We start from the raw sequence: 42,952 nt of genomic DNA, 5'->3' as shown, positions 1-42,952 counted from the left end.
GCACCAGTTTCGCGTCGCGCCAGTCGGTGATGTAGACGTCGTGGCGCGGAAGCATCCGCTCGACCGTGCCCCTCAGCAAGGTGGCATAATGGCCCGACATCGGCGCGACGATCAGCAGCTTCGGCCCGCCCTTCACGCCTTCGCGGCGGAAATGCTTGAGCTGGCCGAACGGCTTCCTCAGCACGATCTCCTCGGTGACGCGCACCTCGCGGCCCTCGACGAGGGTCGTATCGAACCCGAAGTCCGGCTTGCCGCGCGGCGCCGAGGCGTGGGCGAAGACGTCCAGCGCCGAGGCGACGATCGGCCCCATCGAGCTGTAGGCGAACGGATTGGCGGGGTTCTGCATCCAGCCGGCGCCCATGTTGGCGAGGGTGCTGGCACCGGCGAGCAGCGAGCGCTGCATTTCGTAAGCGTCGTAGAGCATCGGCTCTCCAGATGGTGCGCGCGAGAAAAAGGATCAACCGGCGCAAGGGCTTGGGAACTTAACGGGCAGCGGGTGCGAAGGCTCCCCGGGCGCCGGCATTGAGCGTCAGTGCATGCGCTGCTAGGCCCCTCTTCATGGCTCGAACCGGCGACGACACTCCGCCCCCCGGCAGGATCGCGAACCTCGTCATCATCTGGCGTTTCGTGGCGCGATACAAGGGCCATGTGGCCGGCGCCCTGCTCGCTCTGCTCGTCGCCGCGAGCGCGACCCTCGCCATTCCCAACGCCTTTCGCCTGATCATCGACAAGGGGTTCATGGCGTCCGGGGGGAATATTGACCGCTGGTTCCAGTATCTGCTGATCGTGGTGGTGGTCCTCGCCATCGCAACGGCGCTGCGCTTCTATTTCGTGTCCTGGCTCGGCGAGAGGGTCGTCGCCGACGTGCGCGAAGCGGTGCAATCCAACCTGCTGCGCCTCGCGCCGAGCTTCTTCGAGGAAAACAGGCCCTCGGAGATCGCCTCGCGCCTCACGGCGGACACGACCATCATCGAGCAGGTCGTGGGAACCACCATATCGGTTGCCTTGCGCAATGCGGTGATGGGTGTGGGGGGCGTGATCTACCTGGTCGCGCTGGCGCCGAAGCTGGCGGCAATGCTGCTGCTCGGCATCCCGCTGATCATCCTTCCCATCACGATCCTCAGCCGACGGGTGCGAACCGTCTCGCGCCAGAGCCAGGACCGCATCGCCGACGTGGGTGCCATGGTCGACGAGGTGCTCGGCGCCATGAAGATCGTCCAGGCTTTCGGCCAGCAGGCGCGTGAAGCGACCCGCTTCGCCGATGCGGTGGAGCGGGTCTTCCAGACGGCCCGTCGCCGCATCACCCTGCGCGCGGCGATGACGGCGATCGTCATCGGGCTGCTTTTCGGCGCGATCACCCTGGTCATGTGGCAGGGCGCGGTCGACGTTCAGAAAGGCCTCCTCAGCGGCGGAACGATCTTCGCATTCGTGGTGACCGGCGGCCTCGTCGCCGGCGCGTTCGGGGCGCTTACCGAAGTCTATGGGGAGCTCCTCCGCGGGTCGGGCGCCGCCGGACGCCTCGCGGAGCTGCTGGCCGAGCAGCCGGAAATCCGCGCCCCTGCGCGGGTCACGCCGCTGCCTCAGCCCGCAAGCGGCGCGCTCGAGTTCCAGGATGTGACCTTCCGCTATCCGACCCGGCGCGAGGTTTCGGCGCTTTCCAATTTCTCGCTCGCCGTGAAGCCGGGCGAGACGCTGGCGGTGGTCGGGCCGTCGGGCGCGGGCAAGTCGACGCTCTTTCAGCTCGCCTTGCGCTTCTACGACCCGGAGGCGGGGCAGGTGCTGCTCGACGGCGTGCCGCTGCCGGAGGCGGACCCCGCCGATGTCCGCGCCCGCATGTCCGTGGTGCCGCAGGAGACGGTGATCTTCGCCTCCTCCGCCCGCGACAACCTCCGCTACGGCCGCTGGGACGCGTCGGACGCGGAGCTGTGGGGGGCCGCGGAGGCCGCAAACGCCGCCGAATTCCTCCGCAAGCTCCCCGAAGGCCTCGACACCTATATGGGCGAGGGCGGCGCCAGGCTTTCCGGCGGGCAGCGCCAGCGCATGGCGATCGCCCGGGCCATCCTGCGCGACGCCCCGCTCCTCCTCCTCGACGAGGCGACCTCCGCGCTAGATGCGGAGAGCGAGCGGCTGGTCCAGGCATCCCTGGAGCGGCTGATGGCGAACCGCACCACCATCGTCATCGCTCACCGGCTCGCCACCGTCCGCGCCGCCGACCGGATCATCGTCCTCGACGACGGCCGCATCGCCGAGGAAGGCACGCACGACAGCCTGAACGCCCGCGGCGGCCTCTACGCCCGCCTCGCGCGGCTCCAGTTCGAAGGGCTCGCCGCCTGAGCCCGGGCCGGATCACGCCGGTCATCCTTTCCGGCGGCGCCGGCACGCGGCTGTGGCCGCTGTCGCGCCTGGACCGGGTCAAGCCGCATGTTGCGCTGACGGGGGAGCGCACCATGCTCCAGGAGACGGCGCTGCGGGCGGCGGATCCGACCTTGTTCGACCCGCCGATGCTGGTGCTGGGCGAGGAGCATGCGGCGACTTCGCTCGCGCAGCTGGCCGAAGTCGGCGTGACCCCGCGCCTGACCGTGCTCGAGCCTTGCCCGCGGGGAACGGCCGGCGCGATTGCGCTCGCCGCCCTGAATGCCGCGCCGGACCAGCTCCTGCTGGTCATGCCGAGCGACCATGTCGTCGGCGACCCTGGCGCGTTTCGCGCGGCGATAGAGGCGGGCCGGCCGCTGGCGGAAGACGGCTGGCTCGTCACGTTCGGCGTGACGCCCGACCGGCCGGAAACCGGCTACGGCTATATCCGGCAAGGCACGCCGCTGGAGGGCGGCGCCTTTCGCGCCGCCGCGTTCGTCGAGAAGCCGCCGAGGGAACTGGCTGAGCGTTATGTGGAGGCCGGCGACTGTCTCTGGAATGCGGGCATCTTCCTGTTCCGGGCCGATGCCATGCTCACCGCCTTGGAGGCGCAGGCTCCCGAGGTGTTCACGGCGGCGCGGGCCGCGGTCGAGCGGCAAACGGTGGAGGCACAGTCGGCGAGGCCCGACGGCGAAGCCTTCGCCGCCGCGCCGTCCGCGGCGATCGACCGGGCGGTGATGGAGAAGAGCGACCGTGTCGCGGTCGTGCCGGCGAACATGGCCTGGTCCGACATCGGCAGCTGGGAGGCTTTGTGGGCGCTCGGGCCGCGCGACGAAGCCGGGAACGTGCTCTCCGGCGACGTCGTGGCGCCGTCGAGCACCGGCTGCCTGATCCGCTCCGACGGGCCGACCCTAGTCGCGCTCGACGTCCATGACCTCGTCGTGGTCGCGACCGAGCGGGCGGTGCTGGTGGTGCCGCGTGGCGAGAGCCAGCGCGTGAAGGAAGCTATCGACGCGCTGCAGGCACGGGAGCAGAAGCCGCCCCGACCTTAATCTCCGAGGAGCGAGTCGTGCCCCATCTCCGTCCGCTTGGCCGCAGCGGCCTTGAAACCCCTCCCCTCGTCCTCGGCGGCAACGTCTTCGGCTGGACCGCCAGCGGTGAGGACGCCTTCACAATCCTCGACCGCTTCGTCGGCGCTGGCGGCCGGATGATCGACACGGCGGATGTGTATTCCGCCTGGGTGCCGGGCCACACAGGCGGCGAATCGGAGAGCCTGATCGGCGAATGGCTCCGCCGCCGCGGCTCGAAGGGCGAGGTGCTGATCGCCACCAAGGTCGGCATGCTGCCCGGCGAAGGCGGCGAGAAGCTGGAGCCGGCGCGGATCGTCGCGGCGGCCGAAGCTTCGCTCCGGCGTCTCGGGGTCGACGCCATCGACCTTTATTACGCCCATCAGGAGGACCCGAAGACGCCGGTTGCAGAGAGCCTGCGCGCGTTCGACCGGCTGGTGCGGGACGGCAAGGTGCGGGCGCTCGGCGCGTCCAATTATGCGCCGGAGAGCCTCGCCGCCGCGCTCGACGTTTCGGAGCAGGAGGGGCTCGCCCGCTACGAGGTGCTGCAGCCCGAATATCACCTGATGAACCGCGGCGGCTTCGAGGGCGGGCTTCAGACGCTGTGCGTCGAGCGGAATGTGGGAGTGCTGCCTTATTACGGCCTCGCCTCCGGCTTCCTCACCGGCAAATACCGTTCGGCCGCCGACCAGGGGCAAAGCGTGCGCGGCGACCGGATGGGGAAATATCTGAACGCGCGCGGCTATGCGGTGCTGGCGGCGCTCGATGCGGTGGCGGCGGAGACCGGGACCAACCCGTCGACTGTCGCGCTTGCATGGCTGGCGGCGCAACCCGGAATTACGGCGCCGATCGCCAGCGCCCGCACACCCGAGCAGCTCGAGGATTTCATCGGCGCGATGGAGCTGGAGTTGAGCCGCGAGCAGGTCGAGCGGCTGGACGCCGCGTCGCGAACGGAAATCTAGCGGCCGACGATCTCCTCGCCCGCATGGAGCGCGATGTCGCGCAGCGTAGCGCCGGCTTTGGCGATCGCGGCGGCGATCGTCCACAGGACCAGCACTGCGGTCCATGGCAGCATCACCGCGCTTGCGCAGACGATGAAGACGAGGCCGACGGCGAGCTTCAGCGCCGCGGGCTTGCGCGGCTGTGCGATGACGACGGCTTCGGCCTCGATGCGCTGCATGAACATGGGTTTCTCCTCCTGTCGTGCGAGCATCGGCCCGGCATGGTTAAGGACTTCCTAACGCCCGCCCCTCAGGCGGCGCGGAACACCCAATAGCGGTTGACGAGGAAGCTCAGCAGCGGCGTCACCCCGACCATCGCCGGCACCGGCGCCAGCGGCGGCAGGTGCATCGGCCCGGTCAGCAGCCACACCCAGAAGCTGTTCAGCGCGAAGCCGCACAGGGTCGCGCCGACGAAGCGGGCGACCGTCGCCGCCTCCGCCTCCCGGCTGCCCGCGAAGGACCAGCGGCTGTGCACGAAATAGCCGGCGATCAGCCCCACCGCATAGCCGCACACGTTCGCGCGCATCGGCGACATGCCCATCCCCACCGCCGCGCCTGAGTAGACGAGGGTGGAGAGCGCCGTGACCCCGAGCCCGGCGACGCCGTAGCGGACCAGCTGGGCGAAGGCTTCGCTTCGGACGAACGGAGCGATCGCTCCGGCGAGCGCGCGCATCAGGCGGCGGCGCCCATCCGGGCGGCGATAGTGGCGCCCATTTCATGGACGGGCACGGCGGGCGCCAGGCGCGCATCCTCAGCGGGCTCGAACAGCGCCGGGCGCTTGAGGCCGAGCTTGCAGAGCCGATACTCGACCGACGTCTTGAGCACGCCGAGCCCGTAGATGCACGAGCGGCGGAAGTTGATGCTGGAGGCCTCGGCGAAATATTTGGTCGGGCAGGAGATCTCGCCCATGTGGAAGCCATGCCAGGCCGCCTGGGCGATCATCTGGTTGTCGAACACGAAATCGTCCGAGCAGGCGAGCAGCGGCAGGGTCTCGAGCACCTTGCGGCTCCAGGCGCGGTAGCCGGTATGATATTCGCTGAGCTTCTGGCCCATGACGATGTTCTGGAAGAGGGTGAGCAGCCGGTTCGCCACATATTTGTAGCGCGGCATGCCCCCGTCCAATGCGCCCTTGCCGAGGATGCGCGAGGCGAAGACGGCGTCGTAATGGCCGGACGCGATCATCCCTGCCATCGCCGCCACCAGCCGTGGCGAATATTGGTAATCCGGGTGGAGCATGATGACGATATCGGCGCCGCGGGCGAGTGCGGCGGCGTAGCAGCTCTTCTGGTTGCCGCCATAGCCGCGGTTGCGGTCGTGCAGGATGGTGTGGAGGCCGAGCGACTTCGCCACGCCGATCGTGTCGTCGGTCGATGCGTCGTCAGTGAGGATGATGTCGTCGACGATGTCGGCGGGGATTTCCATCACCGTCTGCCGCAGCGTCTTCGCCGCATTATAGGCCGGCAGGACCACCGCCACCTTCTGACCACCGATCATCGCGCTTTCCCCTCACTGTGACGGGCACACGCTATGGGTCGATGGTTAATCAATGGCTAAAGCCGCGCCTTCGAACGTAAAATTTCTCGACAGAGACCCCTTTCCTGCGCAGAATCCGGCTCTGAGAGGGGCTTCTTCGGGGGAATTCACGATTTCGACCATCGGCCGCGGCGACACGCCCGCCGCTCGCGACCGCCTGGTGCGGCTCGTCCTGCTTGCGCTGTGGGTGGCGCTCTCCGGCTTCTTCACGCTCCGCCACGTCGTCTGGCGCGACGAGATGCGGGCCCTCAGCCTCGCCCTCACCGGCGACAGCGTGGTCGGCATGATCCGCGCCATCCACGGCGAGGGACATCCCGCCCTCTGGTACCTGCTGCTCCGGGGCGCCCACACGCTGGCCCCCGTGCGCGAAGTGCTGCCGGCGATCGGCTGGGCGCTGACCGCGGCCGGAGCCGCGCTGTTCGCATTGCGTGCGCCGTTCCGTCCGGTGACGCTGGCCCTCGTCCTGTTCGGCGCCTTCTTCGTGTTCGAATATGCCGCGATCGCCCGCAATTACGGCATCGGCATGCTGGTCCTCTTCGCCGTCGCCGCGCTCTATCCGACGCGGCGGGACCGCGGCGTCACCATCGGCCTGCTCCTCGCCTTGCTGTGCAACACCAACGTCCCCTGCTGCGTGCTGGCGGCGATGATCCTCGGCTTCTGGCTGGTCGAACTGCTTGGCGAGGAGGGGCTGCGCTGGGGGCCCAAATACCGGCTGTTCCTCGTGAACGCGGCCGTCGCGGCCGCCGGGGCGGCGCTGTGCTTCGCGACGGTGTTCCCGACGGTCCACGACGCCGCCGTCATCGTCCACCCCCACGGCATCGGCCCCGGCCTCGTGCTGAGCGCCCTCTTCACGCCCGCCCTCTCCTTCTGGGACTTCGTGCCACCCTTCCTCCCCAACAGTTCGGCGGGCGCCGCGCTGTTCGGCATCCTCATGTTCGGCAGCCTGCTCGGGCTGCTCCGCGCCCCGGCCGCCTTTCTCTCGGCGCTCGCCGCGATGCTGACCTTCGAGCTCTTCTTCCAGATCGTCTATCCCGGCTATTACCGCCACCAGTCGCTCTACCTTTGCTATCTCGTCGCCATGTACTGGCTCGCGGCGGCCGGGCGGGGCGGGCGCTGGCCCCCGCGCTGGCGGGTGGCCGAGCGGTTCGGGCGCGCCACCGGCGTCGGCGAGACGTTGTTCATGCTGCTGCTCGGCCTGCAGGTGCTGACCACGCTGAGCATGCTGTCCACCGATCTCGGCGGCTATCCCTACAGCCGCGCCCGCGACCTCGCCGAGCTACTGCGCGGCGAAAAGCTCGACCGCGCCATCGTGCTGACGGACCCGGACATGTTCGCCGAAGCCTTCCCCTATTACATGCCCCAGGCGCCGCTCTACCTGATGCGGCCGCAGCGCTTCGGCACCGTCGTCCAGTTCACCCGCCGGGGGGTGCGGCTCGAGCTCAGCCCCGACGACTATCTCGCCGACGCCCAGCGGCTGCGCGCCCAAGCCGGGCGGCCGGTGGTGCTGGTGATCCAGCATCGCCTGCGCACCGACAAGCCGACGCGGACGAAGGAGGTGAACTTCTGGTACTTCTCGACGACGCCTGACCAGGTGCGGCGATTCCAGGCGGCCACGCGCAAGATCGCCGATTTCGCTCCGGTGGTCAGCGACGAAACCTACGAGGTCTACGTCCTGCGCTGACCTTTCCGGCGCCGGCCGGGGCGGCTATGCGTGCGGCGACAGGACAAAGGACGAGGCGCGTGAAGAAGATCGAGGCGATCATCAAGCCGTTCAAGCTCGACGAGGTGAAGGAGGCGCTGCACGATGTCGGCGTCTCCGGCATCACGGTCACCGAGGCCAAGGGCTTCGGCCGCCAGAAGGGCCATACCGAGCTCTATCGCGGCGCCGAATATGTCGTCGATTTCCTCCCCAAGGTGAAGCTCGAGGTGGTGGTCGAGGATGGGCTGGCCGAGCGGGTGGTGGAAGCGATCGCCGCCGCCGCGCGCACCGGCCGCATCGGCGACGGCAAGATCTTCGTCTCGACCGTGGAGGAGGCCCTCCGCATCCGCACGGGAGAACGCGGCTCCGATGCGATCTGAGCAGACGCGGGCGTGAACGATCCCCTGCTCGCCTCGATGTCGCCGGAAGAGCTGCGCAGCGCCATGCACGCGCTCGGCTATCGGACGCAGGCGGACCTCGCCAACGCCATCGGCGTCAGCCGCTCCGCCGTCTCGCTGTGGCTGGAAGGCAAGGTCGGCGTGCCGCGCCCGGTGGCGATGCTGCTGCGCATGCTGATCCGCGCGCGCCGCCGCGACTTCTGAGCCGCAACTCCTCCACGTGAAATCTTCACCGCCCGGCGCGCCGGGGTGGACGCGGCCCGCCGCGGCGGAGAAGGCTCGGACCGCACAGCAGCCGGATTCGCCAGCCTCATTCGCCCCTCCCTTGAGGGGCGGCGGCGGGCGTTCAGGCGCAACTTCCGAACGAGGGACATCAGATGAGCGAAGCGGGCAAAATCCTGAAGCGGATCAAGGAGGAGGAGATCGAGTGGGTCGACCTTCGATTTACCGACCCGCGCGGCAAGTGGCAGCACCTCTCGATGGTCTCGGGCCTCGTCGACGAGGACCAGCTGACCGACGGCTTCATGTTCGACGGCTCGTCCATCGCCGGCTGGAAGGCGATCAATGAGAGCGACATGATCCTGCGGCCGGACCTCGACGCCGCCTATGTCGACCCCTTCTCAGCGACGCCGATGCTGGTCCTGTTCTGCGACATCGTCGATCCGGGCTCGGGGGAGCTCTACGCCCGCGACCCGCGTTCCACCGCCCGCCGCGCCGAAGCCTACCTCAAGGGCACCGGCATCGGCGACACCGTCTATGTCGGTCCCGAAGCCGAATTCTTCATGTTCGACGACGTCCGGTTCGAGGACGGCTACAATGCCTCCTACTTCCGCATCGACGATATCGAGCTGCCGACCAACACCGGCCGAGAATATGAGAACGGCAACCTCGCCCACCGGCCGCGCGCCAAGGGCGGCTACTTCCCGGTGGCCCCGGTCGACAGCGCGATGGACATCCGCGCCGAGATGGTCTCGACGATGATCGAGATGGGTCTCCCCATGGACAAGCACCATCACGAGGTCGCCCCCGCCCAGCACGAGCTCGGCCTCACCTACGGCACCCTCGTCCAGACCGCCGACCGCATGCAGATCTACAAGTATGTCGTGCACATGGTCGCCCATGCCTACGGCAAGACGGCGACCTTCATGCCCAAGCCGATCGCCAAGGATAACGGCTCGGGAATGCACACCCACATCTCGATCTGGAACGGCGGCAAGCCGCTCTTCGCCGGCAACGGCTATGCCGGCCTGAGCGAGACGGCCTTGTTCTTCATCGGCGGCGTCATCAAGCATGCGCGGGCGCTGAACGCCTTCACCAACCCGACGACGAACAGCTACAAGCGCCTCGTGCCGGGCTTTGAGGCGCCGGTGCTGCTCGCTTATTCGAGCCGCAACCGATCCGCCTCCTGCCGCATCCCCTACGGCACCGGCGAAAAGGCGAAGCGGGTCGAGTTCCGCTTCCCCGACGCGCTCGCCAATCCATATCTCGCTTACTCGGCGATCCTGATGGCGGGCCTCGACGGCATCCAGAACCGCATCCATCCCGGCGAGCCGATGGACAAGAACCTCTACGACCTGCCGCCGCAGGAGCTGGTCAACGTTCCCACCGTCTGCGGGTCGCTTCGCGAGGCGCTGAACGCGCTCGACGCCGACCGCGGCTTCCTCACCAAGGGCGACGTGTTCACCGACGACCAGATCGACGCCTATGTCGAGCTGAAGTGGGAAGAGCAGATGCGCTGGGAGACGACGCCGAGCCCGGTCGAATACGACATGTATTATTCGAACTGAGGCTTCAGCCTTTGCCAATCGGGAAGGCCTGCCGGGAGACCGGCAGGCCTTTTCCTTATCTCAAGCCGCGCGCGAGGCCGGGGCTTCGCTGAGCGCCACCGGCGCCGGCCGCGCCACCGACCAGACGAGCCGCGGCCCCCGCGCCGCCCGCGCCCGCAGAGCCTCGGCCCGCGCCGCCAGCGGCAAGTAGGCCCGCTCGGCGAGCAGGATGGCGCAGAGGGCGACGGCGGCGCCGCCGATAAGGTCCGCGACATAATGGCCGCCGACGATCGGGGTCGCCGCGAGCATCATGGCGTTCAAGACGAGCAGGATCGGCCGCAGCCAGCGCACCCGCCATCCGGCCCAGAGATAGACGAGGCCGCTCGCGCAATGCAGGCTCGGGAAAGCGATGATGGGCGAGCCGAAGCCGCTCGGCAGGCTGCGATGGCCGGCGCGGATCAGGTGCAGGTCCTGCACCCAGCTTTCGCCGGTGACCGGGAGGTAGCGATAGGCCGCCACCTCCAGGTCCGAAATCCCGAGATGGGCCCAGGCCGTGGTCGCCGGAAAACATGCGAAGAGGCCGATCGTGAGGAGCAGGGAGGCGAAGCTGGCCAGGATGAACTTCTCGAGTTCGGCAACGCGGTCCGTCGCGCTGAGCACGAGGATCAGCAGGAGCGGCTGTGCTATCATCGTGAAATAAGCGGAGAGGACGATCCGCGCGATGCCGCGATGCTCTGCGAAGAAGCGGGCGTAGGCCGTCCATTCGTAGTGGAGCGTGCGGTCGAAGGCGAGGAAGGCTTCGTCGTAGAGGGGACGCCCCGTGGTTGCGGCGGCGTAGGCGAGCATCATGCCGACCCCGCCCGCGACGCTGAGCTGGTAGAAGGCATTGATCGCAGCGCCCACGCGGCGGCCGCGGCCGCTGAGCCGGCCCGCAAGCAGCATCCCGCCTGCGCCGAGGCCCATCGACAGGCCGAGGCCGAACACCATCGGCGGCGTGAGCTGGTAGCCCGCGGCCCAGAAGAGGACGTAGGCGATCGCCGCGACGCAGACGATCGGCAGCCACAGGAAAATGCCCATGCACGGTCCCCACCCTATGCAGGCGCGCGTTCGTTCGAGCGCCCATTGCATGCGAGGCTATGGGGCGTTGGTTAACCAGGCGTTGAACAGCCAAATTGGTGATAATAAAGGACTTGTCGGCGAGGCAGGGGCTCCCGAATTAACGCTTCATCCGTGCCGCATTCCGGGGCATGAGGCAGCCGCCGCCGCTCATTCGGCCGAGGCCCCCTTGTCGCATCGACCTCAATAATCGAGTTGCTGATCCATGGCCGCCCCCGTCCTCGCTTATGAAAATCTCGGGCTCGTGCAGGGCGCCGGCTGGCTATTCCGCGGCATCGACCTGTTCGTCGGCGCGCGCGACCGGCTGGCGCTGATCGGCCGTAACGGCGCGGGCAAGACGACGCTGCTCAAATGCCTGGCCGGGACGATCGATACCGACGAGGGCCGGCGGACGATGCAGCCGGGGACGAAGGTGGTGCTGCTGGAGCAGGACCCGAACGTCGAGCGGTTCGCCACCCTGCGCGACTTCGCCCTCGCCGCCCCGAACGCCCCGGCCGCGCACGAGGTGGATGCCATCGCCGACCAGCTCGGCATCGACCTCGACCGCCCCGCCGCCACCGCGTCGGGCGGCGAGCGGCGGCGCGCGGCGATCGCTCGGGCACTGGCGCAGGACCCCGACGTCCTCCTCCTTGATGAGCCCACCAACCATCTCGACCTCGCCGCCATCGAATGGCTGGAGGATTGGCTCTCGCGCTACACCGGCGCCTTCATCGCCATCAGCCACGACCGCACCTTCCTGAAGCGCCTCACCCGCTCCTCGCTGTGGCTGGAACGCGGCAGCCTGCGCCGCGCCGAGATCGGCTTCGGCGGCTTCGACGCCTGGACCGAAGCCGTCTACGCCGAGGAAGCGCGCGCCGCGGACAAGCTCGACGCCAAGCTCAAGATCGAGCTCCACTGGCTGGAGCGCGGCGTCACCGCACGGCGCAAGCGCAACCAGGGGCGCCTCGCCAAGCTCCACGAGTTGCGCGCCACCCGCGCCGCCATGCTCGGTCCGGCGGGCACCGCGAAGCTGGGGCTCGCCAACGACGACGTGAAGACGAAGATGGTGATCGATGCCGAGAAGGTGACGAAGCGCTTCGGTGATCGGACCATCATCCGCGACTTCAGCCTCCGCATCACCCGCGGCGACCGGATCGGCGTGGTGGGTGCGAACGGCACCGGCAAGACCACCTTGCTCAAGCTCCTCACCGGCGAGATCGAGCCGGACGAAGGCAGGATTCGGCGCGCGAAGACTCTCGACGGCGTGATCATCGACCAGCAGCGCAAGCTGCTCGATCCGGCAAAGAGCGTGCGGGACATCCTCGCCGACGGCGGCGACTGGATCGACGTGCGCGGCACCCGCAAGCACGTCCAGGGCTATCTCAAGGAATTCCTCTTCGCGCCGGAACTCGTCGACGCGAAGATCGGGACGCTCTCGGGCGGTGAGCGCTCGCGGCTCTTGCTCGCCCGCGAATTCGCCCGCCGCTCGAACCTGCTCGTCCTCGATGAGCCGACCAACGACCTCGACCTCGAAACCCTGGACCTCCTCCAGGAGGTCATCGCCGATTATGACGGCACCGTCCTCATCGTCAGCCACGACCGCGACTTCCTCGACCGGACCGTCACGATCACGCTGGGCCTCGACGGCTCCGGCAAGGTCGACGTCGTCGCCGGCGGCTATGAGGATTGGCAGAAGAAGCGGACGCAAGCCGCAGAGGCCAGGTCGCCGCGCCCGCAGCCCAAGTCCGCATCGTCAGAGGCCGCCCCAGCCGCCAAGGCCATACGGACCAAGCTCACCTACAAGGACCAGCGCGACTACGACCTCCTGCCGCGGCGCATCGAGGAACTGGAGGCCCAGATCGCGCGGGACGAAGAGGCGCTTCACGATCCCGATCTCTATGCGCGGGACCCGAAGCGCTTCGCCGCCCTCACCGCAGGAGTCGAAAAGGCGCGGGCCGAGCGCGATGCCGCCGAGGAGCGCTGGCTGGAACTCGCGGAGCAGGTGGAGACGCTCGGCTAGCGGCAGGTGCTCCCCGGCCCCGCATCGAGATCGAGGCAGTGGCCGTCGATCTCGCCCGCCGGAACCTTGAGGCCGATCAGCGCCGCCAGCGTCGGCATGATGTCGACCGTCTCGACCGACAGAGGCTGCTCGAACGGCGTCATGCCCTTGCGCCAGAACAGGATCGGCACCCGCCGGTCATAATCCCACGGGCTGCCGTGGGTGGCGACGGAGCCGCGGCTGGTGTCGAACAGCGACGTCACGCGCGGCTTCAGCTGCACGACGAAATCGCCGGAGCGCTGGGGATCGAAGCTCGCCCTGGCGCGCTGGAGGAGGCTCCACGTCTCGGGCGGCCCTGAAGGCTGCGGCGCGCCGGCGAGCTCGGCATGGGTGTAGACCGCGGCCACCTGCGGGTGGGCGCGATAGGCGGCGACGGCCTCGCGCAGCACGCGCTGGCGCACCGGCCCGGCAATCGCCTTGTCGATGTAGAAATCGCCGATCGCGCCGGTGCCGAGCAGCACCGGGCCCTGGAGATGGAGCCGGGCTGCGAGCGCCCTCCCCATCGCCCCGGGGCTGAGCGCCGGGTCGGCGCGTGCCGCGCCGGGGATGCCATGCTCGGCCGCGCGCTCGGGGATGTCGTTGCCGCCATGGTCCGCGGTCAGCATCACGACATAATCCACCCCGGTGGCATCGAGGTCGCGGAAGAAGTCGCCGAGCAGACGGTCGAGCGCGAGCACCTGCAGGCACATCTCCGCGCCTTCGGTGCCGTAGGTGTGGCCGACATAGTCGGTGGCGGACAGCCCCACGGCCAGGATGTCCGTCGCCGGTCCCTCGCCGAGGTGCATCTCGCCGCGCACCGCGGTCGCAAGCGCAACGGTCGCGGCGTCGAATTCGGGCGAGATGCGAAAGCCGCGCGCGTCTCCGCCGGCGCGGGCGAAGCGGCCGGCGCCGACCGGCTTGCCGCCGCCGCCCACCGCCACCGGGCGGCTCCGGGCCTCGCAGACGGCGGGGAGCGGCATCGCCGGCATGGGCCGGGCAAGCGCGGCCGCCACCTCGGCATTGACCGCCGCGCCGGCCGCGGCGGGGGCTACCTTGCCCCCGAACGTGTAGCTCTTCCCAGTCCAATACCAGCGCTGGTCGGGCCCGTAGCCGCCCATCATGATCGCCGCGCGGTCCTTGCCGGCGACCGCGACCGAGCGCGACCGGGGGTCCGCCACCTTCATCCGGTCGCCGAGCGTCGGGACCTTCAGGAACTGGGTCGAGACGGTGTAATGGTCTGAGCTGCTGCCGGGGACGCTCGGGTCCTCCGAGCAATAGACCTGCTTGTCGGGCCGGGCGAGGCTCTGGTCGAACCATTCGTTGGCGATGATCCCCGTCCGTGCCGGCCGCGCACCGGTGAGGATGGTCGAATGGCCGGGGCAGGTCTCGGTCACGTTGTGGCTCTGGTAGCCGGACGGGAACACCACGCCGTCCTCCAACCGCCTCAGCCCCCCGGTGAAATGCTGTCGGTACTGCGCGAAGAGGTCGGCGGAGAATTGGTCGACCGAGATTGCGACGATCAGCTTCGGCGGCGGTCGGTCCGCGGCGGTCGCGGGGGCAAAGGCGGCGGGGGCGAGCGCGAGCGCGGCGGCGACGAGTCTAAGCTTCATGCCGCCGTGTGTAGCCGACCCCCAAAGGCGGGCAAGGCCTCCATTTCCCTCCCCATCGTTAGATGGGGAGGGGGACCAGCGAAGCTGGTGGAGGGGTAGGGTAGCGCAAGGCTTGATCGGAATTGGGCGCGCAATCAGACGCCTCGAATACCCCACCACCACCCTGCGGGTGGTCCCCCTCCCCCCGAGCTGTCGCTCGCGGGGGAGGCACGGTCGCGCTAATGCTGCAGCTCGTACTGCTTGAGGAGGTCGTAGAGGGTCGGCCGGCTGATGCCGAGCAGCTTGGCAGTGCCGGAGATGTTGTTGTCGCTGCGGGCGAGCGCCTGGCGGATGGCGCGGCGGTCGGCCTGCTCGCGCGCCGCCTTGAGGTTCACCGGCAGCGCATCGGCGTCCACGGGCGCGAGGTCGAGATCCTCGGCGGTGATGAGCTTGCCGTCGGCCATGATCACCGCCCGCTTCATGCGGTTTTCGAGCTCGCGCACGTTGCCAGGCCAGGCCCAGGAGGCGATGGCCGCCAGGGCACCGGGGGCGAGACCCTTGACCTGCGGGTTCATCTCCCGCGCGAAGATGTGGAGAAAGTGCTTGGCGAGCAAAGTGGCGTCGCCGTGACGCTCGGCGAGGCTCGGGATGCGCACCACCACTTCGGCGAGACGGTAAAAAAGGTCCTCGCGGAAGCTCCCCGCCTTAATCATCTCGGGCAGGTCCTGGTGGGTCGCGCAGACGATGCGGGTGTCGACGGCGATCGCCTTGCGGCTGCCGATCCGCTCGATCACCCGCTCCTGCAGGAAGCGGAGCAGCTTCACCTGGAGGGGGAGCGGAATGTCGCCGACCTCGTCCAGAAAGAGCGTGCCGCCATGGGCGAGCTCGATTTTCCCTTCCGTGGTCTTGATTGCGCCGGTGAAGGCGCCCTTCTCGTAGCCGAACAGCTCGGCCTCGAGCAGGTTCTCGGGGATCGCCGCGCAGTTGATCGCGACGAAGCCGCCCTTGGCGCGGCGGCTGGCGGCATGGACGCCGCGGGCGAGCAGCTCCTTGCCGGTGCCGCTCGCGCCGAGCAGCATCACCGAGACGTTGGTGTTGGCGACCCGCTCGATCGTCCGCGCGACCTTCAGCATCTCGGGCGCGGCGGTGATCATCGTGCCGAGGACGAGCCGGTCGTCGCCCGCTTTCTCCTCGAGGCGGCGGTTCTCTGTCTCGATGCCGTGGAGCTGAAAGGCGCGGCGGACGATCATGCCCAATTGGTCGATGTCGACCGGCTTCTGGTAGAAATCGTAGGCGCCCGACGCGATCGCCTGCAACGCGCTCTCGCGGGCGCCGTGGCCCGAGGCGACGATCACCTTCGTGTCCGGCTTCAGCGATAGGATGGTCTCCAGCACCGCGAACCCTTCGGTGGTGCCGTCCGGATCCGGCGGCAGCCCCAAATCGAGGGTTACGACCTGCGGCTCCTCCGCGCGCAGGATGTTGATCGCGGCATTGCGGTCGGAAGCGACCAGCACCTCATAATCCTCATACGCCCAGCGCAGCTGGCGCTGCAGGCCCTCGTCGTCCTCGACGATCAGCAGGCGCGGCTTGAAGGGAGCGTTCATGCATATTTCCGTTCAGGAACAGCGCCAGCACTCTCGGCCAGCGGAAGGAAGATGGTGAAACGGGTGCCCGCACCTTCGCGGCTCTCGACGTCGAGCCGGCCGCCGATCGCCGCGACGAGCCCCTTCGCCTCATAGGCGCCGACGCCGAAGCCGCTCTCCTTGGTCGAGGCGAAGGGCTGGAACAGCCGGGTGCGGATGAATTCGGCGGACATGCCGCGGCCCGTGTCGGCAATCTCGATCGCCGCCTCCCGCCCGCGGGCGGCGTAGCGGATGGTAACCGGAGCCTGGGGAGGACTGGCGTCGATGGCGTTCTGAAGGAGGTGCATCAACGCCTGGGCAAGACGGCCGGGATCGGCGAGCGCTGCAAGCGCCCTGTCCCCTTGCACCTCGACCGGGTGCACCCGCCGCTTCACTTCGGCGACCGAGGCGATTGTGGACGCCACCGACACGGCCCGGACCGGCTCCGGCTCCACATTGCTGCCGCCGCGGCTGAGGCGGGCGAGAAGGTCGTTCATCTTCTTCACCGAGCTTTCCAGCGTGGCGATCATGTCCTGGCGGAATTCGGGCTTGTCGGCGTGGCGCTCGGCGTTGCGGATGACGAGGCTGAGTTGGCTGACCAGGTTCTTCACGTCGTGCATGATGAAGGCGAAGCGGCGGTTGAATTCGTCGAAGCGCTGGGCGTCGGCGAGCGCCTCCTGCCCGCGGGCCTCGGCGAGGTAGCTTGCCGCCTGCATGCCGACCGTGCGGAACAGGTCGAAATCCTCCCAGTCGAGCGGCCGCCGCACCAGCGGGTGTTCGAGGATGACGAGGCCGACGAGGCGGTCGTTATGGAGGAGCGGGATACCGGCCCAGCCGTCCTCGATCGAGGCCAGCCAGTCCGGCGCCGCAATCTCCGCGTCGCCGACGCGGATGCGGCCGCCGCGGGCGCTCTCCAGGTCGATGACGAAGGCGTGGCTTTCCAGCGCGCGGATGAGGTCAGCGCTGCCGTTGCAGCGCGGCACCGCGTGCCGCCAGCGCCACTCCGCGCCGACGCTGAATCGCCCGTCCGCTTCGGCGGCGAGCAGCAGGCCGCCTGGGGCCTCGGCGATGTCCGCCAGCGCTTTGACGATGCGCTGGGCGAGCGGCGCCTGGTCCTCGCCGGCGATGCCGATGGTGCGGGTGAAGCGCAGCCACTCATCGCGATAATCGTAGCGATGCTCGAACAGATGCTTAGCGAGCATCACCCGCGTCCAGGCGCGCATGCGGCCGGAAGGGACGAGCAGTGTCGCGATGACCGTCATCGCGAAAATCACCGCGACCTGGCCGATCCGCACCCAGTGGCCGCCGACCACTTCGAGGATGCGGGTCGCGGACATCATCAGCAGGAGGTAGGCGAAGATGCCGATCACCGAGAGCGACTGGAAGGTCGCCGCGCGCGAGATCTGGACGCGCCACTCCGTGTTGCGCCGGGTCGAGAGGGCGAAGAGCGGTACCAGCATCGCCAGCATTGCGCCGCGCATCGCAACCAGATCGGTGACGGGGCTGCGGCTCAGATAGGCGACGGTGTAGAGGTGGAGATCGTAGGCCCACATCGCGGCGAGCGCGATCATCGGCAGGCGGATTCCCCAGCGGCTGTCGGGCGCGGCCTGGCCGTAGAGGTTGTGGACGAGGACGAGGGAGCCCGCGGCCACCGTGAGGCCGATGATCTGCGCGGCGGCCGCGAGCGCGTCGTGGACCAGCGGGTTCTTCTCGAACCCGGGGATGACGCCGGCCAGGGTCAGCTGGAGCCCAATGACCGCGGCGAGGACCGTGTAGACGAGCTTCACCGCCGGCTGCCGGTCTCCGTCGGCTTCGTCGAAGATCGCGAACATGAAGGCGAGGAAGGCGAAATTGCGCCCCGTCTCCGCGACGCCGGCGGCGACCGAGGTGGGGCCGAGCAGCGCTACGAAGATCGCCCACACCGACGTCGCCGCGAAGGCGCCGAGCAGGCGGTGGCTTCGCGGCCCCGCCCCCCAGTAGCGCAGCTGCCACAAAGCCAGCGCGCCGTAGAGAACGGCTGCCAGGGCGTGGGACCAGAGGCCGATGAGGGCGATCACCGTGCGCCCTCCGGCCACAGCACCACCCGCACCGTCTGGAGCAGGATCAATATGTCCAGGAAGGGCGTATAGTTCTTCGCGTAATAGAGGTCGTATTCCAGCTTCTGGCGGGCGTCCTCGACGCTGGCGCCGTAGGGGAAGTTGATCTGCGCCCAGCCGGTGATGCCCGGCTTCACCACGTGGCGCTCGGCGTAGAAGGGGAGCCGCGCCTCGAGATCGTCGACGAATTGCGGCCGCTCGGGACGGGGGCCGACGAAGCTCATCCGCCCGGTCAGCACCGTCCAGGCCTGCGGCAGCTCGTCGATGCGGAGCTTGCGGATGATCGCGCCGACGCGGGTCACGCGCGGATCGTCCTTCTGCGCCCAGACGGCCTTGCCGCCGACCTCGGCGTCCTCGCGCATGGAGCGCAGCTTGATGAGCTCGAACCCTTCTCCGTAGAGCCCGACTCGGCGCTGGCGGAAGAAAGCGGGGCCGCGGCTCTCCATCTTCACGATGAGGGCGGTGAGCAGGATGAGGGGCCCGAACAGGATCAGGATCGCCGCCGCGACGAGGATGTCGAACAGCCTCTTGCCAGCCGCGGAGATGCGGCGCCCGGCGGAGAAGCCGTCCGAGAAGATCAGCCAGGACGGGTTCAAACTGTCGAGGTCGACCCTCCCCGTCTCCCGCTCGAGGAAGGAGGAGATGTCGTTGACGTGGACGCCGGTCGTCTTGACCCGGAGGAGGTCGGCGAGCGGCAGGGCGTTGCGGCGCTCTTCCAGCGCCAGGACGACCTCGCTGACGCCGAGCCTGACGACATGGTCGGTAAGGCTGTCGATGCGGGAGCGGTTGATCGCCCGCGCGACGGCGACGGGTCCGTCGTTCATCGCCACGACCCCGGCGACCGTGAAGCCGGCGCCTTCCGCCTGCGCCAGCGCCTCGATCCGCGCCGCGCGGGCGCCGGCGCCGAGGATCAGGATGCGGCGCTTGAACGCCTCGGCGCCGATCGTCCGCTCGAATACCAGCCGCACTGCGAACACGGCGAGGAAGGCGAACAGCATCGCGTAGAGGAGGTTCGAGCGCCAGAAGGTGATCGCCGGGACCAGGAAAAAGACCAGGCTGAGGAGGAGCACGCCGAGCGAGATCGCCACCACCAGCCGCGCGGCGGCGAGGCGCATCGAGCGCAGCGCCTCGGCCCCGTAGGAGCCGACGCCGACCATGGCGAGCTGCATCGTCGCGGCGAAGGTGGCGAGGTGGGGGAGCCGCGCCCAGTCCAGCGAGACGTCGCCGCCGATCTGCCATGTCCGGAGCGCCCAGCCGGCCTCGCCCGCGAGCAGCAGCAGCGCGAAATCGATCGCGCCGAGCCACAGCACGGCGTGCGAGACATAATGTTTGAACAGCCTGACCAAGCGGTCCGCTCCTTGAAGGTGTAAGCCCTCCCGACACCAAGTGTCGCTCAAATTGACAAAGAAACCGTAACCATGGGGCTAATTCGGCAGGGTTTCGGTGCGCTTCAAAGCTGCTTCACCTCGGCGGCGGCAGGCCCGTCAGGCGTGCGCGGCGGCGTTTGCCGCCTTCGCGGGCGCCCGTGCGTTGGAGCTTCAGTATGCGTATCGATGTTGCCAACAGGCGCGAGCGGGTGACGGCGGCCGTCGGAATGGTCGCGCTGGAAGCCCTGCTCGGCTACGCGCTGATCACCGGCCTGCGGGTCGCCCACGGGGTGGGGCCGCCCGACGTGCTGCGCATCCTCAACCTCGCACCGCTCGCCCCCCCGCCGCCGCCGAAGAGGCCCAAGCCGCCGCCGCCCAAGGAGCACACGAAGAGTCCGGAAGGGACTGCAGCGCCGCCCGATCTGCGCGCGACGCCGACCGAGATCGTGCGGCCGCCGCCGCCGCCGATCCTCTTCCCGCCGCCGCCTCCCGTCGCGGCCGCGCCCATTGCCGGCTTGGGCGCCGCTCCTTCGGCGGGCGCGGCGCCGGTGCCGGGACCCGGGACGGGTGCCGGCGGACAGGGGAACGGCACCGGCAGCGGCCTTGGCGGCAACGGCACCGGTTCGGGCGGCGGCGCGGGGCGCGGCTCCGCGCCACGGCAGATCCACGGGCGGATCAAGGACAGGGACTATCCCGAATCGGCCAAAGCCGCTGGGGCGCAAGGGGTGGTGTGGGTGCGCTACACGGTGCTCGTCACGGGGCGGGCGACCAATTGCCGGGTCCTGCGCACGAGCGGCAATGCGGCCATCGACGAGACGACCTGCCGGCTGATCCAGGACCGCTTCCGCTACAAGCCGGCCAAGGACGAACGAGGCCGGCCCGTCCAGGCCGACCTCGTCGAGAAGCACGAATTCATCATGCGGGAGGGCTCGCTGCCCGACGACGAGGATCCCGGCCCCGATTGACCGGATCCCGCCGGGGCAGCGCCCATCCGGATCAGCAGCGGCTGTGGCGCTCGATGTGGCGGCCGAGCAGGGCGCCGCCGGCGCCGCCGATCAGCGGCCCGGCAAGGCCGCGGCCGCCGATCGCGCTGCCGAGGAGCGCACCGGCACCGCCGCCGACGATCGCGCCGGTGGTGCCGCCGTGCGGGCGGCAGCGGGAATAGGCATAATGGGTGTAGTGATGACGATGGCGGCGCGCGTCGGCGGCCGTCGGGATCGTCGCGGCGGGCAGTGCGACCGAGAGGGCCGACACGGCGAGAATGAGTTTACGCATATTACCTCCTGATGTTCGGACATCAGCCAGGAAAACCGCCGAGCTTACGGTTGCGTTCCGATTTTCGGCGCCTCCCGCGGTCAGTACGTCGCGTCCACCCGCTCCGGCGCGGCGGTCACGGCGGCGCGTTTGAAGCTCAGGCGGCGCCGTATCACTCGCAACTAAAAAGGGCGGCCCCGCGGGACCGCCCTTTCGAGAGGAAAGCGATGCCGCTTTAGAAGGAGCCGTAGGCCTCGTTGCCAACGAAGCCCATCTTCTCGACATGGGCGCGCTTGGTAACGGCGAGCACCTGATCGACCAGCTCGTAGCGGGCGTTCGGATCCGGCTGCAGGTGAAGTTCGGGGATCGGGTTCATCTGCTGGGTCTGCTCGAGATACTGGCGGAGCATGATGAGATCCGGCGGCAGCGGCGCGCCGTTCCACAGCACCTGGCCCTGGGCAGTGATCACCACCTTGTTCTTCACCGGATCGATGGGCGGCGGCTGCTGGTTCGGCTGGTCCTGCGGCAGGTCCAGCTTCACCGCGTGGGTCTGGATCGGAATGGTAATGATGAACATGATCAGGAGCACCAGCATGACGTCGATGAGCGGCGTCGTGTTGATGTCCATCATCGGCTCGCCTTCGGCTGCAGCCATTGCCATTGCCATGGTAACTTAACTCCTGAAACGCGTTCGTCGTTTAGAGGCAGGCGTCGATTAGAGGCGGGTCGTGGTTTCGCCGGGAGGCGGCTCGGAGATGAAGCCGACGCGGGCGAACCCGGCGCGCTGCATCGTGAACACCGCACCGCCGATGCACTTGTACGGCGTGTTGACGTCGCCGCGGATGTGCGCCTCGGGCATGGTCTCGTCGGTCACCTTGTCGGGGCCGCCGAGCTTGTCGACTTCCAGCTTCAGCTTCTTCGCCGCCATGTCGAGCAGCTGATCGGCCGAGACCTTCTGGACCTGCCAGTAGACCAGGCAATTGCCGGCCTTATCGGCCTTGACGGAGAGCGACACGTTCTCCGGCTTGGTCGTCGTCGGCTCGTACCGCACGTTCGGCAGCTTCATCGGCACAGCCTGGATCACGACCGGAACCGTGATCAGGAAGATGATGAGGAGCACCAGCATGACGTCGACGAGCGGCGTCGTGTTGATGTCGGACATCGGGGCGTCTTCACCGCCTTCGCTCGGGCCGGCACTCATCGCCATGATTTAATTTCCTATTCTAAACTTCTGTCGCCTGAGAGGAAGCGGCGGCGGGACGGCGATGCCGCCCCGCCGCATTCTCGTCAGAGCTTCTTCGGACCCGACGCGGTGGTGCCGGTGGCGCTGCCGGTGGCGGTGGTGCCGCCCGGCGAGGCCGCACCCGGCGCAGCCGCGCGGGCATTGGCGCCGGTGCCGGTGCCGGTGCCGCCGCGGGCGGCAGCCGCCTGGGCGCTCGGCTTCACCGCGCCGCCCGACATCATGTAGCCATGAAGGTCGTTGGCGAAGTGGGCCAGCTCCTCGACGATCGCCTTGTTGCGGCGCGTGAGCCAGTTGTAGGCGAGCACCGCGGGAACCGCCACGGCGAGGCCGAGCGCGGTCATGATCAGCGACTCGCCGACCGGGCCGGCGACCGCGTCGATCGACGCCTGACCGGCGGCGCCGATCTTGATGAGCGCGCGGTAGATGCCGACGACGGTGCCGAACAGACCGACGAACGGCGCCGTCGAACCGACGGTGGCGAGGAGCGCGAGGCCCGACGACAGCCGCGAGGCGATCGCGCCCTGGCTGCGCGCCAGCGAGTTCAGCATCCAGTCGTGCTGGTCGATGGGATCGGTCAGCTTGTCATGCTGCTCGAGGGCGAGGATGCCGTCGTCGACGATCTGACGATAGGCGCCGTTCTTCTCGAGCTTCTGCGCACCGTCACGCAGCGTGCCGGCCTGCCAGAAGGCGGTGCGGGCGCGGCGGCCCTGGCTGATGATCTTCTGCTGCTCGAACAGCTTGACGAAGAGCACGTACCACGACGCCGCCGACATGATGACGAGGATGCCGAAGGTCGTCTGAGCGATCAGGCCGCCCTGCTGGAGCGCCGCGACGAGACCATAAGGGTTCGAGTCGCCGTGCGCAGCTGCTGTGTTGGTCTGCATGTTGTAACTTTCCTCTCGTCTGTAGATTTTGGGCCGGTGCGGCTCAGCCCTGAAGCCGCCATGTTACTGAAGTCGGGACGCTGTCCGTCGTCGGATTGCCGCTGCTGTCGCGCGCCGGGGTGAACCGGGCGCGTCGCGTCAGCAGGTTGCAAGCCGTGGTGTCGAGCGCGGGATGCCCGCTCGATCCGGTGACGGTGCAGCCGGAAACCCTTCCGCTCGGTCCGACCTCGAGGCGGATTCGGACGGTGCCGGTTTCCTCGTTGCGCATCGACGACGGAGGATAATCATCCTGCGTGATCAGGGTGTGCAGGTCGGCCTTGGCACGGGCGGGTTCCACCTTCACCGGCGCCGGGGGCGGCGGAGGAGGCGGCGGCGCGGGAGGCGCGGGCGGGGCAGGCGGCGCCGTATACGTGATCTGCGGCGGCGGCGCGATGCTCACCGTCGAAATCGGCGGCGGCGGCGTGTTCGTCCGAATCAGCGGCGGCGGAGCGACGATGGGCGGCGGCTGCACGGGCCGGTCAGGCGGCGGCGGCGGCGGCGGTTTCTGGTCGGGGGGCGGAGGCTCCTCGACGTTGAAGGTTTTAAGGTCCGCGGCCGCCTTTTTGATGACGTTATACGCGAGCCCGGTGATGAATGCGTAGCCTAGGAGAGCGTGGAGAATGGCCACGATCACGATTGCCGTGATGCGGCCGGAGCTCATCCTGTTGTCAGCGTAGGCCATTAATCAGACACGCTCCCTTTTTATTGGCGCGCCGGGATCGGCCCTGCATTAACGCAGTCGAACCCGAACGGCTCCATCGCAATGTATCAACATATCATGCGACAGGAGCAAGCGCTCTATCGCGTCCCGGGGGCGGGCGCAATCCTCCTGTCGCACACCGTATTTGCACGGGGGAAATGCTGTAATGCCCGGTAAATCCGCCTAAGCCTATGGGAAACAGATGATTAACGCCGCTGCCGAAACGAGGCCCTGATGAACCCGGTGACCGTCCTTGCCGCCGTCCTGCTCGCCTCGGCCGCGCCCGCGGCGCCTGCCGATTCGCCCCCGCCAGCCGCTGGCCCCACTTATGCCGATCTCGCCGATCTCGCGCTCGCCGCCCCGGTGGTCGCGCAGGTGCGGACGCTGGAGGCGATCCCGGTCAACGACGCCGACGCGGCGGGGCTGCGGCCCGGCTTCGCCCGCCTCTACGTCCAGGCCGAGGTGACGGCGTTGATCCGCGCCGCCGGCCCGGTCCCCTCCCGCGTCGCCTATCTCGTCGATCTTCCCCGCGACGCGCGCGGGCGGCCGGCCAGGATCGTCAAGGGATCGCAATTCCTGCTGCTTGCGGCGACGGTTCCCGGCCGCCCGGGCGAGTTGCGCCTGATCGCCCGCGACGCCCAGATACCGCTTGCGCCGCTGTCCGCCGAGCGGCTCCGCGCTATCGTTCGCGAAGCGGCCGCGCCGGCCCCGCCGCCGGTGGTGACGGGCATCGGCCGCGCCTTCTATTCGCCCGGCAATCTGCCCGGCGAGAGCGAGACGCAGATCTTCGTCCAGACGGCGGACCGCAGGCCGGTGTCGCTCAGCATCCTGCGCCGGCCGGGCGAGACGCCGCGCTGGGCGGTGGCGCTGTCCGAGGTGGTCGACGAATCGGCCAGCGTGCCGAAACCGGACACCCTGCTTTGGTACCGCCTCGCCTGCGGCCTGCCCCGCACCCTCCCTGCGTCCAGCCTGGCCGACGCGGACGCCGCGGGGGCCGCCGCAATCCGGCGCGACTACCAGCTGGTGCTCGACAGCCTCGGCCCCTGTGTCCGCATGCGGACCGCCGCCTAGAAGGAGGCGAGCTCGACGCCGACGCCGGCGCAATCGGCGTAGATGTCGGGCTTGCGCGTCGAGACGCGCAGTGCCGAGACGCCGCGGCGCGCGGCGACCAGCTCGTAGATGGCGCGGGCGAGCGTCTCCTGGAGGTTGTAGCGCCGCGCCGACACCAAAGCCGCGACGTCGCGGCGGAGGAAGTCATAATCCCAGGCTTCGGCGGCATCGTCGGAATGCGGGAACGCCTCGGCGTCGAGCCACACTTCGACGGTGACGCTGAGCCGCTGCGGCGTGCCGACCTCGAAATCGTGGAAGCCGATGTCGGCGTCGACCATCATGCCTTCGAGCACGATCTTGTGCGTCCTCGGCTGCAGGCGGTCGGGAACGAGGCCGTCCAGCCTCACGCTGTCGTTCATCGGTCGGGCTCCAGGAACTGGACGTCGCGGGCGAGGCCGAGGAAGCGCTGGCCGCCGTCGAGGGTGATCGTCTGGCCGGTGAAGGTCGGCGTGGCAAGGATGAAGCGGAGCGCCGCGACGATCTCGTCGACTGCAACGCCGCGGCCGAGCGGGTTCAGAGCATGGACCTGGGTGAAATTTTCACGGCTTTGGCCGCCGGAGACGAGGGTGACGGAGGGCGCGATGCCGCAGACGCGGATGCCGCGCTCGGCCCAGGCGCGGGCGAGGAGCTCGGTCGCGGCGGCGAGGCCGGCTTTCGAGACGGTGTAGCTGAAGAAGTCGGGATTGGGGGCGGCGAGCTTGGCGTCGAGCAGGTTGACGATCAGCGTCACCTGGTCGGCCAGTGCCTGGGCGAGGAGGAGAGGCGCGCGCAGGTTGACCGCGAGGTGGGTGTCCCAGCTCTCGGCTGTGAAATCGTGGGCGGCGTCGTAGGCGAAGAGCGAGGCGTTGTTGACGAGCAGCCGCGCCGGCGGGAGGCCGTGGAGGGCGGCGACGATGCGAGAGGGCGCGTCCGGATCGGCGAGATCGGCGGCCACCACCGCACTGTTGCCCAGCTCGGCCGCCAACGCCTCGGCTTCGGCGCGCGAGCGGTTGCAGTGGATGAGGAGGTGCCAGCCGTCCGCGGCGAGGGCGCGGCAGAGCGCGGCGCCGATCCGCTTCGCGCCGCCGGTCACGATCGCCGTGCGCGGACTTTCGAACTCGCTCGCCATGGCGGCGGGATAGGGGGGCGGCGCGCGGGCGGCAAGGCTTGCGGGGGGTCTGCCCCTCGCCTAGTCCCCCCCGATGCCGATGCCACCGCCGCCTTCGGACCTTGCCGGCCTCAGCCTCGCTGATATCGCGCGGCTGGCCGAGGAGAAGAAGCTGCCGCCGGTCGAGAAGTGGAACCCGGAGCATTGCGGCGACAGCGCGATGCGCATCGCCCGCGACGGCACCTGGTACCATGAAGGCGCGCCGATCGGCCGCCCCGCGATGGTACGGCTGTTCTCGACCATATTGCGGCGCGAGCCCGACGGACGGCATGTCCTCGTCACCCCGGTGGAGAAGCTCGACGTCGAGGTGGAGGATGCCGCCTTCGTTGCCGTCGAAGTGAAGAGCGAGGGGCACGGGCCGGCGCGCCGGCTCGCCTTCCGCCTCACCACGGGCGACGTCGTGGTGGCCGGGCCCGAGCACCCTTTGATCTTTCGTGCCGGCACCGAAGGCCCCCTTCCCTATCTCGCCGTCCGCGGGGGCCTTGAGGCGCTCGTCGCGCGCCCGGTCTATTACGAACTTGCGAACCTGGCGCTTGAAGAGGCGGCGGAGCCGGCGGGGCTGTGGAGCGACGGCGCTTTCTTCGCCATGGAGCCGGCGGCGTGACCCTCGCCGAGCGGCTCCGCGATGCGCTGGAGCGGGGCGCGCGGCGGACGCCGGAGATCCTCCCCGGCGACGCCTTCGACGAGGAGGTGTCGAGCCGCACGCCCGCCGCGGTGCTGGTGCCGGTGGTGGACCGCGCCGAACCGACGGTGATCTTCACCGAGCGGCCGAAGACGATGCGCAAGCATCCGGGGCAAGTGAGCTTCCCCGGCGGGCGGATCGACCCCGGCGACTTCGGGCCCGTCGATGCGGCCCTGCGCGAGGCGGAGGAGGAGATCGGCCTCGCCCGCCAATATGTCGAGGTGATCGGCACCACCGACTGCTACCGCACCGTGACCGGTTTCGAGGTGACGCCGGTCGTCGCGGTCGTCCGCCCCGGCTTCACGCTGACGCCGCATCCGGGAGAGGTCGACGACGTTTTCGAGGCGCCGCTCCACTTCGTCCTCGATCCGGCCCGCCAGGCGGTGCGGACGGCGCAATGGCGGGGGCGCGAGCGGACCTATTACGAGATATTGTGGGAGGACCGCCGCATCTGGGGCGCGACGGCGGCGATGCTGGTCAATCTGTCGCGGCGGCTGGAGCTGGCGGCATGAAGCTGCCCCCCGCCGCCTGGCAGCGCCGAGAGGGCATGGGCGCGCTCCTCAACGTGCTGGGCGCCGGCGAGGGCGAAACGCGCTTCGTCGGCGGCTGCGTGCGGGACACCTTGCTGGGGCTCGAGGTCAGCGACGTCGACCTGGCGACGCGGCTGCCGCCGCAGGAGGTGATGGAGCGGCTGAAGCGGGCGCGGATCAAGGCGGTGCCGACCGGCCTCGCCCACGGCACCGTCACCGCCATCGTTGCCGGCGCGCCGGTGGAAGTCACGACGCTCCGCCGCGACGTCGCCACCGACGGCCGCCGCGCCACCATCGCCTATACCGACGACTGGCGCGAGGATGCGGCGCGGCGGGACTTCACCATCAACGCCTTGTCGACGGACCCGGGGACGCTTGCCGTCTTCGACTATTTCGGCGGCGAGGCCGATCTCGAGGCGCGCCGCGTCCGCTTCATCGGCGACCCGCTGACCCGGATTGCCGAGGATCATCTGCGGATCCTGCGCTTCTTCCGCTTCCATGCCCGCTTCGGCTTCGGCGCTCCGGACGCTGAGGGACTCGCCGCCTGCGTCGCCCGGGCGAACGACCTGATGGCGCTGTCGCGGGAGCGGATCGCGGACGAGCTGATGAAGCTCCTCGCCCTTCCTGCCCCGGCTGCGACGGTGGCGCTGATGGTCGAGGCCGGCGTGCTGCGGCCGGTGCTGCCCGAGATCGAGGAGGCGGCGCGGCTGGCGCGGCTCGTCGCGCGCGAGGCGGAGGCCGGCGTGGAAGCAAACGCGGTGCGGCGGCTCGCGGCGCTGCTGCCGCCGGACCCGGAGGTCGCCGCCGCCGTGGCGGCGCGGCTGCGGCTGTCGAAGAAGGCGGCGAAGCGCCTCACCTCGGCTGCGGTCCCGGACGACGGCAGCCCCGCACCGGTCCTCGCCTACCGGCTCGGCTCCGACGAGGCGGTCGACCGTATCCTGCTCGGGCCTCGCGATCCGGCGAAGGCGCGGGCGCTCGCCGGGTGGGAAAGGCCGAAACTTCATGTCGGCGGCGGCGATCTCATCGCGATGGGGCTGGAGGCCGGGCCGACGGTGGCGAACACCCTGCAGCGGATCGAGGCGTCCTGGGCGGAAGAAGGGTTCCCCGAGGATAGCGAGGCGCAGCGGGCGATCGCGCGGGCCGCGGTCGATCAAGCGCTGCGCGAGCGCCAGTAAGCGAGCGCCGCGTCGGCATCGAGCGGCCGGGCGAAATGGAAGCCCTGCCCGTGGGTGCAGCCGAGCTGCTCGAACGCGGCAGCGAGCTCGGGCGTGTCGATGCCCTCAGCCGTCGTCTCCATGCCGAGCGCGCGGGCGAGGGAGAGGATGGCGCGGACGATCGCCACCGAGTCGGAATCGGCGAGCATGCCGGCGACGAAGCTGCGGTCGATCTTGAGCACGTCGATGGGCAGGCGCTGGAGGTAGGCGAGCGACGTGTAGCCGGTACCGAAATCGTCCATCGCCACGCGCACCTTCAGCGCCTGAAGGGCCTTCAGGACGTCGGTGGCGCGGGCCGGGTCCTGGACGATGGCGCTTTCGGTCAGCTCGAGCAGCAGCCGGTCGCCGCCGAGGCCGTGGCGGGCGAGCGCCTCGGCCACCGCTTCCGGCACGTCGTCGCGGGCGAGTTGGATCGCCGAGAGATTGACGCTGACAGGGAAGGGCAGCGGCGCGCCGGCGGCTGCGTCCCAGGCGGCGAGGGTGGCCAGCGCCGTGTCGAGTGCCCAGCGGCCGAGCGGAACGATGAGGCCGGATTCTTCCGCGACCGGGATGAACTCGCTCGGCGAGATCGCACCGCGGCGCGGGTGGTTCCAGCGGGCGAGGGCCTCGAAGCCGGCGACGGCGCCGCTCTGGAGATCGACGAGCGGCTGGTAGGCAAGACGGAGGTCGCCGCCTTCGATCGCGCGGCGAAGGTCGGTCTCGATGCTGAACAGCCGGCGCGCGGCGCGGGCCTGGTTGGGCTCGTAGATCTGCACCTGGCCGCTCGCCTTGGCGCGCTTCAGGGCGAACTGGGCGTTTCGCAGGACCTCGTCGGCCAGCTCCTCATGTCCCGAGAGCAAGGCGCAGCCGAAGGCGCAGTCGACGCGGATTTCCAACTCCGAGAGCCGGAACGGCGAGCCGAGGGCCGTCCGGATCCGCTCGGCGGCCTGCACGGCGTCGTCCAGGCCCTTTTCGAGCCGCATGAGGATGCCGAACTCGTCGCCGCCGGTGCGGGCGAGGACGTCGCCGGCGCGCAGCACGGAGCAGAGGCGGCGGGCGAAGGTGATCAGGAGCTCGTCGCCGGCGACGGCGCCGACGCATTCGTTGACCCGGCTGAACCGGCGCATGTCGACGACCAGCACGCCGTGGCCCCCCGGCTGGAACGCCGGGTCTTCGAGCACCGCCTCGACCGCCTCGTTGAAGGCGATGCGGTTGGCGAGCCCGGTGAGGCTGTCGCGCAGCATCTCGGCGCGCAGGCCGCGCTCGCTCTCGATCTGGGCGGTGCGGTCGACGATGGTGACGAGGCAGCGCCGGCCGAGGGCGGGAAGGACGTTGAGGCGGGCGAGGCGGATCGAGAAGTGGCGCTGCGCGACTGCGTCGCCGTCGCTGACCTCGAACTCCATCACCGGCTCGCCGCCGGCCAGGAAGGCTTCGGCGCGGGCGGCCATGCCGCTACGGGCGAGGAAGGCGATGCCGGCCAGCGCGGCGGCAGGCTCCGGCGGCCCCCCGGACAGCTCGGCGAAGAGCGGGTTGGCGAGGTCGACATAGGACCAGCCGAGGGCCCCGCGCTGAAGGACGGCGGCGGCGATCGGCAGGGCGTCGAGATAATCCTGGCGGCCCTGCTGGACGATCGTGTCGGCCTCGATGCGGGCGGCGTCGAGGGCGCGGCGGGGCGGCCGGGGACCGTCGCCGTCGCCCGTCTCGAAAAGCTGCTGCGCCGGCATGGCATCCATGCACGCGACCCTAGCCTAAAGACGGTTAAGCCTTGTTTTAGAAGAAGGCGGTGTTTTCCCCTCGCCTGTCAGAAGCGGTTGTTGCGCGGGAAGCCGGTCGGCGGCATGCGGCCGGCGGCGCCGCGGGCGGTGCGCCAGGGGTTCAAGTCCGCCTCGGTGCGGCGGCGGCCGCTGTCGCCGCCCATGTCCCAGCTGATCCCTTCGGCAAACAGGAAGGTGACGGCGTCGGAGAGGCCGCCGTCGCGGTAGCGCTGGAGCTGGACGCCCGAGCCGCGGCCCATCTCCGGCAGCTCGGCCAAGGGAAAGACGATCATCTTCCTATTGTCGCCGATGACCCCGACATAATCGTCCTCCGGGCGGATACGCCGGACGAGGGCGAGCTTCGCCCCGGGGCGCAGATTGACGACCTGCTTGCCCTTGCGGGTCTCGGCGAGCGCGGCGTCGCTGGTGGTGACGAAGCCGCGGCCGTCCGAGGAGGCGAGGAGCAGCTTCTGCCCCGGCACCGCGACGAAGAGGTCGGCGATGCTCCCCTCCCCTTCGATGTCGACCATCAGCCGCACCGGCTCGCCGAAGCCGCGGCCGCCGGGGAGCTTGTCGGCCGCCAATGTGTAGAAACGGCCGTTCTCGCCGGCGAGGAGGATGCGGTCGATCGTCTGGGCGTGAAAGAAGAAGCGCGGCCCGTCGCCTTCCTTGAATTTCATCGCCTCCGGATTGGAGAGGTCGACATGGCCCTTCATCGCTCGGATCCAGCCGCGCTCCGACATGATGATCGTGATCGGCTCCTTCTCGATCATCGCATGGAGCGGGATCTCGCGGGCCGGCGCGGCCTCCTCGATCAGCGTGCGGCGGCGGCCGAGCTCGGTGGCCTCGCCATAGCGGTCGCGCATCGCCGCGAGGTCTTTCTTAAGCTTGGTGCGCTGGCGCTGGTTCGAATCGATGAGCTTGGCGAGGTCGTCGCGCTCCTTGACCAGCGCATCGCGCTCGCCCTTGATCTGCATCTCCTCCAGCTTCCGAAGCGAGCGCAGCCGCATGTTGAGGATCGCCTCGGCCTGGCGGTCGGTCAGGCGGAACTCGGCCATCATCACCGCCTTGGGCTCGTCCTCGGTGCGGATGATCTCGATGACCCGATCGAGGTTCAGGTAGGCGATCAGATAGCCTTCGAGCAGCTCGACGCGGTCGTCGATCTTGCCGATGCGGTGGGTAGCGCGGCGGACCAGAACCTCGAACTGGTGGGCGAGCCAGGAGGAGAGGACTTCCTTCAGCCCCATCACCTTCGGCGTGTGGCGCGCGTCGAGGACGTTCATGTTGAGCGATACGCGCACCTCGAGGTCGGTGAGGCGGAACAGGCTTTCGATCAGCATCTGCGGATCGACGGTGCGGCTGCGGGGCTCGAGGACGATGCGGATCTCGGCGTCCGATTCGTCACGCACATCAGCGAGGATCGGCAGCTTCCTGTCGGCGATGAGCTGGGCGATCTGCTCGATCAGCTTCGACTTCGGCACCTGGTATGGAATTTCGCTGATCACGGCCGTCCAGGTGCCGCGCCCCTGGTCTTCGACCCCCCAGCGGGCGCGGACGCGGAAGGCGCCGCGGCCGGTTTCGTAGGCGGTGGCGATGGCGGCGGCCGAATCGACGATGACGCCGCCCGTCGGAAAATCGGGGCCGGAGACGAAATCCATCAGCGCGGAAGGTTCGGCCTGCGGATTGTCGATGAGATGAATGGCGGCGTCGAGGATCTCGGCGAGGTTGTGGGGCGGGATCGAGGTCGCCATGCCGACGGCGATGCCGCTGGCGCCGTTGGCCAGCAGGTTCGGGAACAGGCCCGGAAACACCTCCGGCTCCTCTTCCTCATTATTGTAGGTCGGGCGGTAGTCGACCGTGCCTTCGTCGAGCCCGGCCATGAGGTCGTAGGCCGCCTGGGTCAGCCGCGCCTCGGTGTAGCGCATCGCTGCGGCATTATCGCCGTCGACATTGCCGAAATTGCCCTGGCCGTCGACGAGCGGGTAGCGGAGCGAGAAGGTCTGGGCGAGGCGGACCATGGCGTCATAGACCGACTGGTCGCCGTGCGGATGGTATTTGCCGATGACGTCGCCGACGACGCGGGCGCATTTCTTGTACCCCGCCGCGGGATCGAGCTTGAGCAGCCGCATCGCCCACAACAGGCGGCGGTGCACCGGCTTCAGCCCGTCCCGCAGATCGGGCAGCGAGCGCGCCGTGATCGTCGACAGCGCATAGACGAGGTAACGCTGCGACAGGGCGGTGTCGAAGGGCTGGTCCTGGATCGGATCGATGTCGTTCAAGCTGCTGGCCATGGCGAGGGACTAGCAGGCCGATTCGGCGGAAGCGAGGGCGGCGACGCGGCAGCGCTCTCCTTCCTGGTTTGCACCTAGCACGAACAAGGCAAAACGATGAGGCGCGTCGGTGCCGCGACCTGATCAAGGCTCCGGCATTTGGGCCACGACCTCGCGGGCGCCGTCGAGCGTGTAGTGGCCATAGTCGAAGTGGAAGGGGCGGCCGGTACGGGTGAAGAGGCGGCAGGGGCGGGCTTCGGGGCATTCGGCGCGGTAGGCGGAGAAATAGCGGGCGCCGGCGGCGCGGGCGACGGGCTCCATGTCCCGGTCGAGTCGCTCGCGGGGCGCGGAGCGGCCGTGGTCGTAGAGGCGGCGGTCCCCGGCGAGCTGGGCGCGAGCGAGGAGGCCGGGGGCGGTGGGGAGATATTCGACGACCGGGCCGACCAAAGTCACCTCTCGCCCGGCGGCGCGGAGGGCGCGGATTTCCCCGGCGAGCGCGGGCAGCTCGCTAGGGTCCCAGCGGGCGGCGAGGATCACGCCGTCAATCCCTGGTGCGAGTGCGAGCGGCGGGGCGTCGAGGGCGTGGTTGCGGCAGTCGCCGCGCTTGGCCGGCTCACGGCCCACGGGGCGGCAGTTCATCTCGAGCGAGACGAGGAAGTGCGTTTCGGGAAAGCGCTCGGTCAGAGCCGTCCAGAGGTGGGCGGCGTGGCTGTCGCCGACGAGGAGGATGTTGCGGCGGCCGGGCGTGGTGCGCAGGCACGAGACGGTCCTCGCGCCGACCGGCGGGCGGCAATCGGCAAGCAGCGGCGGTCGGATCCGCTCTTGCTCCGCTGCGAGGGTGCGCAGCACCGGAGCCGGGAGGCTGTGCAGGCGCCACTGGCCGGCGGTGGCACCCCACGCGAGCGCGGCGAGCGCCAGCGCCGCGAAGGCGCCTCCGGCCAGCACGCGAAAGGGCCGGCCGCTGCGCAGGCGCCGCCGCAGGGGCCGCTCGACGGCGACGTAAGAGACGATAGCGAGCGCCAGCGCCGTCAGCACCAGCCCGACTTTGGTGGTGGGCGGCATGTCGAAGCCGCGGGCGAGGCGCCAGAAGGCGAGGACCGGCCAGTGCCACAGGTAGAAGGCGTAGGAGAGGCGGCCGAGGGCGCGGAGCGGCGGGAGCGCGAGCAGGCGTCCGACAGCGCTGGCTTCGCCGAGCGCGAGGAGAGTAAAGGCCGCGGCGCAGGGCAGGACGGCGGCCGGGAAGGGTGCGCCGGTGGCGGGGCTTACCAAGAGGAACGCGCGCAAGAGTAAAGTGACCGCCACGGCGCAGAGCAGTTCGCGCAGGGCCTGATTCGAAGGGATGGGCACGAGCCGGAAGGCGACGAGGCCGCCGAGGCCGAGCTCCCACAGGCGCGTCGGCAGGAGGTAGAAGGCGGCCTGCGGCGCGGTGGTGGCAAGCACGGCCGCCGCGGTCAGCGACAAGCCGGTTGCCGCCGCGACGAGGGCGATTCGGAGCCGCGCACCGCCGCGGCCACCGGCGAGGAGGAGGATCGGGTAGACGAGATAGAATTGCTCCTCGACGCCGAGCGACCAGGTGTGGAGCAGCGGCTGGACCTCCGACGGGGGCGCGAAATAGGGGTCGCGGCGCCAGAAATAGAGGTTGGACAGGAAGAGGGCGGTGGCAACGGCGGAGCCGCGCAGCCCCTGCATCTCGCCAGGCAGGCAGAGCAGCAGCGCCGCGACGAGCACTGCCAGCGCCATCAGCACCAGCGCCGGCAGAATGCGGGCGATGCGGCGCTGGTAGAAGGTGGCGAGCGAAAAGCCCCCGGCGTCCATTTCGCGCGTGACGAGGCCGGTGATCAGGAACCCTGAGATGACGAAGAAGATATCGACGCCGAGGAAGCCTCCGCCCAGCGAGCCGATACCGGCATGGAACAGCACCACGGCGAGCACGGCGACTGCGCGCAGGCCCTCGATATCGCCGCGATAACCGCCCCCGCCCATGCCGGCTTGCTACGCCGGCGCCCCTCCGCGCGATAGCCTGAAGGCTCCCGGCGGCCGGAAAGTTGCGGCTGCGCAGCGGTTTAGTAAGAGCCAAGTAACTTTAGTTGTTCGTTTTATCCCGCGCCCGTAACGGTTCGTCCCGATCGGCGAAGTCGCCTCCGGACAGGCGCCACCCGTTCAGAGGGGAAATGCGACCGGACCTCGACGCGCGGCCATTTTTACATGAACGCCAGATTAAGCTAGGCCCCTTCCGAACGCGCCGGGGGGTGATGAATCGATGCGGGGCCTGCCCTTTCTCTTGCTTCTTCTGGCCGCCGGGCATCCGCCGGGCCACCACGGATTCCAGCATCACCAGCGCGTGACGACGTGGCGGATGGGCAGCCACGACGGATCGTCGCCGCGCGATTTCGGGCGGACCCTCGCCCAGCGCGAGCATATCAGCGCCGCGGCGCGCGACCGCATCGAAGTGCAGGAGCCCAGGCGGCTCAACAGCTTCGAGATCGGCAGCACCCGGGTCGGCATCGGCTTCGTCGGCGGCCGGCACGTCGGGTTTCGGCTGAAGAGCCCTTTCTAGGCCGTCACGTCGTCCCGGCGGAGGCCGGGACCTCCCCGCGATTTCGCACCGACTCCGCGCCTCTTCCGCCTGGAGATCCCGGCTTTGGCCGGGATGACGCGGGGGAGCGGCCGCACTAGAAGAGCGTCCTCACATCGGGGAGGACGGGATGCGGATGATGGTGGCGGGCGCGGCGGTGGCTGCGATTTTGGCGGCGAGCGGCGGCCAGGCGGCGGCGGCGCCGGCGGCGCATCCGCAGGCCGAGGCGCAGGCGCTCGACCTCGCCCGGCAGGCGATCGCCCTGCGCTCGGTGGGCGGGCCGGGGAATAAGACGCCCGACGTCGCCTCGTTGTTCAAGCAGGCGCTGGTCGCGGGCGGCTTCGCGGCCGAGGACGTGACGATCACGCCCGTCGACGACACGGCTTACTTCATCGGCCGCTGGCGCGGGTCCGATCCCAACCTCAAGCCGCTGGTCATTTCCGGGCACATGGACGTCGTCGAGGCGAACCCGAAGGATTGGCAGCGCGATCCGTTCACGCCGATCGTGGAGAACGGCTACCTCTACGGGCGCGGCGCCACCGACATGAAGCTCGACGCGGCGATCGCCCTCGCGGCGCTGATCGAGCTCCGGCGCGAGGGCTACCGGCCGCGCCGCGACATCGTCGTTGAATTTTCCGGCGACGAAGAGACGGTGATGAAAACCAGCGCGATCATCGCCGAGCGGCTCAAGAATGCCGAGCTCGTCATCAACATCGACGGCGGCGGCGGCACGCTCGACGAGAAGAGTGGCAAGCCGCTCTATTTCACTTGGCAGGGGGCGGAGAAGACCTACGCCGACTTCCAGCTGACGGTGACCAATCCGGGCGGGCACAGCTCGGCGCCGCGGCGGGTGAATGCGATCAACCAGCTTGCCGCCGCTCTGGTGCGGATCGGCGAGTATCAGTTCAAGCCGGAGGTGAGCGACCTCACCCGCTCCTATTTCGTCGCCGCCTCGCGCTACGAAGCGCCGGCGACGGCGGCGGCGATGCGCGCCTTCGCCGCCAATCCCGCCGACCGGCAGGCGATCCGGGTGCTGACCGACGACCCGTCGATGGTCGGCAAGATCGGCACGACCTGCGTCTCGACGATGATCAACGGCGGGCACGCGCTCAACGCCCTGCCGCAGCGCGCCACCGCCAACATCAACTGCCGCATCTTCCCGGGGCACAAGCCCGCCGACATCATGGCCGAATTGAAGCGCGTCGCCGCCGAGCCCGCCGTGACCTTCACCGACGTGACGGAAGGCTCGGTCGCCAACGACGCCTCGCCGATGCGGGCGGATTTCGTCGCGGCCGTGACCAAGGCGATGGCGGAGGTCTATCCGGGCCTGCCGGTGTTCCCGAGCCAGGCGTCGGGGGCGAGCGATTCGATGTGGTTTCGCTACCACCATGTGCCGAGCTACGGCGCCAGCCCGGTGTTCACCAAGAACAGCGAGGATTTCAGCCATGGGCTCAACGAGCGGACGCCGGTGGCGAATATCGGCCCGGCCATCGCCTATTATCTGAGCCTGGTGCGCGACCTCACGAAATGAGCCTCGCTGGCCGTCGTGGTGTGTTGCACATATAATACACCGTGCTAGGCTGCGCGCTTTCGAAAGAGGAAGTGCGATGGCGGGGCGGAGATGGTTTGGGTTGCTGGGGGTTACGGCGCTGCTCGCGGCCTGCGGATCCGCGCCTCAGCCCGCCCAGGAAGGCCCGCGCGTCGCCACCGCGCGCGCCGCGGTTGTTTCAGACGGAAGCGGTCCGGCGCGGGAGGCGGCATTCAGCCCGGACGGTCGCTGGCTCGTCACCACCAACGCGGCTGGAGCGGTGGTGCTGCGGAGCTTTCCGGCGCTGAAGCCGGCGCTGCGCCTGACCCACGCGGGGGGCGCCACCGCCGCCATGTTCGCGCCGGACGGACGCTGGCTGGCGACCGCGGGATATGACGGGGCGATCGACCTGTGGGACCCCGCGACGGGGCGGCTGCTGCGGCGGTTGACCGGGGCGGTGGGCACCGTCTGGACGATCGCCGTCAGCCCAGACGGGAAGACCCTGGCCGCGGCGGGCGAGGACAAGCTGATCCGGCTGTGGAACGTGCCGGAGGGGCGGCTGGTGCGGACGATCGCGGGGCACGAACGCAATGTCTGGGAGCTGCGGTTCAGCCCCGACGGGCGGCGGCTTGCGAGTGGAAGCTTCGACCAGACGGCGCGGCTGTGGGATGTCGCCAGCGGCCGGCAACTGGGGGTGCTGCGCGAGCACAAGCAGGCGGTGGTCGGCCTCGCCTGGAGCGCGGACGGGCAGAGGCTGGCGACCGGCGGCGACGATTCGACGATCTTCCTGCGGCGCGGATCGGACGGGGCGTCGGAGCGGCGGATCGACGCCGGCAACCATGTCTACAAGCTCGCCTTCAGCCCCGACGGCCGCTGGCTGGCGAATGCGGGGCGTGCGCGCGGCGGGTTCGGTACATTGCTCCACCAGATCGGCGCGACCGGCGGCGAGACTGACACGGTGCGGCTGTGGCGAGTCGCGGACGGCAGGCTGGTCGCCGCCCTCAAGCTCGCCGACGACGTGCCCTACACCGCCTTCTCGCCCGACGGCGGCTGGCTGGTGACCTCCGGCGAGGACGGCAAGGTGACTTTGTGGCGGCTGGAGGCCCGCTAGCCGCCGGTCACAATCCGCTTTTCAATTCTCTACCGATATGGTAGAGAAACCGCAGAACAGAGGAGGCAGCGATGCGGAAAGCGTTCGGACTGGCTTTGGTGTTGGCGGCGGCGGCGTGCGGGCGGGCGCCCGAGCATGGCGGCGGGGCTGGCGGGGGAAGCACCGCCGAGGCGGACCGCTCCTCTGCCGACGAACGGGCAGCCGCCCCCGCGGGGATCGCGCCCACAGCGGCGCCGGGTGTCGCGTTCAATTACAAATATGCCTTCCGGCTGCCGGCGGAGCGGATCTCGGCGGTGCAGGAGCAGCATGCCCAGGCGTGCGAGAAGCTCGGCCTCGCCCGCTGCCGGATCACCGGCATGTATTACCATTTGACCGGCGACAGGAACGTCGAGGCGCGGCTCGACTTCAAGCTCGATCCGACCATCGCCCGCGCCTTCGGTAAGGAAGGGATCGCCGCGGTCGCGCATGCCGACGGGCTGCTCGTCACCAGCGAGATCACCGGCACCGACGCGGGCGCCGCGATCGACGTGGTGAACCGCGACCAGGCGCAGCAGGCCGAGGCGCTGAGGAAGATCGAGGCGCAGCTCGCGCAGGCGGGCCTAAAGGCGCCGGAGCGGGTCGAGCTGCAGCGCCAGGCGCAGCAGCTGCGCGAGACGATGGCGGGGGGCAAGGCGGAGAAAGCGGACAAGCAGGAGTCCCTCGCCAACACGCCGATGAGCTTCGCCTATGAGGCGGGCGACATGGCACCCGGCGTGCGGCGGTCGCTGAGCGACGGGGTCGGCAACGTGATCGCGGCGCTGGAGTGGATGCTGCTGGCGCTCCTCACTCTGCTGCCCTGGGCCCTGGTGGCGGGCCTCGTCTGGTGGGGCTGGCGGCGGTTCGGCGCGAAGCCGAAGCGGCCTGTCGAGGCCTGACCGCCACCGCCTACCTGCTTTGGTCCATGGCAGGAACTCGCGCACCGGGGGCTTGGTTGAAAGGCCGAGCCCCCACAGCGAGAGGACAAGGATATGGCGGACGAGGCTGGCCCGGAGAAGGTCTGGGCGCTGATGAGCAAGATCGGCTTCTGCATGCTGGCCAGCCGCGACGGCGAGGACATAAGGTCGCGGCCGATGGCGGCCTATGTCGAGGAGGAGGACGGGAAGGTCTATTTCCTCACCGACAAGGAGAGCGCCAAGGAGGAGGAGATCGCGGCGCGGCCGCAGGTCTGCCTCGCATTTGCCGATGCAGGCGCGCAGAAATACGTGTCGGTGAGCGGCGACGCGGCGCTGTCGGACGACCGCGAGCGCATCCGCAAGATCTGGTCGCCGGCCGCCAAGGCCTGGTGGGACGGGCCCGGCGACCCGGCGATCCGCCTCCTCACCGTGACTCCGCGCGACGCGCAATATTGGGACAGCCCCGGGACCGTGCTCTCCTACGTGAAGATGGCGGCGGCGATCGTCACCGACTCGCGCCCCGCGGTGGGCGAGCATGCCAAGGTGGAGATGTGAGCGCCGGCCTCAAGCCGGGCGATCGCGTTGCGTGGAAGAGCCATGGCGGCGAGGCGCACGGAAAGGTGGTGCGCGAGCAGATGTCGGAGACCCACATCAAGGGCCACAAGGTCGCCGCGTCGGAAGAGCACCCGCAGCTGATCGTCGAGACGGACGCCGGCAAGCGCGCGGCGCATAAGCCGGAGGCTCTGCGGCGGGATTAGCGCCTCCCCTCCCGGCAAGGGAGGATTGGCAGGTGCGAGCTTCCCCCGGACACTCGCAGCCCTGTCCGGGGGACAGGGCGACCTGCTCATGGGTGGGTGCGGCTGAGGCGGCTCGATACCGCCGAAGGCGCTCGCTGCGGTACTGACGCCCGTTGGCCTCGCCTGTGGCGAGACCCACCCCCGGCGCCTCCCTTCCAGGGACGGGAGCGATCCTATTGCTTCGCGAAAAGGTTCTCCGGGTTCGCCATCGCCTTGATCTCGAGCGCGTTGCCCGACGGGTCGAGGAAGAACATCGTCGCCTGCTCGCCCGGCAGGCCTTCGAAGCGGATCGTCGGCGCGATGACGAAGTCCGTGCCGGCGGCTTCGAGGCGGGCGGCGAGCGCCTTCCAATGGTCCATCTTCAGCACCGCGCCGAAATGGGGGACGGGGACGTCGTGGCCGTCGACCGGGTTGCGGTGGGCGCGCGGCTTCGCGTCGGGCGAATGGTGGGCGACGATCTGGTGCCCGTAGAAATCGAAATCGACCCAGTCCGCCGCACTGCGCCCCTCCGGGCAGCCGAGCAGGGTGCCGTAAAAGGCGCGCGCCGCTGCGATGTCGTGGACAGGAAAAGCGAGGTGGAAGGGGGGAAGTTCGGCCATGGCCCAGCTTTGTCACCGCGCTCCCCTCCCTGCAAGGGAGGGGCTGGGGGTGGGTCCGCCGCAGGCGGGCGAAACGCGGAGGCTAAAAGGGTCTCGCTTCGCTCGCCCACCCACCCCTGACCCCTCCCTTGCAGGGAGGGGGAGGAAGCGTGCAAGGGCGGCAGCATGCGGCTTCACCTCATTGCCTTCGTCGCCGGGCTGATCGCCGCGACGGCGTTCCAGCCGCTCGGGCTGTGGCCGGCGATGCCGCTCGCCTTTGCGATGTTCCTCTGGAGCCTCACGCAGGCGCGCCGGCTGCGGACGGCGCTGGCGCGGGGGTGGTGGTTCGGGCTTGGGCAGTTCGTATTGGGGCTGAACTGGATCGCCACCGCCTTCACCTACCAGGCGGCGATGCCGGCCTGGCTCGGGTGGATCGCGGTCGTGCTGCTGTCGCTGTACCTCGCGGTCTATCCTGCGCTGGCTGCGGGGATTGCCTGGCGCTGGGGGCGGAGCGACCGGCGGGTTCTCATCCTTGCCCTCGCCAGCGCCTGGATCGTCACCGAATGGCTGCGGGCGACGATGTTCACCGGCTTCGCCTGGAACCCGGCCGGCGTCGCGCTCCTGCCCACCTTCTGGGCGCGCGCCGCGACGCTCGTCGGCACCTACGGCATTTCGGGTATCGCCGTGCTGCTCGGCGGCGCGCTATGGCAGTTGGGCGACCGCCACTGGCGCAGCGGCGCAGCCCTCGCGGCGGGGGCCTCCGCGGTGAGCGTGGCGGGGCTGCTCGCCAGTCCGCCGCAACGGGCGCCGGCGGGACTCGCAATCCGCATCGCCCAGCCCGACATCGACCAGGCGGTGAAGAATGAGGAAGGCACCGACGAACTGGCGCTCGACCGCCTGCGCCGCCTGTCGCTCCATGATCCGAGGGTGCCGCACCTCATCCTGTGGCCCGAGGCGGCGGTCGACGCGCCTTTGGTCACCGGACTGCTCTACGCCGACGCGCAGGCGGAAGCGGCGCGGCTGCGGGCGGAGATGGCCGCGGCGATCGGCCCCCGCGACCTGCTGCTGACCGGCGGCATCGGCGCGGGCTCCCGCGACGGCCGCGCCGTCACCAGCGCCACCAACAGCGTCTTCGCGCTGGCGCCGGACGGCCGCATCCTCACCCGCTACGACAAGGCGCACCTCGTGCCCTATGGCGAATATCTGCCGATGCGTACGATCCTGGCGCCGCTCGGCCTTGCCCGGCTCGTGCCCGGCGACCTCGACTTCGATCCCGGGCCGGGGCCGCAGACGCGGGTGCTGCCGCTGGTCGGGAAGGCCGGCTTCCAGCTCTGCTACGAGATCGTCTTCTCCGGACAGGTGGTGGACCGCGCCAACCGCCCCGCCTTCTTGTTCAACCCCTCGAACGACGCCTGGTTCGGCAGCTGGGGTCCGCCGCAGCACCTCGCCCAGGCGCGGATGCGGGCGCTGGAGGAGGGGCTGCCGGTCCTCCGCTCGACGCCGACCGGGATCAGCGGCGTGGTCGATGCGGACGGCGGGCTCGCCGCCACCCTGCCGCTCGGGCGGATGGGGGCCATCGAGTCGAAGCTGCCGGCGCCGAAGAGGGCGACTGTGTTCGCCCGCGGCGGCAACCTCCTCCCCTTCCTCTTCGCCCTGCTGCTCGCGGCGGCGGCGATTGCAGTGCGGCGCCGGAGCCGCTAGGGGCGCATATAAGGATAGCTTTATATCCACTCCCCGTTTCGCCAAAGCTTTGAAGGAAGGCCGTTTCTCGCGATGCGCAGCTCCTATCTCTTCACTTCCGAATCCGTCTCCGAAGGCCATCCCGACAAGGTCGCGGACCAGATTTCGGACGCCATCGTCGACCTGTTCCTGTCGAAGGACCCGGAGGCGCGCATCGCCTGCGAGACGCTGACCACGACCCAGCTCGTCGTCCTCGCCGGCGAGATTCGCTGCCGCGGCGTCTACGAGAATGGCGAATGGGCGCCGGGCGCCAGGGAAGAGATCGAGGCGACGGTGCGCGAGACCGTGCGCCGCATCGGCTACGAGCAGGAAGGCTTCCACTGGGAGAGCTTCAGCTTCCAGAACAAGCTGCACGGCCAGTCCGAGCATATCGCGCAGGGCGTCGATGCGTCCGGCAACAAGGACGAGGGCGCGGGCGACCAGGGCATCATGTTCGGCTACGCGACCGACGAGACGCCGGACCTGATGCCGGCCACCCTCTATTACAGCCACAAGATCTTGGAACGGATGGCCGCCGACCGCCATTCCGGCGCCGCGCCGTTCCTCGAGCCCGACGCCAAGAGCCAGGTGACGCTGAAGTTCGAGGAGGGCCGCGCCGTCGCCGCCACCGCGATCGTCGTCTCCACCCAGCACGGCAAGGGCTACGACCAGGGCGAGCAGGAAGCCGAGCTCAAGAATTACGTCCGCCAGGTCGTCGCCGACGTGCTCCCCGCCGAGCTGATCGCCAACGGCACCGTCTACCACATCAATCCGACCGGCAGCTTTGAAATCGGCGGGCCGGACGGCGACGCCGGCCTCACCGGCCGCAAGATCATCGTCGACACCTATGGCGGCGCGGCCCCGCACGGCGGCGGCGCCTTCTCCGGCAAGGACCCGACCAAGGTCGACCGCTCGGCGGCCTATGCGGCGCGCTACCTTGCCAAGAACATCGTCGCCGCCGGCCTCGCCCGGCGCTGCACGATCCAGCTCGCCTACGCGATCGGGGTCTCCGAGCCGCTGTCGCTCTACGTCGACACGCACGGCACCGGCACCGTCGGCGACGCGGCCCTGGAAGAGGCGATCAAGGCGATCCCGGAGCTGGGCGGCCTCACCCCGCGCGGCATCCGCACCCATCTCGGCCTCAATAAGCCGATCTATGCGAAGACTGCGGCCTACGGCCATTTCGGCCGCAAGGCGGAAGGCGACTTTTTCAGCTGGGAGCGCACGGACCTGGTCGACAAGCTGAAGCAGGCCGTCTGACGGATATTCTCGAGCGGGTTCCC

General features: G+C 69.4%; 40 protein-coding genes and 1 pseudogene. 21 read left to right on the top strand and 20 right to left on the bottom strand.

Going from position 1 to position 42,952, the window contains the following annotated elements; genetic code table 11:
* Positions 1–424 (bottom strand): annotated as a pseudogene (locus VGC56_RS18265) (polyhydroxyalkanoate depolymerase); the annotation flags it as partial.
* A 134-nt stretch (positions 425–558) separates the two neighbouring features.
* On the opposite strand from VGC56_RS18265, the gene VGC56_RS18260 reads away from it, so the two are divergent.
* Genes VGC56_RS18260 through VGC56_RS18250 form a run of 3 tightly spaced genes read left to right on the top strand, consistent with a single transcriptional unit; the run spans position 559 to position 4,381 of the window.
* Entirely contained in the window at positions 559–2,334 is a 1,776-nt protein-coding gene (locus VGC56_RS18260) for an ABC transporter transmembrane domain-containing protein (RefSeq protein WP_464127187.1), read from the top strand.
* Positions 2,331–3,404: a mannose-1-phosphate guanylyltransferase gene (locus VGC56_RS18255; protein WP_464127188.1), complete on the top strand. Its 1,074-nt coding sequence runs from the start codon at positions 2,331–2,333 to the stop codon at positions 3,402–3,404. Before VGC56_RS18260 ends, VGC56_RS18255 begins: the two co-directional genes overlap by 4 nt.
* Positions 3,405–3,421: 17 nt before the next feature.
* Positions 3,422–4,381 (top strand): aldo/keto reductase, encoded by a 960-nt coding sequence (locus tag VGC56_RS18250; protein WP_464127185.1) that lies wholly within the window; start codon positions 3,422–3,424, stop codon positions 4,379–4,381.
* On the opposite strand, the gene VGC56_RS18245 is transcribed toward VGC56_RS18250, so the two are convergent.
* The 3 genes from VGC56_RS18245 to VGC56_RS18235 form a co-directional block, all read right to left on the bottom strand.
* On the bottom strand, positions 4,378–4,605 hold the full coding sequence (locus VGC56_RS18245; protein ID WP_464127184.1) for a hypothetical protein: 228 nt from the start codon (positions 4,603–4,605) through the stop codon (positions 4,378–4,380). The genes VGC56_RS18250 and VGC56_RS18245 overlap by 4 nt on opposite strands.
* A gap of 65 nt (positions 4,606–4,670) precedes the next feature.
* The gene (locus tag VGC56_RS18240; RefSeq protein ID WP_464127181.1) at positions 4,671–5,093 is read right to left on the bottom strand and encodes a GtrA family protein; all 423 of its coding nucleotides are present in this window, start codon (positions 5,091–5,093) and stop codon (positions 4,671–4,673) included.
* A complete protein-coding gene (locus tag VGC56_RS18235) occupies positions 5,093–5,914 on the bottom strand; it encodes a glycosyltransferase family 2 protein (protein WP_464127179.1) in 822 nt (273 codons plus the stop codon). The genes VGC56_RS18240 and VGC56_RS18235 overlap by 1 nt, the downstream gene beginning before the upstream one ends.
* A gap of 52 nt (positions 5,915–5,966) precedes the next feature.
* On the opposite strand from VGC56_RS18235, the gene VGC56_RS18230 reads away from it, so the two are divergent.
* The 4 genes from VGC56_RS18230 to glnA all read left to right on the top strand — a co-directional run bounded on the left by VGC56_RS18230 (position 5,967) and on the right by glnA (position 9,837).
* Positions 5,967–7,634 carry a hypothetical protein gene (locus tag VGC56_RS18230; protein ID WP_464127178.1) on the top strand — a complete coding sequence of 556 codons (1,668 nt, stop codon included), beginning with the start codon at positions 5,967–5,969 and terminating at the stop codon, positions 7,632–7,634.
* A 59-nt stretch (positions 7,635–7,693) separates the two neighbouring features.
* Positions 7,694–8,032, top strand: coding sequence for a P-II family nitrogen regulator (locus VGC56_RS18225; protein ID WP_464127176.1), 339 nt, complete (start codon positions 7,694–7,696; stop codon positions 8,030–8,032).
* Between the two features lie 12 nt (positions 8,033–8,044).
* Positions 8,045–8,254 carry a helix-turn-helix domain-containing protein gene (locus VGC56_RS18220; RefSeq protein ID WP_464127175.1) on the top strand — a complete coding sequence of 70 codons (210 nt, stop codon included), beginning with the start codon at positions 8,045–8,047 and terminating at the stop codon, positions 8,252–8,254.
* A 173-nt stretch (positions 8,255–8,427) separates the two neighbouring features.
* Complete coding sequence (glnA, locus tag VGC56_RS18215; protein ID WP_464127173.1) at positions 8,428–9,837, top strand: type I glutamate--ammonia ligase; 1,410 nt, start codon at positions 8,428–8,430, stop codon at positions 9,835–9,837.
* Positions 9,838–9,897: 60 nt separating this feature from the next.
* Here glnA and VGC56_RS18210 read toward each other — a convergent pair whose 3' ends face one another.
* Positions 9,898–10,893 (bottom strand): phosphatase PAP2 family protein, encoded by a 996-nt coding sequence (locus tag VGC56_RS18210; RefSeq protein WP_464127171.1) that lies wholly within the window; start codon positions 10,891–10,893, stop codon positions 9,898–9,900.
* Positions 10,894–11,137: 244 nt separating this feature from the next.
* On the opposite strand from VGC56_RS18210, the gene VGC56_RS18205 reads away from it, so the two are divergent.
* Positions 11,138–12,931 carry an ABC-F family ATP-binding cassette domain-containing protein gene (locus VGC56_RS18205; RefSeq protein WP_464127169.1) on the top strand — a complete coding sequence of 598 codons (1,794 nt, stop codon included), beginning with the start codon at positions 11,138–11,140 and terminating at the stop codon, positions 12,929–12,931.
* Here the strand turns inward: VGC56_RS18205 and VGC56_RS18200 are convergent.
* The 4 genes from VGC56_RS18200 to VGC56_RS18185 all read right to left on the bottom strand — a co-directional run bounded on the left by VGC56_RS18200 (position 12,928) and on the right by VGC56_RS18185 (position 19,602).
* Positions 12,928–14,559, bottom strand: coding sequence for an alkaline phosphatase family protein (locus VGC56_RS18200; RefSeq protein ID WP_464127167.1), 1,632 nt, complete (start codon positions 14,557–14,559; stop codon positions 12,928–12,930). The two genes, VGC56_RS18205 and VGC56_RS18200, sit on opposite strands and share 4 nt — an antisense overlap.
* Positions 14,560–14,777: 218 nt before the next feature.
* The gene (prsR, locus tag VGC56_RS18195; RefSeq protein WP_464127166.1) at positions 14,778–16,142 is read right to left on the bottom strand and encodes a PEP-CTERM-box response regulator transcription factor; all 1,365 of its coding nucleotides are present in this window, start codon (positions 16,140–16,142) and stop codon (positions 14,778–14,780) included.
* Complete coding sequence (gene prsK, locus VGC56_RS18190; protein WP_464127165.1) at positions 16,139–18,217, bottom strand: XrtA/PEP-CTERM system histidine kinase PrsK; 2,079 nt, start codon at positions 18,215–18,217, stop codon at positions 16,139–16,141. Before prsK ends, prsR begins: the two co-directional genes overlap by 4 nt.
* A complete protein-coding gene (locus tag VGC56_RS18185) occupies positions 18,214–19,602 on the bottom strand; it encodes a TIGR03013 family XrtA/PEP-CTERM system glycosyltransferase (RefSeq protein ID WP_464127164.1) in 1,389 nt (462 codons plus the stop codon). Before VGC56_RS18185 ends, prsK begins: the two co-directional genes overlap by 4 nt.
* 197 nt (positions 19,603–19,799) lie before the next feature.
* Here VGC56_RS18185 and VGC56_RS18180 point away from each other — a divergent pair, with 197 nt between their 5' ends.
* A complete protein-coding gene (locus tag VGC56_RS18180; RefSeq protein ID WP_464127163.1) occupies positions 19,800–20,588 on the top strand; it encodes an energy transducer TonB in 789 nt (262 codons plus the stop codon).
* 31 nt (positions 20,589–20,619) lie between these two features.
* On the opposite strand, the gene VGC56_RS18175 is transcribed toward VGC56_RS18180, so the two are convergent.
* The 5 genes from VGC56_RS18175 to VGC56_RS18155 all read right to left on the bottom strand — a co-directional run bounded on the left by VGC56_RS18175 (position 20,620) and on the right by VGC56_RS18155 (position 23,725).
* The gene (locus VGC56_RS18175) at positions 20,620–20,898 is read right to left on the bottom strand and encodes a hypothetical protein (RefSeq protein WP_464127162.1); all 279 of its coding nucleotides are present in this window, start codon (positions 20,896–20,898) and stop codon (positions 20,620–20,622) included.
* Between the two features lie 214 nt (positions 20,899–21,112).
* Complete coding sequence (locus VGC56_RS18170) at positions 21,113–21,544, bottom strand: ExbD/TolR family protein (protein ID WP_464127160.1); 432 nt, start codon at positions 21,542–21,544, stop codon at positions 21,113–21,115.
* 48 nt (positions 21,545–21,592) lie between these two features.
* Complete coding sequence (locus VGC56_RS18165; protein ID WP_464127159.1) at positions 21,593–22,084, bottom strand: ExbD/TolR family protein; 492 nt, start codon at positions 22,082–22,084, stop codon at positions 21,593–21,595.
* An 80-nt stretch (positions 22,085–22,164) separates the two neighbouring features.
* Positions 22,165–23,004, bottom strand: coding sequence for a MotA/TolQ/ExbB proton channel family protein (locus tag VGC56_RS18160; RefSeq protein ID WP_464127157.1), 840 nt, complete (start codon positions 23,002–23,004; stop codon positions 22,165–22,167).
* A gap of 43 nt (positions 23,005–23,047) precedes the next feature.
* The gene (locus tag VGC56_RS18155) at positions 23,048–23,725 is read right to left on the bottom strand and encodes an energy transducer TonB (protein ID WP_464127155.1); all 678 of its coding nucleotides are present in this window, start codon (positions 23,723–23,725) and stop codon (positions 23,048–23,050) included.
* Positions 23,726–23,977: 252 nt separating this feature from the next.
* Here VGC56_RS18155 and VGC56_RS18150 point away from each other — a divergent pair, with 252 nt between their 5' ends.
* Positions 23,978–24,814: a hypothetical protein gene (locus tag VGC56_RS18150; protein WP_464127153.1), complete on the top strand. Its 837-nt coding sequence runs from the start codon at positions 23,978–23,980 to the stop codon at positions 24,812–24,814.
* On the opposite strand, the gene VGC56_RS18145 is transcribed toward VGC56_RS18150, so the two are convergent.
* Positions 24,811–25,212: a dihydroneopterin aldolase gene (locus VGC56_RS18145; protein ID WP_464127151.1), complete on the bottom strand. Its 402-nt coding sequence runs from the start codon at positions 25,210–25,212 to the stop codon at positions 24,811–24,813. The genes VGC56_RS18150 and VGC56_RS18145 overlap by 4 nt on opposite strands.
* On the bottom strand, positions 25,209–25,961 hold the full coding sequence (locus VGC56_RS18140; protein WP_464127150.1) for an SDR family NAD(P)-dependent oxidoreductase: 753 nt from the start codon (positions 25,959–25,961) through the stop codon (positions 25,209–25,211). The genes VGC56_RS18145 and VGC56_RS18140 overlap by 4 nt, the downstream gene beginning before the upstream one ends.
* A 73-nt stretch (positions 25,962–26,034) precedes the next feature.
* On the opposite strand from VGC56_RS18140, the gene VGC56_RS18135 reads away from it, so the two are divergent.
* Genes VGC56_RS18135 through VGC56_RS18125 form a run of 3 tightly spaced genes read left to right on the top strand, consistent with a single transcriptional unit; the run spans position 26,035 to position 28,387 of the window.
* Complete coding sequence (locus VGC56_RS18135) at positions 26,035–26,604, top strand: DUF1285 domain-containing protein (protein WP_464127148.1); 570 nt, start codon at positions 26,035–26,037, stop codon at positions 26,602–26,604.
* Entirely contained in the window at positions 26,601–27,194 is a 594-nt protein-coding gene (locus VGC56_RS18130; RefSeq protein WP_464127147.1) for a CoA pyrophosphatase, read from the top strand. The genes VGC56_RS18135 and VGC56_RS18130 overlap by 4 nt, the downstream gene beginning before the upstream one ends.
* Positions 27,191–28,387 (top strand): CCA tRNA nucleotidyltransferase, encoded by a 1,197-nt coding sequence (locus VGC56_RS18125; protein ID WP_464127146.1) that lies wholly within the window; start codon positions 27,191–27,193, stop codon positions 28,385–28,387. Before VGC56_RS18130 ends, VGC56_RS18125 begins: the two co-directional genes overlap by 4 nt.
* On the opposite strand, the gene VGC56_RS18120 is transcribed toward VGC56_RS18125, so the two are convergent.
* From VGC56_RS18120 to VGC56_RS18110, 3 genes are all read right to left on the bottom strand, one after another.
* Positions 28,363–30,138 (bottom strand): putative bifunctional diguanylate cyclase/phosphodiesterase, encoded by a 1,776-nt coding sequence (locus VGC56_RS18120; RefSeq protein WP_464127145.1) that lies wholly within the window; start codon positions 30,136–30,138, stop codon positions 28,363–28,365. The two genes, VGC56_RS18125 and VGC56_RS18120, sit on opposite strands and share 25 nt — an antisense overlap.
* A gap of 68 nt (positions 30,139–30,206) precedes the next feature.
* Positions 30,207–32,450 (bottom strand): DNA topoisomerase IV subunit A, encoded by a 2,244-nt coding sequence (gene parC / locus VGC56_RS18115; RefSeq protein WP_464127144.1) that lies wholly within the window; start codon positions 32,448–32,450, stop codon positions 30,207–30,209.
* Between the two features lie 123 nt (positions 32,451–32,573).
* A complete protein-coding gene (locus VGC56_RS18110) occupies positions 32,574–34,412 on the bottom strand; it encodes an acyltransferase family protein (RefSeq protein WP_464127142.1) in 1,839 nt (612 codons plus the stop codon).
* Between the two features lie 298 nt (positions 34,413–34,710).
* Between VGC56_RS18110 and VGC56_RS18105 the strand changes: the two genes are divergently transcribed.
* From VGC56_RS18105 to VGC56_RS18080, 6 genes are all read left to right on the top strand, one after another.
* A complete protein-coding gene (locus VGC56_RS18105; RefSeq protein ID WP_464127140.1) occupies positions 34,711–34,986 on the top strand; it encodes a hypothetical protein in 276 nt (91 codons plus the stop codon).
* A 148-nt stretch (positions 34,987–35,134) separates the two neighbouring features.
* Complete coding sequence (locus VGC56_RS18100; RefSeq protein WP_464127138.1) at positions 35,135–36,535, top strand: M20/M25/M40 family metallo-hydrolase; 1,401 nt, start codon at positions 35,135–35,137, stop codon at positions 36,533–36,535.
* 76 nt (positions 36,536–36,611) lie between these two features.
* The gene (locus VGC56_RS18095; protein WP_464127137.1) at positions 36,612–37,643 is read left to right on the top strand and encodes a WD40 repeat domain-containing protein; all 1,032 of its coding nucleotides are present in this window, start codon (positions 36,612–36,614) and stop codon (positions 37,641–37,643) included.
* Positions 37,644–37,714: 71 nt separating this feature from the next.
* Positions 37,715–38,557, top strand: coding sequence for a hypothetical protein (locus VGC56_RS18090; protein WP_464127135.1), 843 nt, complete (start codon positions 37,715–37,717; stop codon positions 38,555–38,557).
* A gap of 93 nt (positions 38,558–38,650) precedes the next feature.
* The gene (locus VGC56_RS18085; RefSeq protein ID WP_464127133.1) at positions 38,651–39,130 is read left to right on the top strand and encodes a pyridoxamine 5'-phosphate oxidase family protein; all 480 of its coding nucleotides are present in this window, start codon (positions 38,651–38,653) and stop codon (positions 39,128–39,130) included.
* On the top strand, positions 39,127–39,333 hold the full coding sequence (locus VGC56_RS18080) for a hypervirulence associated TUDOR domain-containing protein (protein ID WP_464127132.1): 207 nt from the start codon (positions 39,127–39,129) through the stop codon (positions 39,331–39,333). Before VGC56_RS18085 ends, VGC56_RS18080 begins: the two co-directional genes overlap by 4 nt.
* 212 nt (positions 39,334–39,545) lie before the next feature.
* Here VGC56_RS18080 and VGC56_RS18075 read toward each other — a convergent pair whose 3' ends face one another.
* Complete coding sequence (locus VGC56_RS18075) at positions 39,546–39,971, bottom strand: VOC family protein (protein ID WP_464127130.1); 426 nt, start codon at positions 39,969–39,971, stop codon at positions 39,546–39,548.
* Between the two features lie 165 nt (positions 39,972–40,136).
* Between VGC56_RS18075 and lnt the strand changes: the two genes are divergently transcribed.
* Entirely contained in the window at positions 40,137–41,651 is a 1,515-nt protein-coding gene (gene lnt / locus VGC56_RS18070) for an apolipoprotein N-acyltransferase (RefSeq protein ID WP_464127128.1), read from the top strand.
* Between the two features lie 72 nt (positions 41,652–41,723).
* Positions 41,724–42,929, top strand: a complete 1,206-nt coding sequence (metK, locus tag VGC56_RS18065) for a methionine adenosyltransferase (protein WP_464127126.1) — start codon at positions 41,724–41,726, stop codon at positions 42,927–42,929.
* The last annotated feature ends 23 nt before the right edge of the window (positions 42,930–42,952 follow it).

This window comes from Allosphingosinicella sp., from assembly GCF_036403745.1.
In the GTDB taxonomy this organism is placed as follows: domain Bacteria; phylum Pseudomonadota; class Alphaproteobacteria; order Sphingomonadales; family Sphingomonadaceae; genus Allosphingosinicella.
This window is presented reverse-complemented; position numbering and strand designations above follow the sequence as displayed.

Bases quoted from the DNA above. Each gene is read 5' to 3' on its own strand.
- VGC56_RS18260 (WP_464127187.1), top strand. From the start codon at position 559: ATGGCTCGAACCGGCGACGACACTCCGCCCCCCGGCAGGATCGCGAAC.
- VGC56_RS18245 (WP_464127184.1), bottom strand. From the start codon at position 4,605: ATGTTCATGCAGCGCATCGAGGCCGAAGCCGTCGTCATCGCACAGCCG.
- VGC56_RS18240 (WP_464127181.1), bottom strand. From the start codon at position 5,093: ATGCGCGCGCTCGCCGGAGCGATCGCTCCGTTCGTCCGAAGCGAAGCC.
- VGC56_RS18235 (WP_464127179.1), bottom strand. From the start codon at position 5,914: ATGATCGGTGGTCAGAAGGTGGCGGTGGTCCTGCCGGCCTATAATGCG.
- VGC56_RS18230 (WP_464127178.1), top strand. From the start codon at position 5,967: ATGGCTAAAGCCGCGCCTTCGAACGTAAAATTTCTCGACAGAGACCCC.
- glnA (WP_464127173.1), top strand. From the start codon at position 8,428: ATGAGCGAAGCGGGCAAAATCCTGAAGCGGATCAAGGAGGAGGAGATC.
- VGC56_RS18210 (WP_464127171.1), bottom strand. From the start codon at position 10,893: ATGGGCATTTTCCTGTGGCTGCCGATCGTCTGCGTCGCGGCGATCGCC.
- VGC56_RS18205 (WP_464127169.1), top strand. From the start codon at position 11,138: ATGGCCGCCCCCGTCCTCGCTTATGAAAATCTCGGGCTCGTGCAGGGC.
- VGC56_RS18200 (WP_464127167.1), bottom strand. From the start codon at position 14,559: ATGAAGCTTAGACTCGTCGCCGCCGCGCTCGCGCTCGCCCCCGCCGCC.
- prsR (WP_464127166.1), bottom strand. From the start codon at position 16,142: ATGAACGCTCCCTTCAAGCCGCGCCTGCTGATCGTCGAGGACGACGAG.
- VGC56_RS18180 (WP_464127163.1), top strand. From the start codon at position 19,800: ATGCGTATCGATGTTGCCAACAGGCGCGAGCGGGTGACGGCGGCCGTC.
- VGC56_RS18175 (WP_464127162.1), bottom strand. From the start codon at position 20,898: ATGCGTAAACTCATTCTCGCCGTGTCGGCCCTCTCGGTCGCACTGCCC.
- VGC56_RS18170 (WP_464127160.1), bottom strand. From the start codon at position 21,544: ATGGCAATGGCAATGGCTGCAGCCGAAGGCGAGCCGATGATGGACATC.
- VGC56_RS18165 (WP_464127159.1), bottom strand. From the start codon at position 22,084: ATGGCGATGAGTGCCGGCCCGAGCGAAGGCGGTGAAGACGCCCCGATG.
- VGC56_RS18160 (WP_464127157.1), bottom strand. From the start codon at position 23,004: ATGCAGACCAACACAGCAGCTGCGCACGGCGACTCGAACCCTTATGGT.
- VGC56_RS18155 (WP_464127155.1), bottom strand. From the start codon at position 23,725: ATGGCCTACGCTGACAACAGGATGAGCTCCGGCCGCATCACGGCAATC.
- VGC56_RS18150 (WP_464127153.1), top strand. From the start codon at position 23,978: ATGAACCCGGTGACCGTCCTTGCCGCCGTCCTGCTCGCCTCGGCCGCG.
- VGC56_RS18145 (WP_464127151.1), bottom strand. From the start codon at position 25,212: ATGAACGACAGCGTGAGGCTGGACGGCCTCGTTCCCGACCGCCTGCAG.
- VGC56_RS18140 (WP_464127150.1), bottom strand. From the start codon at position 25,961: ATGGCGAGCGAGTTCGAAAGTCCGCGCACGGCGATCGTGACCGGCGGC.
- VGC56_RS18135 (WP_464127148.1), top strand. From the start codon at position 26,035: ATGCCGATGCCACCGCCGCCTTCGGACCTTGCCGGCCTCAGCCTCGCT.
- VGC56_RS18125 (WP_464127146.1), top strand. From the start codon at position 27,191: ATGAAGCTGCCCCCCGCCGCCTGGCAGCGCCGAGAGGGCATGGGCGCG.
- VGC56_RS18120 (WP_464127145.1), bottom strand. From the start codon at position 30,138: ATGGATGCCATGCCGGCGCAGCAGCTTTTCGAGACGGGCGACGGCGAC.
- parC (WP_464127144.1), bottom strand. From the start codon at position 32,450: ATGGCCAGCAGCTTGAACGACATCGATCCGATCCAGGACCAGCCCTTC.
- VGC56_RS18110 (WP_464127142.1), bottom strand. From the start codon at position 34,412: ATGGGCGGGGGCGGTTATCGCGGCGATATCGAGGGCCTGCGCGCAGTC.
- VGC56_RS18100 (WP_464127138.1), top strand. From the start codon at position 35,135: ATGCGGATGATGGTGGCGGGCGCGGCGGTGGCTGCGATTTTGGCGGCG.
- VGC56_RS18095 (WP_464127137.1), top strand. From the start codon at position 36,612: ATGGCGGGGCGGAGATGGTTTGGGTTGCTGGGGGTTACGGCGCTGCTC.
- VGC56_RS18090 (WP_464127135.1), top strand. From the start codon at position 37,715: ATGCGGAAAGCGTTCGGACTGGCTTTGGTGTTGGCGGCGGCGGCGTGC.
- VGC56_RS18085 (WP_464127133.1), top strand. From the start codon at position 38,651: ATGGCGGACGAGGCTGGCCCGGAGAAGGTCTGGGCGCTGATGAGCAAG.
- VGC56_RS18075 (WP_464127130.1), bottom strand. From the start codon at position 39,971: ATGGCCGAACTTCCCCCCTTCCACCTCGCTTTTCCTGTCCACGACATC.
- lnt (WP_464127128.1), top strand. From the start codon at position 40,137: ATGCGGCTTCACCTCATTGCCTTCGTCGCCGGGCTGATCGCCGCGACG.
- metK (WP_464127126.1), top strand. From the start codon at position 41,724: ATGCGCAGCTCCTATCTCTTCACTTCCGAATCCGTCTCCGAAGGCCAT.